Raw genomic sequence first — 51690 nt, forward strand, 5'->3', positions numbered from 1 at the left:
GTTGTAGCTCTCAGCCGCAACTCATTTAGAATATCACAGCTTCAAGTTCTTGTCAACAACTTTTTAAAAAGATTTTTGCCCTTTCGAAAACAGCTACTGGGTCAAAGCCTCTTTCTGTGTGGGTAGCTGCCCTCTCGCAACGGGCAAGTGCTATTATAGCAAAGCGATTTTATTATTGCAATAACTTTTTTCATTTGTTTATAAAACTTTTCTGAATGAGTAATACTAATTGATAACATGTTGATAAAACAGGGGTTACAATTTCGATATTTGTCGCATACTCAATCAGGGCTATGATAAGGACAGCTTCTGCGATTCCAAGGATTGCCCCCAGAAATCGATCCACTGTTCCAATTATCGGAATATTTTTTATTTTTCTGAAGGCTTCTGATATAGAAATCATTATTTTATATACCAAAAACGCCACCAGAAGATATCCTATCTTTGGAATCACATCTCCAAGATTAACTTTTATCACATTGTTTACTATATTAATGGAATAATACACCGCAATAAATGAGGCTATTACAGCAATAAGGCCTGCTGCTTCCGCAAACAGGCCATTGTTTATTCCATATGACATTCTCCAAAGTATCAAACACACCACAACCACAGTCATTATTATCTGTGATATATCAAATCCGGCCACTGCTTTCTCCTTGTTACTTCAAATTCATGGTCACAACATTCTTGGCTGTTACAAGAGTAAATCTGCTTCGAATATTAGTTGGAATCATAACCTTTACCGGCTCAGTGAAGTTTCCTTTATACTTGTCATGCCCGGTCATATCTTTTATTATGCATTCGTCTTCATTATAGATAATAATCTGTTTGTCCTTAAAGATTATGTCAGAATACACAGTATCGAAATATGTAGTAAGAACCAGTTCCCCCTGAGTGTCATAAACCTGCAAACGATAATCGCCCTCATCAGAACTGTTCATAAACACAAGTCCCACGTAGCTATCGTTGAAGTATACAGATCTAATCTCTTCATTCCCCATAAGGCTCTCAGACCTGCTAACAGGTTTCTGATCGCCGGTATAAAACATTATTCTGTCATCGGATAAAGCGAATGCTGTACTTCCGTTCATAAACTGCACATAAGGAACAACTACTCCCGGATAATCATATCCGCTGGCATAATTATCAATAGAGTTCTGACCGACAGAGCCAAAATTGAAGAAAGCCACGCTAGTCTGGAGTGCTCCCTCTTCAGGATACAAATATGAAACGCACAGAAGCTCTGCATTAGGAGACAGACTGATACTTATAGGGTATCCGCTGTCCTTCATTGTTGTCTTAAAACTTGCAAGGGTATTTCCTTCGCAATCATACAGATATATCCAGGTAACATCTGTGCCATCCAGGACTGCTGCCACAACCCCCTGAGATGACACGCAAAAGTCTCTGATAGGAAGGTTTGTGTCAACCACGCCCAAGGCCCCGCTTGTGTTACTCACATAGATATGATGTCCGTTGTAGTCACCTATTGCCACCACTGAATTGCAGGTATGGGCAATCGGATTCTGCATTTCATAGGTCTGATTCCATATAGGCTGGCCGCTTGAGCCATAGCAGCTGACACCATCTTTACTATATTGCACGATAGATCCCGCAAGATTGATAACCTTAGAATCCAAACCATTAGTTAAAGTAGCATCATATGTAATGTTTGCCTCTGAATATTCCTCGTCTCGCCAGCTGACGTAAATTGTAATAACAGCAAAAAGAACTATCGCTGCGACTATAACTGTTCTAAAGAATACCCTTAATCTATGGCTACGTATCTTTTCCTTATAAGAAGACTCTCCACCGGAAGTGTCTACGCCATTATTGTTATTCTGTTTTCTGGCATACGAACTAAAATCTCTGACTTCTGCCAAAATTCTCCTCCTATAAGTAAATACAGTGTGCCAAAAGAAATTCTTAAGGAACACTGTACTTTGCACATATTTTTAATTGAACTGATATACAGTCACACAGTCATATTCTCTGTCAGGTCCAAAGATCGGATCAGGGAAGCCTGCCTGATTAACTGAGTTTGGATAAAACTGTGTCTCAAGGCAGAATCCATCTCTTGGCTTATACTCTGTGTTGCCTTTTCCAACCTTACTCTTAAGGAAGTTACCAACATAAAGCTGGATTCCCGGAAGTGTTGTAAGGCACTTAAGTGTAATGCCGCTCTTAGGTGATTTAGCTAAAGCTGCCTGACGAAGAGTTCCCTCAGCTCCATCAACACAGAAATTGTGATCGTATCCGCCAACGCACTGAAGCTGCTCAACATCTGCATTTATATCCTTACCAATCTCTTTGGACTTGGTGAAATCAAATACTGTTCCAGCAACATCGGCAAGTTCTCCAGTTGGAATAGCTGCGCGATCAATAACAGGAGTAAACTTGGATGCATTAAGCATAAGCTCATGATCAAGAATGCTGCCTGCATTATGTCCGCCGAGGTTGAAATAAACATGGTTGGTCATATTGATAAGTGTCTTGGCATCGCTGGTTGCATGGTAGTGAAGCTCAAGGTTGTTATCCTCATCAAGTGAGTATGTAAGAGTAAATACTCTGTTTCCCGAAAATCCCATATCGCCATCTGCTGACTTCAAAGTAAACTCTACTGAGTTCTCGTTCTCTTTTGCATCCCAGATACGCTTATGGAATCCGATGCTCATATCAGTATGAAGATTGTTAGGGCCGTCATTTACCGGAAGATTAAACTCTTTTCCGTCGATTGTATACTTGGCGCCGGCAATTCTGTTTGCTGTTGGTCCAACTGTTGAACCAAGGAAACAATCATTGTCTTCATAAGCCTGTACTGTATCATATCCAAGAACAACGTCTACCTTGCCGCCATCCTTTGTAGGTACAAATACATTCTTAATTGTACAGCCAAAGTTCAGAATAACCGCCTCTACGCCCTTGCTGTTAGAAATATGATAAGCGTATACTTCCTCACCTTTTTGTGTTTTCCCAAACAACTCCTTTGTTACTGACATGTTCTCCTCCTAATCTTAGCTAATCACTGTAGGTCATAGTTATGTAAATGTTCTAAATAATTACCAATTGCCAATATCAAAAACGAATCTGTCAAAGCTCGGTTCTGCCTTCAAGCGCACGAAGCAGCGTTACTTCATCAATATACTCAAGATCTCCTCCAACGGGTACTCCGCTGGCTATTCTTGTAACCTTGATTCCTGTCGGCTTGATCAGTTTACTGATGTACATAGCTGTTGTCTCGCCTTCAAGACTTGAATTGGTTGCAACGATAACCTCGTCAACTTCCTGAGACTGGAGCCTCTGCATCAGTTCAGATAATCTGATATCTCCAGGGCCCACGCCGAGCATAGGGGAAATTGCCCCATGTAATACATGATAAACACCTTCAAACTTGCCAGTCTTCTCATATGCTGCTAAATCTCTAGCATTTTCTACAACCATGATGGTCTTGTGGTCTCTGTTTGGATTGCTGCAGATAGGGCAGATATCATCATCTGTAAGTGTACAGCACTCCTTGCAGTAATGTACATTCTCCCTGGCTCCCACAATTGAATCTGCCAGTCTCTGTACCCTGTCTTTGGGAAGACCGATCAGATAAAACGCAAGTCTCTGGGCTGATTTGCTACCGATTCCGGGAAGAGAAGACAGCTCATCTATCAGCTTATTAATATGTCCGCTGTATAGCTCCATTAGAAAGGAAATCCTCCGCCAAGTCCGCCGGTCATCTTATTAACAAGAGCCCCGCTGGCTTCATCAGCCTGCTTCATTGCCTCATTAACAGCTGCCACGATCATATCCTGAAGCATCTCAACATCATCAGGATCAACTGCCTCAGGTGAAATAGTTACAGATTTAACCTGCTTGCTTCCAAAAACAGTAACCTCTACTGCTCCGCCACCTGCCTTAGCAGTAAACTCTTTGGTCTCAAGCTCCTTCTGGCTCTCCTCCATCTGACGCTGCATTCTCTGAGCCTGCTTCATTAAGTTACTCATATTGCCAGGCATTCCTCCACCTGGAAATCCACCTCTTTTTGCCATTTTAAAGTTCTCCTTTACAAGTCAAAAAATATATAGATATACGAATTACTCCGTTTCACTATCCTCAGTTACTATATCAAAATTAATAGCCTGCAGGTTAACATAATTTTCTTCAAAGACCTGCTGAGCTTCCAAAAATCTTGTTTCAAATACAATATGCTTGCCTGTAGCGTCATCCAGGAAATCCTGAAGTTCCTGCTGTGATTCGCCCTTTGAATACTTCTCGGCAAGCTGCTTGTTGTCAAATACTATCTGCAGGGTATCATCATTTCCAAGACTTAGCTTGGCTTTCTGAAGGTAGGTCTTCATCGGGTTATCCATTCTCATCAGAAGCCCCGGCCAGTTGCTGACAACTTTTTTGATATCCTCAGGTACTGCCCTGTCCAAAACTTTTTTAGCCTTGGGAGTTCCCATCTGCTGACCGCTTACAGGACCTGCTCCGGATAAAGAAACTGCAACCTGTCCGTTTTGAATTCCCTTAAGAAGCTTGCCATTGTCTTCATCATGCTGCTCAAGGATCCTGATTCTATCCTCGAAAGCGCCCTCACCATCATCCATCTGAGGCTTGCAAAGCTTGATCAGTGTGATCTCAATAAGTATACGTTTCTGTGAGGCGTATCTTATCTGAGATGACAGCTCGGAAAAGACCCTTATATAGCGAAGAATTGTATCAATGTCCGCTGAATTTGCCTGCTCCTTGAGAGCTGCCAGATTATCGGAAGATATATCAATAACATCCTCCATCTGATCTGATGCCTGTACCAACATGAGATTTCTAAGATACCAGACAAAGTCATTTACAAACTGCGAAAGTTCTCTACCCTGAATTACAATATCCGCAAGCAGAGTCAGCGCGCCGTTTACATCCTGAGTATAAAGCGCGGAAAAGAGCCGGCTAAAGACTTCAGTGTCAACAGCTCCAAGGACATTAAGTACCTTGTCGTAGGTAAGTTCTTCACCATAGTTGAACGCTATGCACTGATCAAGGAGACTAAGTGAATCTCTCATGGAACCATCAGCAGTCTTGGCCACATATCTAAGAGCTCTCTCCTCAACCTTGATTCCTTCTGCATCCACAACTTCTCGAAGCCTTGCTTCTATGGTATCAATGGTAATTCTGTGGAAGTCATATCTCTGACATCTGGACAGAATTGTGATAGGAAGCTTCTGCACTTCGGTTGTAGCAAGAATGAACATTACATAGGACGGAGGCTCTTCCAATGTCTTTAGCAGAGCATTAAAAGCTCCGGTTGAGAGCATGTGAACCTCGTCGATAATGTATACCTTCTTTTTGCCCTTGGTTGGTGAGTAGGAAACCTCGTCGATAATTTCTCTGACATTATCCACACCGTTGTTGGAAGCAGCGTCAATCTCGATAACGTTCATGCTGTTGCCGGCTGCAATCTCTTTGCACATGTCGCATTCACCGCAGGGACTGCCATCCACAGGATGCTCGCAGTTAACGGCTCTTGCAAGAATCTTGGCAACAGAAGTCTTACCTGTTCCGCGAGTTCCGCAGAACAGGTAAGCATGTCCAACTCTATCTGATTTAATCTGATTCTTGAGTGTGGTAACTATGTGATCCTGGCCTTTGACATCTTCAAAGACCGGTGGTCTGAATTTTCTATAAAGTGCTACATAACCCATTAAAACTTTTTACTCCCGCCCTGCTATCATAACTATTTATCAAGCTTTCATAGCAGTAATACATGTATGCTAACTATATAAACATACATGTTCTATCATAATTCTTAATCCCCAAAGCATACTCCAAGCATCTTGGCTTCCTGAATAATGCTGGCATCAGGAGAAACGTATTTGAGCTTGCCTGCAATATCTTCAAGAGGCACCTTAACAATTTCTCTGTTCTTGTATGCTACCATATAGCCATATTCCTTATTAAGAATAAGCTGACCAGCCTCTGCACCGAGACGGGAAGCAAATACTCTGTCGTATGGATCAGGCGCTCCACCTCTCTGCATGTGTCCGGGAACAGTGACACGAACTTCATGTCCTGTCTTGTTCTGGATAGCTTCAGCAATTTCGTAAGAAACGGAAGGGTACTTGTAGTCAGCCATCTTCTCTTTCAGTTCCTTCTTGGAAAGCTTGGCATCCTTCTTGGAAATAGCGCCCTCAGCTACAGCAATAATAGTAAACCTGCTGCCCCTCTTATCTCTTGCCTCGATAGCTTCACAAACCTTGTTGATATCATAAGGGATTTCCGGAATAAGGATAACGTCCGCGCCACCTGCAAGTCCTGCATTAAGCGTAAGCCATCCAACCTTGTGTCCCATTACTTCTATAATAAATACACGGCCATGAGAATCCGCAGTTGTGTGGATGTTGTCGATAACCTGTGTTGCAACATCTACTGCACTCTGGAAACCAAAGGTCATATCTGTTCCCCAAAGGTCATTATCAATGGTCTTGGGAAGAGATACCACATTAAGGCCTTCCTGACTGAGAAGGTTAGCCGTCTTCTGAGAGCCATTACCACCAAGTACAACAAGGCAGTCAAGCTGAAGCTTGTAATAGTTCTGCTTCATCGCCTCAACCTTATCAAGACCGTTCTCATCAGGCTCTCTTATGGTCTTAAAAGGTGTTCTGGAACTTCCCAAAATAGTTCCACCCTTGGTCAGGATTCCTGAAAAATCCTTGGATGTGAGCATTCTGAAATCACTGTAGATAAGTCCTCTGTAGCCATTTAAAAAGCCATAGAACTCAACCTGCTCACCGCTGTGCGCAATACACTTAACAACGCCGCGCATTGCTGCATTCAAAGCCTGACAGTCGCCACCACTAGTCAACATACCAATTCTCATCATCGTGAAAAGGCCTCCTTTGAAAAAGTTCATTTGTAAACGCACATACTACTCATAATTATACAAAATAATAGGGCGCATGCCAAGCTATCCGGTTGACTAGGAATAATTAAAAAAGTATAATAAAAGGCGCTTTGAGTCTGCATTCAAAGCACCTTTTGGAGTTGTACCCAAGTGGTTGAAGGGTCCGGATTCGAAATCCGGTAGGTCGGCTCGTCCGGCGCAGGGGTTCAAATCCCCTCAACTCCGCTTTTGCTCTGCGTTTTAGTCGCAGAGTTTTTTATTTCAAAAAGTATATTTCAAAATCAGTTCACTTAGCTGTCTGTAGGTACCTCTCGGAACCGAGAATTCTGCACCGTCTTCCATAGAAAGAGTATCCTTATTTATTTTGAGAACTCTTTTAAGATTGACAATGGTCTTCATTCCGAGGGCATGAAAATAGTCTTCCCCAATGTCTTCCATTATGGTCTGCATTGTGCTTCTGACAAAATAAGTCTTAGCGTCGGTGACAATTCTCTTGTAGTGATCCTCAGACTCTACGTAGATTATGTCATCAATGGGGATTCTTCTTACTTCTCCGCTTTCTCTCACCACAAGAAAACGAACTTCCTGTTCCTGGCATACTCTGTCCATGGCATCAAAAAAATCCTCTTTCAAAATAGGCTTTTCAAGATAATGAACTGCGTGAATCCTGAAGGCTTCCTTGTAAAAAGCATTTGAAGAAGTCATGAAAATTATTTGCCCGTTCTCATCTTTTTTACGGATGGACTGGGCAATTTCTATGCCATTTAATTTGTCGATGTAAATATCCAAAAGATAGATGTCATAACTGGTCTTTTCTATGGCATCCAAAAGATCAAGGGAAGTATAGAAAATATCGGCACTCATCTCCAGTCTTGGATGAGCTGTTTTATATTTTTCTAAAAGCTCTGCCGCCTCAGCAGCAGAGCTCTTCTCATCATCACATATTGCAATCTTGTACATATTGCCCCCAACACATTCAAAATATCATGCACAACTATACTCTATAATATTATTATCAATTGACTATCCCCTAAAGTCAATGCTCTGGCCCACTAATTTCTCCTCCGGAGTCTGAATACTGTTAGCTCGAAGGTTATAATTATATGCCTCAATTTTAGCCTTAAGTTCCTCAACTGAGCTAGCCATGATAATCTCTACATCATCATCATTTTCAATCTCATCCCAGCTCTTGGTTTCTCCCGTCTTCTGAGTTGCTTTATCCTTGATCTTTTCTTGCAACTCCTCAGCCTGCTCTTTCTTGGCAGCCTTTTTCTCTGCAGCCTTTTCAGCTTCCTTTTTAGCAGCTCTCTTTTCAGCAAGCTTCTGAGTCATGTCCTGAGAAGATTTCTGCATAACAGCAAAGAAGGATGCTGTGCCGTTGTCATTAACCTGCATTCCAATGGCCTTCACATTACCCTGCTGCTCTGCCAGAGACTTGAGCTGAGGCATCTGAGACTGTGCTCTTGCAATAAGTCCTTCATACTTGGCTCTGAAGTTCTCATCTGTAGCCATTTTCTCAATCTTTTCCTCGTCAATAAGGACAACCATCTTGTTGGCATTGCCGAAGGAAGAAGCATTCTGCTTAGCATAATCCTTCATATCCTTGCTGACAAGAACAAAGTCCATATTGGAGTACTTCTTCTTGAGCTCTTCGTAGTACTTGGCGCCGGTTTCGCTTAACTGGGCTTTGCCGATGGTTTTGCCGTAGTTTCCACTCTTAACGCCACTACCTTCTTTTGTACCGGAATTTTTAACAGCTTCATACGCGCCGGAACTTCCCGCTGCTGTTATCTCAGAAATATTACTCATGGTTCCCTCCATTTCTCAGAGTGTGTCTCTGTTTTTGCTTCCCTGCCGTCAAAAGAACTACATCATATACATGTAAAATGCGTTTTCCACGCATAAGGATACAGTTTATGATTTCTCTAATCTGTATATCGGTCTACAGACATTAAAACTTTATATCTGACAAGAAAGAATGTGCATCTATAGTGATACATTTTTTGAAAAGAAATCTATCCAATAAAAAATGGACACCTATCTAAAGGTGTCCACCACATATTACTTCCACATATCAGAAACGAAGTACATAAGTGCTGCCCAGGTATATACAGAGTAGAAATGTCCGTTATCATCTACGCAGTTTTTAAGTATTTCTCTGGCCTTTTCCTTGGTGACAAGAGAAAAACCATTGAAGCATTCAGGACCTTCGCAGCCTTCCTGGTTCATTTCATCAAGATTATCTCTTCTAAGGATTACCTTGACCAGCGCATTGCTTTCATCAGTCATTCCTGGAGTACTGAAAAGAAGAGGATTGATCACTGATACGCTGTCTTTGTCTTCATCGACTACAATTCCTGTCTCCTCATGGATTTCTCTGATTGCAGTAGTGGCAATGGGATCTGCCTCATTTTTATCCTCCGGATCCATAAGTCCTGCAGGAACACTAAGAAGGAATCTTCCAGCGGGATATCTGTATTCATAGGATAAAAGAAGCTGCGGCTCCTTGCCGGGAAGTTCTATTATAACAACGCAGCTAACAGCATCCGGAAGCATCTTTTTGAACTCTTCTTCAGACTTGGTGGCAACAATGTTGTCCAGTGGGCGCCTTGTTGCGTCGAAATAATGGGCGCCTTCTTTGTACTGAAGGTCAAAAACACGGATGTATTTTTTGTCGAGTACGGTTTCTACTTTATCTGTGGTTATGGTTGGTCCTTGCATGTTTCCTCCAAATTAATTTTCTCATTTAACGTAATAATGTCTAGCTATCCATTTAGATAAACCCTCTAATCCGGGGTATACGATTCGCTCACTCATGTTGAGCTGATCCAGCATGTCTCTTACTCTCCAGCGAAGGTCTTTATCGATCACGTATTTGACGGTGTCCTTGGTATTCTTATTAAGGAAGCCCTCGATATCATCGATTCCCATTGGTACTACAGCAAAGAAAGAATGCTGATTGATGATTCTCTGGTTTAGTGAGGGTGGTTCAATAATCACCATGGCGGAATCACCCATGTCTCTGTCGTACTGTTTAAGGCTGTTTCCCGTCAGCTCTTTTAACATGTCAACTGTAAAAATGGTGGAGTGCTTATCGTAAACGGCATATTTATAATTGTTGGGAAGCAGCTCAACCATCTCTGACATATTGATTCGCCAGACCATGCAGTCATGCTTGTCCATGTCCTCCAGGTTTTCCTCTGTCATAGCGAAGTTAAGACCAACAAGCGCTGATTGAGTCCAGTCAAGAAGCCTTGTGGGAAGGCCGTAGTGCTGTCCCAGAATCATCTGCCTCCATACGGAAGATCCGATCGAAGGCTCGTCATTTATGGCATACTTGGCAAAATTCTCCAGAATTGCGGGCTCCAGGTGATTCTGTCTACTCTTACAATTTCTGCTAAGACTGGTATACATCGGAAAAGAAGAATCCGACATGCCTCTGTATATGTAAGGGCTCCTGTTTCTGTCCAGATCAGCCCTGTATTCCTGTTCAGTTAAAAGAGGTAACAATTGTTCCAAAGTATCTATATGTACTTCTTTTACCATCTGGTGATCCTCATCCAAAAGAAATCTACATCGGTTACTAAACTCATTATACACCATTCTGCCAAAAGGTTTGTAGCATGCGGGCCTGTGCATAAAAAAGGAAGCACAGCCATGATAGCTGTGCCTCCCTAGTCGTCGGTTAAATCTTTGAATCAATAATAATTATTTTACTGTAACTTTTGTGATGTGTGGGTTAGCACCCTCGTACCAGTAAAGGAAGCCCTCTACGTCTACAGTCTGACCAGCCTCAAGTCCGCCAACAAGGTTGTAGAACTCTTCGTCTGAACCATTGAGATAGTACTCAAGGCAGAACTCGTAGTTTGCTCCGTCCTTAGAAAGTGTAACGTAGATGTCATCACCAGGCTGCTCATTCTTGTAAGCAACTGCCTCAACTGTCATATCTGAGAAAGATACGAGCTGGTTCTGCATATCAACAAGCTCATCCTTGCCAAGAAGGTCTGTAGCATCCTTAGCTGTTGCTACGAAATTGCCATCCTCGATTTCGAAAGTAGCGTCTACAATCTCAACCTCGCCTGACCACTCAGACTTAACACCTGAAACCTTGATCTTTGTTCCAGGAACAAGCTTGTCATAATCTTCCTGTGAGCAAGCCATCTCATAGATGAAGTAAGCGCCATCCTGATCCTGTGTGTAGAATGTTGCCTTGTCTTCCCACCATGACTGCTTAGCCTGTACATAAGTCTCAACTACAACCTCTGAATCGAGTTCAGCTGCTGCATACTCAGCGTATGTCATAACGCCTTCTGCCTTAGCATCATCTGCTGTCTCTGCAACTTCTGTTACTTCAGCTGCTACAGACTCAGCTACAGTTGCTGCCTCTTCTACTGCACTAACTGCCTCAGTAGCTGTTTCAGCAACTTCTGTTACTTCCTGCTTGCCGCATCCAACGAATGCAAGTGCAAGACTCATTGTCAATACTACTGCTAATGTCTTCTTCATAATATTCCTCCTATTATGTGGGCGAACGCCCATGAATAATTACAAACAATGCAATTATACTAACAATAATTCATAAATACAAATATTTATTCGTAAAAGCACGGATTTTGCTCTAATTTTCATAAAAATTATTCAGTTTTCCCGGCACGAAGCTTTTCTTTTAACGCATAAAGACCTATAAGAAGCCAGGTAATTACAAGAACAACTATAAGTGCCACAGAGACTGCCGGAAGCTTTCCAAGATCGGCCTTTCCGCCCAAATTGCCGCTTGCTGCGCCCTGATCCAAATGATAAAGAGCCTTAACATCTACATAAAGCTGATCAATGAAGGCATCATCCACAGTCTTTTTTCTCTTAACTGATTTGGTTACATTCTCGATAAGCTGTCCCGCGGCGTCACGAACCGATGCTGAACCGTTAAACACAGGTGTAACAAATGTGTTTTCTGTATTATCCATCAGAATCTTTACTGCCTTGATCTTTACATCGTAATGTACGTCATCATCGCTTCCTTCTTGAGCAAGGTATTCCTGATACTCCGGTGTATTCTGGGCTTTATTGGTAACAGGAAGATATCCTTCAGTCTCGGAATAGGCAATCTGAACATCATTTGTTAAAAGATATTGCGCAAAGAGCCAGGACGCCAGCACCTCCTGGGGATTTGACTTATTGAAAATACATACTGAAGGGCCCTGGGAAATCATAGTTGGATTATCAGGATCGTACTGAGGTATGGTCATAACCTCCGTCTCAAAATCCACCAGTTTGTCCTTTGCTATATCTATGAGAGGTGCTTTTGAGCCCATCCATGTTGATCCGGCAGTTGAATCCACTGCAAAAATGCACTGTCCCGCATTTAAGAAGTTTGCAGGATATCCTGAAATCTTAAAGGTTGAGAACACTCCGGTCTGGGTGTGCTCTGCCACAGTCTTAAGAATCCCTTTGGTATCATCATTAAAAAGAAGGATATTTCCATCCTGATCAGAATAATCAGCTCCGAGTTGCTTAAGAGACTGGATCATCATGTTATCTGTGGACTTGTAAATAAATGGGATAAGTACATTCTGTCCATTTACCTTGTAGGTGCCATCAGCATTTTTTTCCATGGCTGCTTCTGATACTTCCCACACAAAGTCCCAGGTAAGGGTCTCCGGTAGGGTATATCCGAGCTTTTCCACATAGGTTTTATTGACGTAGCAGGCCTCCGTAGATCTCATATAAGGAAGCGCATAGTGCTGCTGCCCGATCATACACTCTGAGAGGAACTCAGGAACAATCTCAGAAACTGTCGGTGAATCAAACTTAAGCTCTGATCCGCCAAGGCCGTACTTTTCATCCACAAAAAGATCATCCAGTGGAACCACGGTGTTACTTCCTGTCAGATATGTTGCGATATGATCAGGGTAAGTAATGCACACATTCGGAGTAGTTCTTGTGGAAATATTGGTGATTACATCGTTGTAAATCTTGCCATAGTCCGTGTACAGTCTCATATTTACTTTCACATTGGGATACAGCTTCTGAAAATCCTCAATTGCTTTGTTATATATGGCCGTCTGAGTAACATTTGTATCATTCTTGGCCCAAAATGTAAGTTCAATCTTCTGAGACTCATCAAATGTCTCAGGTATCTCAAAGCCGCTGCTGTCCTTAGCTCCATGGCAGCCCACAAGCAGCCCCGCCGTCATTATTAAGCTGGCAGCGATTAACGCAAACCTCTTTTTCATCCCTTTGTTCCTCCACGAGCAACGCCTGCCATAATTTTATGTCTGAAAATCAGGAATAAAACCACAAGCGGAACTGAAATAACCACAACCGCCGCCATCATGGCAGGAACATTTTCACGTCCGAAACCATTTTCCCTGATCTCCTGGATACCGTTGGATACAAGGAAATAGTTCTGATCGTCGGTAATGAGTCTTGGCCAAACGTAGGAATTCCAGCACTCAATAACCTTAAGGATTGTTATTGTCACAATTGTCGGTCTTGATATAGGAAGCATAACCTTCCACAAATACCTAAAATCCGAGGTCCCATCCACCTTGGCTGCCTTGTACAGCTCCTCCGGAATCTGCTCAAAGTTCTCTTTTAAAAGATATATATAGAAAACCGATGTTACCGAAGGCAGGATAAGGCCAAGGAAGGTGTTCCTAAGGTCCAGATTGGTGATAGTTACATAATTTGTGATGATAACAAGCTCATTAGGTATCATCATGAGAGAAAGAAACAGCGAAAACACTATGTCTTTTCCCTTAAAATCCAGTCTTGCAAAGGCAAAGGCCGACAGTATTACAACAACCATCATCAGAAGTGTTGTAAGAACTGTGAATATAAAGGTGTTAAAAAAGTACTTGGCAAGCGGAACTGCTGTAAAAGCAGTCACGTAGTTCTGCATAGTGGGGCTAAGTGTAAAAAACTTAGGTACATATTCTGAGTTGTAAGAGCCATAGGTCTTTACCGAAGTCAGGATCATCCAATAAAACGGAAAAAGAACCAACACTGCCCACAGAATCAGAAGAAAATAAACCACAATCTTTCTGACCTTCTCACTTACCATAGCCTGCTGCTTTAGTTTTTTATTAGTTTCCTCGTTCATATCTATATCTTTCCCTTACTGGTAATAAACTGTCTTTCTGCTGACCATAAGATTTATGGTTGTGATCGTGAACACTATGGCAAACAGGATCAAGGCCGCTGCCGATGCGTAGGACGGATATCCTCCGCTGTTACCGTATAACATATCGTACACATATCCAACGATTGTATTCATTCCAGCTGCATTAAGATCTGTTCCGAAAAGAGCTACCTCGTCGCTGTAGGCCTTGAAAGCTCCGATAAATCCTGTGATAACCAGATAGAACACCATAGGAGATATCATAGGTAGTGTTATCTTGTAAAATATTCTCCACTTTGGTGTAGCGTCTACTTCTGCCGCCTTGTAGAACATCGGGTTAACCGACGCCAGCGCACTGGTAAGAATCAGTATCTTAAAGGGCATAACGATCCAGATTGTATAAAAGCACATAACAAACATCTTGGCCCAATAGGGACCGTCAATGAAGTCCACGGAGGGACCGCCAAACAACTGAATCAGCAGCGAAACAAGTCCATCCGAGTATGCAGTCTTTTTAAACAGGATCATGAAGACCAGTCCTACTGCCAGAGTATTAGTAACATAAGGCAGAAAATAGACCGTCTGAAAGAAATCCCGTAGAGCCTTAATGGAACTTAGCTCCAAGGAAATCAAAAGAGCGATTCCCGTAGAAAGAGGAACCGTGATAATAACGATAATAAAGGTGTTCTTGAGAGCCTGAATAAAATAAGGATCGTGAAGAACATAAGAATAGTTATACAGGCCCGTTCCCCAGAAGGTCTGGGAAGCAAAATTGTATCCTTCCTCGAAGGAGTAAATAAGTACGTCCACAAGAGGATATACCATGAATACTCCCAGAAAAGCTATGGCTGGCAAAAGACATAGCCACGCAGTCAGATTCTTTTTCATAGGATTATCCTCTCTGTTGTATTCTCATCAAAAACATGGACCTTGGAAGGTTTAAGTGAAAACCTTATCTTTCCGTCTTTACCAGTGCTTATCACTTCCGACGGAATAATGGCTCTGATATTTTCTCCGGTAAATAGCGGATGCCTTGCCACATAGCTGGTGTCTCTTCCCATAACCTCACGGTTTAAGAACTCACATTCAAGTGGTCCATTCTCATCCACAACAAAACCTTCCGGTCTAATTGAAACATATACATCCTCATCAGCATGTCCCTTGGCATCAAGCACCGCGGAATCTCCGATATAAATTTTGCCGTCTCTGATCTTACCTGTAAATGTATTGATCTGAGGTGTTCCAAGAAAGCTTGCCACGAACAGGTTTACAGGCTCGTCATATATCTTCTGAGGTTCTCCCATCTGCTGAAGAACTCCATCCTTCATAACAACGATGGTATCGCAAATACTCATGGCTTCTTCCTGGTCATGAGTAACAAAAACAGTGGTAATGCCTGTTTCGAGCTGTATTCTCTTAAGCTCTTCTCTTGTCTGAAGACGAAGTCTGGCATCAAGGTTCGATAATGGTTCATCCAAAAGAAGTACCTGTGGCCTCTTAACAAGAGCTCTTGCAATTGCCACTCTCTGCTGCTGGCCGCCTGACATCTCATTGGGTCTTCTGTCCAAAAGCTCCTGAATCTGCACAAGTCTGGCTGCTTCCTGAACTTTGGCTTCCATTTCTTCCTTGGACAACTTCTTGTCTCCTCTGAAGTTTTCCAGAGGGAATCTGATATTTTCTCTTACAGTAAGATGGGGATAAAGAGCATAGTTCTGGAACACAAGGCCCACTCCCCTATGCTGAGGAGGAAGCTCTGTGACATCTGTATCCCCAAAGAAAATTCGGCCGTTTGTAGGTTTCTCCAATCCACAAATAAGGTTAAGAGCAGTGCTCTTACCGCAGCCTGAAGGTCCCAAAAGGCCAATAAGCTTGCCATCCGGGATTTCAAAATCAAAGTCGTTTACGGCTATAACGTACTCTTTGATTTTTTTATTTCTATTGGGAAAACGCTTGGTAACGTGCTCCAACACTACTTTCATACTTACTCCTCTCCATAAATACGCGATACACGGATTGCTACATACTTCGTATTTTCGCAATCCTACGTACATTCGTAAATCGAAATACTCACTTCGTTCGTATTTCTTTTTTACTCATGTCCGTTCGGTCATCTCATAATCACATTGATATGTGCAAGCACATCAATGTGATTACTCATTCCCTGTATCGCTCACATCTGGTGTCTAACAACCTTGTATTCGTCGTTGTCCTGATAATACGGACATTCCTTATTTCCCCCGGCCATCATACGGCCATAGTCGTCCTCGTCCATATTTACCATGCAGACGTAGCACTCCCAATCTTCATCATATGCATAATTAGCGCATGTATCACAGATCATACAAAATCCTCTCTCATTGGATTAAAGATATCCAGTAAAATTCCGGCTTCAAGACAAACACATCCATGTTCAACGCTGTCTGTTTTAAGCATTGTATCGCCGGCTGTTACTACCTTTTTTACTCCATCTATTTCAAATTCAAATTTGCCGCTGACAACGTAGGTTATCTGGGTATGAGGATGGTGGTGCAAAGCTCCTACCGCGCCCTTTTCAAAAGTGTTCTCAACACACATAAGATCCTTGTTATAGGCAAGAACGCGTCTTACCACTCCGTTTCCAAGATCATTTGCATTTACGTCTTCATGAAAAACCCATCTCTCGTCCACCATAAACCTCCTAAGATTAAACTCTTAACATTATATATCAAAATTCATTGATTCCACATAGTTTTCAGCAAAGCCTTGCTTATTTACAAGTTCAACAACCTGTGCGCTTGTAGCCATCTCTGATAGCTCCTCTAGAGACTTTTCTCCCTTTTTAGGATCTTCAAGAAAATCCACCAAAAGATAGAAACAGCCTGCCAGCGCAGCATTCGCTGCCGGCCTTACATATTTTTCATCAGTTAAAAAGAGTCCTAAATGCCTGATTTTGTCCGGCATAAATCCAATACCATAGCCGCCGCTCACTTCCACAAATTTGGGTTTTCTTCCCTGCAAAAGCTCCTTTTGAGCTGCAATTAGTGCTGCTTTCCCCAGCTGAACAGCTCTAATATCGCTTTGAGTTATTCGAACAGGCTTCTCTCCGCCTGTTAACGGAAAGCCATCTTCAAAATATTTATCCGTCAAAAGACCTGTTTCATCCACTATTTTATTTCTGACAAGCTCCGAAACTGCCTCCAGTACTCCTGTTCCGCAAATACCTATAGGCTCTTTATCCCTGATTGTTTCTACCTTTACCTGAGGATCTTCCCCATCCATTTCTATATTAACTCTCGAAATAGCCCCGGGAATCGCTGCTGTTCCGCAGCTGATACCACCGGCCTCAAATACAGGGCCTACGGCCGTGGAAGTAACAAAGAGCTTTTCTCCATCCCAAAATGCCATTTCACCATTGGTACCAAGATCTAAAAACAGCAAACTGTACTCATGGTGAGTTATATCTATGGAAAAGAGACCGGAAACTATATCCGCTCCCACAAAGGCGGATATACCGGGAACAAGAATTACCTTTGTTCCGCTCAAAACCTCTATAATATCTTTTCTGTCAGTAAGGTCAAACAGTTCTTCCGCGCTGATGCGTTCTGCTTCGAGGCTCACTGTATTATAAGGATACTCTCCAAGTCCTGATATATCATAGCCTCGCAGCAAATGCAGCATTGTGGTATTTCCTTCAATGCAGATATAGTCAAGCTTAGGGACTTCATTTCCTCTTGTCAGACCACATATCATTTCAGCCAGGTCATTTTGTATGCACTTTTGCAAGTCTTCTGCATGTCCTTCTCCGGCTGCGGCAATTCTTGAAATCACATCGGCTCCATAGCGTCTTTGATGGTTTACGCCTGAAACCACTTCAAATATTTCTCGCTTTTTATCTGCATTTACGCCGACAAGCATAGCTTCCAGAGTGGTGGTTCCTATATCTATGCAGATTCCCCAGCTTACTATCTCATCTCTTTTAAGCCTTCTTTGCGGATTTGTCTTAGGTGTAGGCTTGGAAACTTCGATTTCTTCCTCTATGTTCCCATAATCTCCCAGGTCTATTTCAGCATCACAGTCCAACACACATCGGCACAAGAGTCTTACTCCATCCTGCAGTTCTTTATCCGTCAAAAAGCTCTTATCAAGAGAATTGGGAGTTGGTGCTCCACTTATAAATCTGACCTTACATTTTCCGCATCTTCCAAGGCCCCCACAGGGGTATGAAAAATCAATTTCCGCATCATCAAGAAGCCCCTGCAAACGCCTGCCTTTCGGAGCCTGCAACGACACTACTTTTCCTTTTGTATTAATAGTGATTAGCAACTTCTTTTTTTCCATAAAAATATGATACACTATCCGCCCAAAATTATCACAAAAATGGTGCATTTTAGGCTGAAATGTGCGAAAATATTAGTTGCTTAGGTAATTTTTCATTACAGATTATGGGTATGTATGAAAGGAGATAGTTATGGGACTTTTACAGGCAGCTCTTGTGGCTGGTGGCAGCGTACTTGCTGATCAGTGGAGAGATTATTTCTATTGTCCGGCTCTTTCAAGCGATGTGCTTATGACAAAGGGCGTTAAGAAGGCAGGAAAGGGTAATGACAACATCATTTCCAATGGTTCAATCATCGCTGTCAATGAAGGCCAGTGTATGATTCTTGTTGACCAGGGACAGATCACAGAAATCTGTGCTGAGGCAGGAGAATTCGTATACGACGTATCAACTGAGCCTTCAATTTTCTATGGTAACCTTGGAGAGAACATTATTGAATCCTTCAAGCAGTTTGGAAAGAGACTTGGTTTTGGCGGAGCTACAGCCAAGGATCAGCGCGTTTATTTCGTAAATATAAAAGATATTCTCGGCAACAAATACGGCACAGTTAATCCTGTACCATTCCGTGTAGTAGACACAAATATCGGCCTTGATATGGATGTAAGTCTCAAGTGCCACGGCGAATACAGCTACAAGATTGTTGACCCTGTTCTCTTCTACAAGAATCTTTGCGGAAACGTTGAAGGTGAGTTTACAAGAGACAGAATCGAATCTCAGCTTAAGTCAGAGCTTCTTACAGCTCTTCAGCCAGCATTTGCCAAGATTTCCGAGATGGGAATCCGTTACAGCGCACTTCCCGGACATACAACAGAGATTTCAGATGCACTTAACGAAGTTCTTTCCAAGAAGTGGACTGATTTCTATGGAATCAAGATTTCTAACTTCGGCGTAAGCTCAGTTACAGCTTCAGAAGAAGATGAAAAGACAATCAAAGAGCTCCAGAGAGCAGGCGCTCTTCGTAATCCTAATATGGCTGCAGCTACTATCGCAAGTGCTCAGGCACAGGCTATGCAGGATGCCGCAAACAACACTGCTACAGGCCCTATGATGGCATTTGCAGGAATGAACATGGCTCAGCAGGCAGGCGGAATGAACGCAAACCAGCTCTTCCAGATGGGTGCTCAGCAGGCTCCTCAGATGACAGCTCCTGCAGCAGGCTGGACATGCTCTTGCGGCGCAGCTAACAACGGCAACTTCTGCACAAACTGTGGAAAGCCAAGACCAGCAGCCGGATGGACCTGCTCCTGCGGTACTGTTAATAATGGTAATTTCTGCACTAACTGCGGTACACCACGACCAACAACCTAATAGGATTTTGAATAATTATGGCTTTACATGAATATGAATGCCCCGCCTGCGGCGGGGCAATGGAATTTAATCCTAAAACTCAGAAGATCAAGTGTCCTTTCTGTGATTCTGAGTTCGATGTTAAGGATTATGTAGCCAACCACAACTCCCAAGGAGCGGCAGAAGCTGCAGATGAGTACACAAACCAGAACACTACAGATGACGGACAGCAGTTGTATATCTATAAATGCGGATCCTGCGGCGGAGAAATCCTTGCAACAGAGTCCCTTGGTTCAACCAAGTGCCCTTTCTGCAGTAATAATGTGGTTGTCAGCGAGAAATTTACTGGTGAGTTTAAACCGGACTACATAATTCCGTTTAAGAGTACAAAAGAAGATGCCATGAAGACCTACAGGGAACACGTTAAATCCAAAAAGCTTGTCCCCAAGGTATTCCTGGATGAAAACCATATAGATGAAATAAAGGGTGTTTATGTTCCGTTCTGGCTTTATGGTGCAACCATGAGCTTTGACGGTATATACGAAGGAACCAAGGTCAGAACCTGGAGTGACAGCAAATATCACTACACAGAGACCAAGTACTACAATGTACAGAGGGCCGGAACAGAAGACTTCGATTACGTTCCCGCAGATGGTTCCAAGGAAATGCCGGATGATCTCATGGAATCCCTTGAACCTTTTGATCAGAATGAAATGGTTCCCTTTAATATGGGTTATCTTGCAGGCTTTTTGGCCAACAAATACAATGTTTCCTCAGATGCAATGAAGCCCAGAGCTATAGAGAGAATGAGTGCCTCCACAGTTGCAGATTTTAAGGCCACCATCAATGGCTATGCTTCTGTAAGACCTCACAGGGAAAATACACAGGTTGTTAACTCAACCTGCAAATATGCTCTTTACCCTGTGTATATTCTCAACACCACTTGGAAGGGGCAGAATTATCTTTTTGCCATGAACGGTCAGTCCGGTAAATTTGTAGGAAATCTGCCATTTAGCTGGGCTCAGGGCCTTAAGTACTACCTGCCTATCGGAGCTATAGCTACGCTTATTTCATTTTTGTTCTATTACTTTGTACTCTGATTATTATGCTTAGGTAACGATACAAGTTATGAAAAAAATAAAACAGATAAAAAAATATATAGCATTGGCTATAATGTCAGTTTTGCTGATCACTATGCTGATGCCGGCTACTGCCAGCGCTTATAGCAGCGATAGTGAACTATGGGACAGCTATACCATGCCTTCCAAGAGGCAAAAGGAAAGGCTTCTCGATAATGCTGAACTTTTAAGTTCCAGTGAAAAAGATGCTCTATTACAGTCCCTTAATTTCATGAGTAATAAGCACAGCTCAAACATAGCCATTCTCACTGTATATGACCATTCCGGTTCTATTCAGGACTTTGCTGATGACTATTTTGATTACAATGGTTTTCAGGCTGACTTCAATGGATCAGGTATTTTATTCATGCTCAGCATGAGTACCAGAGAATGGGCAATCAGCACTCACGGATCAGCTGCTTACGCTTTTACAGATTATGGCCAGGAAAAGCTCATGGACGATATGCTTCCATATCTAAGTGACGGGGATTATTATGAGGCGTTTGACACCTTTGTAAATGTAGCAGACCGCTATTTTACACTCTACGAACAGGGAACTCCTTATGATGTGGACTACAAGGACACCAGTCCTGCTGCCTTATTCAGAGCATTTCTTATATGCCTTTTGATAGGTTTTGGCGTAGCACTGATTCCACTTATACTCATGAAAATGGATCTCACTTCTGTCCACAAGAACTTGAATGCCGCGGGATATCAGATTCACAATGGAATCCATATGACGCTCCACACAGATACCTACCTTAGGTCATCTACCTCTCGCACTCCTATAGCTGACAACAGCTCCAGAAGCGGCGGAGGCGGCGGAAGCTCAATGCACATTTCAAGTTCCGGCTCAAGTCATGGCGGAAGCCACGGTCATTTCTAAATTTAATACACCATTTAATACATCGGACTCGCAGTATTATAAACTGCGGGTCCTTTTCTTTTTATATATTATTAAGTGTTTTTATTATCAGTTAGCAGTATACTATAAGGTAGGAGGTCTGTCAGTGGATATAAAGCTCAGAATAAGAACACTTCTTCTGACCTTAGGGGCAGTTCTCTTAGTGGGAGCTGTTATTTCGTTCCTTGGATCAGACAGATTTAAATCTCCAAAGCATTCTAACTACGTTCAGCTAGAGGATGGCTGGACTGTTAGTCATGCTCAAATAACTTATTCACCCGATAAACTGACTGAGTCCGATATAGGTATAGCAAACGCCGGCGATATTATCACCTTGTCCAAGGTTCTGGAGGACTATGATGTATCCCCTGCCACAATTCACTTCAGAAGTATTCTCTCTGCCATAGATATCTACTTAGATGGCGATAAAATATACTCCTTTGGATGGGATTATGTTCAGGATAAACGTATGCTTCCAAAAGTTCAGCATTTTGTTAATCTTCCTGATGGTTATGCAGGTAAAGAACTTGTCATCATTTTTTATCCACAGGAGAAGAATGCTTTTTCAGGACTATCTCCCATTACCTTGGGAAGCCTTGAAGACATTACCAGAACCATGTCACAGAATGGCCGTTTGTCCCTTTATATTGCTGTATTTCTGGTAATGTTTGGTGTGATGCTCCTAGCTCTTTCACCTATTCTTATCTTTGAAGGTAACCACGACCTGAGTATTGGATTTAGCGGATTCATTTCCATTCTCTTAGGAACTTATATTTTGTGTTTCAACGACCTGTTTTGGTTATTCTCAGATAACCCTTCGTTTTACACATTCCTTGAGTACTTTTCATTATTCCTGATGCCTGCTGCAATTCTTATGTTCCTATACACTGCAAGACAAATTCATGGCAGATTCATTACCATGGTTCTTGGGCTGACTAACTTTGGTTTTGCCATAATCACAGCTATACTTCACTTAACCAACACCATTCATATCTGTCATTTTGTAACAATTCTTCACTTTATAGCTCTTGTTGAGGGAATATATATAATCATTTTTCTTCTGATAACTGTTTACAAAAGATACAGATATCCTGATGAACTGCATACCAAGAGCATGTCTACCAACATGCTTCTTCTTGGTCTTTTCTTATTCCTTGGCTGCTCGGTTATAGACATCGTTAAATTCAATGTCATGAAATTTGCCAGTTCCGGAGAAGTTAATGCCAGCATAAACTTCATGACTGTCGGAGCGCTTCTTTTCATGACATGCCTTGTGCTGAACTACTTCTTCCACTGTATCGAATTCATCAATGAGTCCAATATGAAAAAACAGCTGGAAGGCCTTGCCTATACAGACAGTCTTACAGGCATTTCCAACAGGTCAAAATGCGAGCTTGCCATGGCCGAAATTCAGGGAGAATACAGCATCATCAGTATTGATCTGGATTATCTTAAGTACACAAACGATAATTATGGTCACTTAGAAGGTGACAGACTTATTAGCGGATTTGCTGATATTCTTACAAACAGCTTTACTGATGCAAGTCTCGTTGGCCGAATGGGCGGTGATGAGTTTATTGTAATTCTTCCATATGTGGATGAGGACAGGCTCCAAAGAGATTTAGACTGTCTTAATGACCTTATGACATTCAGAAACGGCATGGAAAAACATATAAAATTCTCAGCGTCCTATGGCTATGCAACCAGCACGGACGAAAAAATACAAGACAATGTTACAGCACAAAATGTCTACCTGCTGGCTGATGCAAGAATGTACAAAATGAAGAACGCCCACCACAAGCAGTCTCTTGGGCGTCTTTATGATGATCTGATGAAAAAAGCAGACAAGGAAGGAGGTTTAAATGAGACGTAAAAAAGAACTCCCTTACCTTCTTTGCTCGTTTTTGATTGTTATTGTGGTTTTCATTGTCATTAAACTAACACTTTCAAGCAGTCAAAAATATGAACTTGTCGCTTTGGATGAGGGATGGCAAGTAAGTATCAATAATTCGGAATACGTAGTGACCAGTATGACCAAACTATATAAGGTTATGCGCACTCCCATTGAAGCAGGTGACCATATAATATTCAAGCACACCCTGCCTGATACAAACGTTCCTAATCCGGTACTGTTTTTTAGAAGCAAATACACTTCCTTAAACTGTTATATTGACGGAAAAAACATTTACAGCTTTGGAGATAACTATATCAAAGCCAAAAAGTTTCTTGGCAAAATGTACCACGTAATATCTCTGCCGTCTGATTATGCCGGAAAAAGCATTGTTTTCGATATGTATTCAGGCGAAAATAATGCCTTTGATAATTTTGCCCCGCCGATTCTTGGTTACCAACCTGATGTTACAGGTAAATTTGTCCATGATAATCTGATAATCATAGCCACCGGAATGTTTATGTTTGTATTTGGTCTTACATTCCTGTGCATAGCCATGGTATTCGTCAATTTCGTCCCGGAAGTAAAGAGTCTTTTGGTAGGCTCTCTGTTTTGCATGAACCTAAGTATCTGGCTCTTAACCTATTACAATATTCTGTCACTGTTCATATACACCGAATCAGAGACAGAAATTGAGTACTTTACAATGTATCTGATTGTTCCCTATTGCTTCTGGCTGCTGTACTACATTAAAGAGCTGAGGAGCGACCGTATTTACAAGTCCCTAATGGCTATTTGCTGCGGAGTTCCCATTGTTCAGTACATTCTTCATTATGTATTTAATATCCACCTCAGAGCAACACTTCCCTTGTATCACCTTACCGGTGTACTTGGCTTCACCATACTGCTTTATTACGCTATTGTTACTAACAGGCATAAAAATCAGCAAACAGCCTATACCATGATTCAGCTTTCAGGGCTTTTATTTTTCGCGCTGGGCCAATTCATACATTTGATAATTTATATCCTTGATATTTTGCACGTTACTACAAATCAAATGATCAATAAATACATTATTTCCGCCGGTTGTCTTATTTTTGCTGTGTGCCAGTTATCAACCTACCTTGTATTTATTACCATCTCCTATGCTAAAAAGCAGGAGAACATTTCACTCTCCCATCTGGCTTATGCCGATGGCCTTACAGATCTTGCAAACCGCTCCAAGTCAGACAAGCTGATGGCAGAGCTTAACTCAGCCACAGATGATTATTGTATTCTCAGTATTGACCTCAACGGCTTAAAAGAGGTAAATGACAAATTCGGGCATCCATCGGGAGACAGATATATCAAGGAGTTTGCCAAGGTTCTATCCAATACATTCGGTGAAACTGATTTCTGTGCCAGAATAGGCGGAGATGAATTCCTGGTAATTCTGCGAGATGCCAACACCAAAGACATAAATGCCATGATTGGCAGAATGAACAGCGCTCTCAATGTCATGAACGCACTGTATCCTGAATATAAACGAAGTGTCTCCACAGGCTTTGCCTTTAAGCACGAATGTGAAGACAACAGTTCTCACCAGGTTTACCTCCTGGCAGATCAGCGAATGTATGAAAACAAACGCAAGATGCACCAGGCGCTTGGTATAAAGCCTCGTTTATAGAATAATATGAAATAGAATAAACACTAGAAGAAATGCCAGGTTAGCTACTGTAAAGAACACAATGTAGCTGGTCTGGCGTTCTTTGTAGGTAGCTGCAAAAAATTTAAATGAAATAAGGCTCGCCATGGATGCAATTAGTGTTCCAAGACCTCCTGCATTAACGCCAATCAGCAGTTCTTTATAGTTTGTTGTAAATCCTGACAGCATCAAAGTTGCAGGAACATTACTGATAAACTGACTTGCAATAACCGCTACCGTAAACTCTTTTCCCGAAGTTATACCACTTAAGAAATCGTTAACAGCAGGAATTCTGGCTATGTTACCCGTAAAGATAAAAAAGCCTATGAAGGTCAGAAGAAGCAGATAATCTGCTCTGAATAAAATCTTAAAATCCATTCCTCCAACCACCAAAAGAACTATTATAGCCATGATGTACCAGGGAATAACCCTGAGAACGGAAAGAATTGCTATCACAAACAGAATCGTGTAAATAATTATCTGGCGCTTGCTTCCGAAGGCACTTACCACGTTGTAGTCCGAATCAATCTTAATCTCCTCTTTCTTGCCGGGTAAAAAAATGATGCATACTGCCAAAAGCAGTGCTGCTATCAGAGTATAGGGAAGCATACAACCCACAAAGTCTAATATAGACATCTGTGTAAGGCCGTAGAGATAAAGGTTCTGAGGATTACCTACCGGTGTGGACATGCTGCCAAGATTAGCAGCAATTGTCTGAAAAGCAATTACCGGTATCATCAGGTCCTCTCTTTTGCAGCTCTTTAGAACCAGCATTCCAAATGGAACAAAGGTAATAAGTGCCACATCATTGGTAATAAGCATACTTCCAAAGAAGCACATAAATATCAGTGCTGAGCAAAGCTGCCAAGCCTTGGAGGCTTGGCCCATAAGTATCTGTCCTATCTTTTCAAAAACAGAGTTCTCTTTAAGTCCCTGAATAATTACCATAAGTCCCCAAAGAATACCAAGTGACCTAAAATCAATATAATCAAGATACTTATTGTCAGGTCTTACAACAATTGCCGACAAAAAAGCCAAAATCCAAGCTATATAAAGTACCGGATCCGATTTGATCTTTTTTAAAAAATCCTTATAACTGTCCATTTAATGCCTCTGAATGATTTATTTCCGGCTCTGCTCATTACCGTGGCTCTTGGTCATGGCCAGCAATCTTCCTATAATTTCTGTCCCTTCCTGCGTGGTAAAAGTCTTATCAAGATCAAAGACTCCGGGAGCCGCCTCCCCTATTATACCCCTAACATAGACCTGTGCAATTGCATTTGAACAAACTCTACAATCATAAATATCCTTAAGTTTCGCAGCATCTTTCCAATCAACGTCCTTCCATTTAAGGACATTGACCATAAACTCATGTATGATCCTTGCTGCTGTTTTCCTTGATATCAAAAGCCCAAGCTTCTCTGAGGGATAATTATCCAAATAATATCCAAGATAAAACCCCAGATCATCCGGTATATCCTCTGATACTTCCTGTGTGTATCTCTCAAAAAGCAGATCCAAAAACTCCTTTTCAGTCATAATCATCCTTCCGTGACACGTGCTTCATTTCATTACGACGGGCTGAGCAGGAGATATCTCCAAAGTTACATTATCACAGGCCTTAAGCCCCTTAACCTCAAAGATACCTGTCTCATTTTCGTAAGTTTCGCCGGTCCAGAGATTTTTAACTATGTACTTATCGCACTTATAAATCCAGTCACCAAGGGCCTTCTTAAGGTCACACATTTTAATGGCAAAAGATTCCTCTGTATCATTCTCACTTAAGTTGATAAAGCTAAGAGCAAATCTGTTTCCGCTAAGAGGCTTACATAGAATATCAACTCTGTCTATATCACGTATGTATTCCTTGGAAGGGTCATTTTGAGCGAGGCTGCAGTATACACGCTTAGCCTGAATGCCAAGAGCATCCTGGTTAAGAGCTATAATGTCCTTATTAGCAATGATGTTGTAAATCTCATCACCCTTCTCAACTCTTCTAAGATCAAGGCCCAACATAAGCGGTGAGTTCATCATACTCCACATGGTCATATGAGTCTTGTTCTGTACCATATTAAGACCATTCATACCGATCATCATCATGTCAGGGTCATTCCATCCCTTCTCAAGACCTGCGAACTCATCCATGATTACGGCTTTACTATACTGAGTTACAACACTGGTTGTATAATCTCCGGTCCAGGTTCCAACGCCGGGATCACCATCACTTCCCACTCTGAAAGTAATATCATTTAGTATTCTCCAGGAATCACAAACCTTATAAGCCCAGTTCTGTGGCTGAGTCTTACCCCATTCGCAGGCAGAATAAACGATGTCATTATCCGGGGCAATTCTATTAAGCTCTTTTAACAGTCTGGCATAGGAATTAAGGGTATTCTCCTGACGTCTGTGGTTCATAAGTCTGACTCTGTTAGTGCCCTTATGCAGCCTGATGCTCATATCCTTACTCCAGCCAAAATCTCCTTCGCTCTCTGTTTCATCAAGGAAATCATCGTAAAAGATATCCCCATCAACTGCCACTTCAAGCCACTGGCCTACTCCTTCTCTTTTCCCGGTTGCATATTCTACGCCAAGTGAGGTTTCCATATCCTTGTCAGCTTCAATAATAAACACAAGCTCGCTTGAGCGAAGTCCCACAGGAGATGCCTCCGGGCCGGTTCCGTCAAAGGTTCCGATTCCGGTTATGTAATCCTCTTCCCTTGAAGCTCTTTCACCGGTAAGTTCCATTCCTATAAGCTTAGTATCTGCGCCCTCGTGAACGCCGTAGATTACAGGGTACTCTTCAGCTCCGATCCTGATACCTCTGATATTTGGCGCAAAGGTGTATCTTGCATTTTCTGCGTTGGAAAAAGTAGCGTTGTCCCACAGATAGTAGCAGTTATCAACCTTAAGGAAATCAACGCCCCACTCAAGGTAGTTTTCCGCATCCTCTGCCTCATGTCCACAGGTTCCGACTTCTGCTCCGGCGCATAGATTAGTTCCTATATCATTGTACATACCAAACTTAAGGCCCTTTGCATGAATATAGTCAGAAAGTGCCTTGAATCCGTTTGGAAACTTAACTTCTTCATTGGAAAGTCTGCCCTCTACTCGATGGTCTTTGTAGCAGCCATCGTCCAAAACTATATATTTATAACCAAGCCTATCCAGCCCAAGCTCTATAAACTTGTCTGCCATTGTCTTGGTCAGCGCCTCTGTATTGCCGCTTCCAAAGGCATTCCAGCTGTTCCATCCCATTGCAGGCAGACGGTTTTTCTTTTTATTAAATAAAATCTGTCCATCATCAAATGAATCGTATCTTCCATTCTGCTCTAATCTGTCCGGTGTCATTGTCATTCTCCTTATTCATCATGGTAACCTAATTGTAGTACTATAGCGCCCATCAGTCTTCCCATATATGCATTTATTCTTTGCAAATTTTACTATTGATTACATGGGACCTTATAACTATAATTAGCTGACAGGTTTTTGTTTTTTTGTGTTTAGTTCCTGAGGTTTTACATGAAGTTAAAAGATTTACTAGTATTTAATGATATCACTATCCAGTGTCACGACAATCCGGACGCTGATGCTCTTGCTTCCGGCTATGGCCTTTACTGGTTTTTTAAGAAGCAGGGTAAGAATCCACGCTTTATCTATAGAGGTAGGAATAAGCTTCAGAAGAGTAATCTTCTTATCATGGAAAAAGAGCTGAATATTCCCATTGAATATGCTCCTGACTACGACGAAAATCCGGAGCTCCTTATCACAGTGGACTGCCAGTATGGACAGCGTAATGTATCTACTTCCGCTGCCCAAAATATTGCAATAATAGATCACCATCAGAAAACCGTGGCTCTACCTGAGCTTTCGGAGGTTCGAAGCAATATAGGAAGCTGTTCTACTATAGTGTGGGATATGCTTGAAGAAGAGGATATGAGCCCGGATAACGATATTCTTTTATCCACAGCTCTGTACTACGGCCTTTATACCGATACCAACAAGCTTTCAGAGGTATCTCATCCCCTCGACCGCGATATGCTTGACAGTCTTAATATCAATCACAGTCTTATCACTCAGATGAGTAATTCCAATATCTCCCTGGGTGAGTTTGTAATCACAGGAAAGGCCATTCTCTCCTATGAGTATTTTGAAGATAACAAGTACCTGATACTAGAAGCAGAACCCTGTGACCCAAACATCCTCGGCGTAATTAGTGATTTTTCCCTTGAAACCGTAGGGGTTGATGTATGTCTTGCCTATTATGTAAGCGCAAGTGAAGTCAAGTTTTCTGTAAGAAGCTGTACCAAGGAAGTTCACGCCGACGAGCTGGCTGCTCACCTGGCAGATGGATACGGCGGTGGCGGAGGTCACAAGTATAAAGCCGGCGGCTCCATGCGCCCGGAGAAGCTGGACAGACCTGCGGATGTCATATTCCATAACCGTATAAAGAGCTATTTCGATGAATATGACATTATCTACGCAGCAAAGGCCAATATCTCCACAGATGGTCTTAACCTCTATCAAAAGCTTCCTACCGAAGTTGGCTGCCTTAAATTGTCAGATGTTTTTCCTGTCGGTACCAACGTATCAATTCGTACCCTCGAGGGCGATATCAACATCAGAATTGATGATGATGACCATCTGATGATAGGAACCATGGGAGAAATATATCCCATAAATGAAGATAAGCTAAAGAGAAGTTATGAGCTGATCTCTGATAATTATGAAAAAGAATTTGAGTACACCCCAAAGGTAAAAGACCTTGCTACAGGCGAAAAGCGTCTTGTTACTGCTTACGCCAAGACTGTAAGAAGTAAGGATTCTTCTGAAATCTACGCTTTCCCCTTAAAAAAGAAAGCTAAAGTTTTCACTGCCTGGGATGAAGAAAACTACTACTCAGGAGAAATCGGAGATTATTTAGCAATCCGAGCTGATGACATTTCCGATCTGTATGTGATCAAAAAAGACGTTTTCTCTAAGCTCTACAAAGAAATATAACTATTATAAAACCGCAGGAGCCTATGCCCCTGCGGTTTGTTTTATTCGTTGGCGTTACCCTTAAAGATAACGATTCCCTTTTTCTTAAATTTCTTAACTGGTTCTGCGGAAGCTGATGCAGGCTTCTCTGCTGGAGTCGGAGCTGCTGAAGTTTCCTTCTTGGGTGCTGTTGCCTTCTTGGGAGCTGCAGGTTTTTTAACTACTCCTGCTGCCTCTGCAACCTGTGCAACAACAGATGTCTTCTTTGGAGCAGCCTTCTTTTCAGTAGTCTCTGCCTTAGGAGCAGGACGAGTAGCTGCCTTAGCTGCTGCCTCTGCTGCTATCTTAGCAGGATCGCCAAGTTTCATGGTAAGCGCAATTCTCTTTTTATCGAGCTCAACATCAAGAACCTGAACATCAACAATATCTCCTACACTTACAGCCTCAAGCGGATGCTTGATGAACTTATCTGTTATATGAGAGATATGAACAAGTCCGTCCTGATGTACACCTATATCTACAAAGCAGCCAAAGTCAATTACGTTTCTGACTGTTCCCTTAAGGATCATTCCCGGCTTAAGGTCCTTCATATCAAGGACGTCGCTTCTAAGAATAGGAGCAGGCATGTTCTCACGAGGGTCTCTTGATGGTTTCTCAAGCTCGCTTAAGATATCAGAAAGAGTGATCTCACCGATTCCAAGCTCCTCTGAGAGCTTTTTCTTCTCAGCTTCTGTTACCTTCTTGGAAAGGCTTCCTACTGAAGAAGCAGTGTTCTCTACTGCGATATTATCAGCTGCCTTCTTGCCTGAATCTGACTTAGTATCCTCAACTACAGCCAGATTGCTGCCTGCAAGAGCTGCTGCAAGGGCTGCTCCCATAGCTGTGCTGGTATTTCTGATCACTACCTGCTTAGGCTTCTTCTGTGGACGTGGTTTCTCTTCTTTTTTGGCTACAGGCTTCTCAAGAGCTGCCTTAGCTGCATTCTTCTGAGCTGCACGAACATCATCGAAGGTGATTCCAAGCTTGTCCATAAGCTTCAGGGTAGCTTCGTAGGACTCAGGATGTACACTTGTAGCATCAAGAGGGTTCTCTCCGTCAGCAATACGAAGAAAACCTGCACACTGCTCATATGCCTTAGGTCCCAACTTAGGAACATTCAAAAGCTCAGCTCTTGACTTGAACTTACCGTTCTCTTCTCTATAATCTACGATATTCTTGGCAATTACCTTGCTGATACCAGAAATGTACTGAAGAAGCGGTGCAGATGCAGTATTAAGATCAACACCAACCTTATTAACGCAGTCCTCTACGACACCTTCCAGAGTCTCGCCAAGCTTCTTCTGGTTCATATCGTGCTGGTACTGACCAACACCGATTGACTTAGGATCAATCTTAACCAGCTCAGCAAGAGGATCCTGAAGTCTTCTTGCGATAGATGCGGCACTTCTCTGTCCTACATCAAACTGAGGGAATTCCTCTGTTGCAAGCTTACTTGCTGAATAAACAGAAGCGCCTGCCTCATTAACAATAACGTACTGAACAGGTTTATCCAGCTCTTTGATGAGTTCAACAATTACCTGCTCTGACTCACGGGAAGCTGTACCGTTACCTACAGAAATAAGGTCTACATCATATTTATCAATGAGCTTTTTGAGCTCAGCTTTGGACTCCTCAACCTTGTTCTGTGGAGCTGTAGGATAGATAACCTTAGTATCAAGGACCTTGCCTGTAGCATCTACGATAGCAAGCTTACAACCTGTTCTGAAAGCAGGGTCCCATCCAAGTACAGTCTTTCCTGCAATAGGAGGTGCCATGAGAAGCTGAGTTAAGTTCTTGCCAAATACGGAAATAGCTCCATCCTCTGCCTTCTCAGTAAGCTCATTTCTAATATCACGCTCGATAGCAGGAGCTATGAGTCTTTCGTAAGCATCCTGATTAATCTCCTCAATTACAGGAGTAGTAATAGGATTGTCGTTTTTGAGCATTTTCTTGTTGAGGAACTGAAGGATCTGCTCCTCCGGTGCTTCAATCTTAACCACAAGGAACTTCTCGGCTTCACCTCTGTTAAGGGCAAGTACTCTGTGCCCCAGAACCTTTTTGATTGGCTCCTCATAGCCATAGTACATTTCGTATACGCTCTGAGCCTTCTCATCCTTGGCCTTACTGGTCAGAACGCCCTGCTCCATTGTAGCTTCTCTGATATAAGTTCTGAAATCCGCATTGTCGGAAACATCCTCAGCAATGATATCCATAGCGCCCTGAAGAGCCTGTGCGGCATCCTCAACACCCTTTTCCGGATCAACAAAGGTAGCTGCTTCTTCAGCAAGTGGCTTTGTGGTTTCCTGTGCAAGAAGAATCTCTGCCAGTCCTTCCAGTCCCTTTTCTCTTGCTATGCTGGCTCTTGTCTTTCTCTTTGGTCTGTATGGAAGATAAAGATCTTCGATAGCAACCATTGTTTCTGCAGCAATGATCTTGGCCTTAAGTTCGTCAGTCATCTTGCCCTGCTCTTCGATGGAAGCAAGAACCTGTTCTCTTCTCTCTTCAAGACTTCTAAGGTACTTAAGTCTCTCATCCAGATTACGGAGCTGCTCATCGTTAAGGGAGCCTGTTACTTCCTTACGGTATCTGGAGATGAACGGAATGGTATTTCCCTCATCGATCAGCTTAACCGCAGCCTCAACCTGCCACTTTTCAACGCCTAGTTCTTCTTTGATCTTTAATACAATATCCATGATTTCCTCGCTAAAACATTAAGTAGTTACCTGCTGTTCTTCGAAAAATAATCGTAATTTTTGCTTAATTTTTTATGAACAGCACACACCCCATATTATACCAAGGCTTTTGCATCCATTTCAAGACTTTGGAAGGGCCCGCTAACATTGTAAAAAAGGCACTTTTATTGTATTATCTATAGTAAGAACCTATGTTTGAGAGGATCGGTTTTGATGGGCGACGGGGATAATCAGTACTTTTATAACAACTACAATTACAACAAAGCTCACAATGAGCTTGATAAGCATGTTAGTTTAGCAACCTTAAGCCTTGTTATAGGGCTTATTTCTATTCCCTTTTGTTTCTTTATGTACACCGGCATTATTCTTGGCGGAATCGCTGTAGTTCTGGCAATTCTTTCCAAGGGCACTGCAGGTAAATTACTTCCACAGGCCAAAAAAGGGATATTTTATGGCGCGATTGGTGTTGTCCTGGGATATGTAGTTCTTGTTTCAAGTATCCATACTTTGATGACAGATCCGGATAGCCGCCAGCAGCTCAATCAGTTTTCAGAGCAGTATTACGGCGAAAGTCTCGACGATATGTTAAAAGAGCTTGGAATCAATTTAGAGACTACTGACCTATAATTGTCACTGCGAGTAGTTCTGATATTAGACATCGATATCAGATTGGAGGTGGCTATGAGTATGATAGGCGCAATCGGAAGTGGATATGGTTCGTATGCCGGTTTTAGTACCGCAGGCAGTAGCGCCGCTTCGGAAGCCAAACCGATACTAAATCCAAATGAATCTGCCACCAAGGCCCCCGGCAAATTATCATCTCCTGCAGAATGTGAAACCTGCAAGAATCGCAAATATCAGGATGGTTCTGATGAGATGGTTTCTTTTAAGAGTGCACAACACATTGATCCCAGAGCTGCTGCCGCAAGAGTTCGCGGCCATGAGGCTGAGCATGTAAGCAATGCATATAAAGATGCAGCTATGAATAACGGCAAAGTGTTACAGGCTTCTGTTTCACTCAAGACTGCAGTGTGTCCCGAATGCGGACGTACTTATATATGCGGTGGGGAGACCGCAACCAAGATCAAATACAGTAACGAAGATAACCCATACCAAAAAGAGCGCAAGTCTATCGACAAGCAGGGTCTTCTTGGAGCCAACATAGATCTGGCTGGCTAAGGTGGTGTTGTCGGGGGAGCATAAATGTCTAATATTTCCACATCACAGCTTAAGGCAATCGCCAAAGAAAGAGCTCTGGACAGATACGGAACTCTTATTTTCGCGAACATTCTTATCTTTGTCATACAGGTACTTATCTCAGGTATTACCACTGTAGCTTCTTCCGGTAATATCATCATTTTTGTAATTAATCAGCTCATCAACTTAATCGTGAGTGTTCTTCTTGGTATTTTGGCTTCGGGCAAAGCATACCTTTATATGAATCTGGTTTATTCCCAGACAATTTCCGCCTCGGATATTTTCTTTGGACTTAAGCAACATCCTGAGAAGGCTGTTGTTATTCAGGCTGTTTTTGTTCTGGCAAATTTCCTTGTTACTTTACCTTCTTCAATCATTTTGTTTTTTGCGGAGCAGACTTCTTCCGTAAACCTTTATCTGACTAATATTATTATTCTTATAGTAGGCGTTATTGTTAACATCTATATATCCCTGATCTACTCTCAGGCCTTTTTCCTTTTGCATGATTTCCCTGACAGATCAGCCAAGGAGCTTCTTTCCACAAGTAGAAGGCTTATGCAGGGCAAAAAAAGGAAACTTCTTTACCTGGAACTTAGCTTTATCCCTATGTATATCTTCGGAATAGTAACGCTTTTTGTACCACTTCTGTGGATAAGCGTTTACAGATACGCAAGTGTAGCAGTCTTTTACCAGAATCTCATCTCTGAAGCAGGAAATACAAATACAGTTAAGGAGGAGCAGTATGGACTTAATTGATGCAATTCGTGCAATCGATAAGCCACACGAGGATGATGTATTAAACAGACTTTACACAACCTGGGGAGAAAACCTGGATAAACAAAATGTTCTCAAAGAGTATCCTCGCCCTCAGTTTCAGAGAAACAGCTATATTAACCTGAACGGTGATTGGGAGTACTGCATTGTTCCTGAGGAATCAGGAGAAAATATTCCAACTCAGATGGACGGCCACATTCTTGTACCATTCTCACCGGAATCCATTTTGTCCGGCGTAGAAAGACGTCTTGAGCCATACCAGTTTCTTTGGTATAAAAAGCCGCTTCCAACATTAACAAGAAAAAAACTCAATTCGAGATTTCTTTTACATTTTGGAGCTGTAGATCAGTTTGCTGACATCTACATCAATTCCACCCTTGTGGGTTCTCACAGCGGTGGTTATCTTCCTTTTACCCTTGATATTACTGAATACTTGTCATTTGGCCCTGACGGTTTGGCTACCCTTCAGAATGTACTGACTGTCAGAGTAAAAGATACAAGTGACTCCTCTTTCCATAGTCGCGGCAAGCAGACTCTAAAGCGCGGCGGAATGTACTACACCGCCCAGAGTGGAATCTGGCAGACTGTATGGATCGAAGAGGTTCCGGAAACCTATATCAGGGAGCTCAGAATCAGACCTGAAGCAGACTTAAAAACCATATCTATTGAGGTTTCCACCAACAATCCAAGTAAAGTTACCGTTAAGATTCCGGGACATGAAATGGTAAAGTCTCCATCTTCATCAGATTCCTACGATACAGCTTTTACAGGAGATTTTTCTTTTTCTTCAGACACATATCCCAGCATCGGTGAAGATCACTCGGCAGTTGGCCCAAGTTATTACCACTTTACCTTTACTTTGGAAAACCCTCATTTATGGAGTCCCGAGGATCCATACCTGTATCCTCTTCAGATCAGTACGCCTGATGACCATGTGGATTCATATTTCGCTATGCGTTATTACTCAATTGAAAAAGATTCCACCGGCATCAGCAGGTTCTGCTTAAACCATGCTCCTTATTTTTTGATGGGAGTTCTGGATCAGGGCTATTGGCCCGATGGTCTTTATACTGCGCCTTCAGATGAGGCTCTGATTTTCGATATAAAAGAGATGAAGAGACTTCACTTTAATATGATGCGTAAGCATATCAAGATTGAAGCAGCCAGATGGTACTATCACTGTGACAGACTTGGCATGATCGTTTGGCAGGATATGGTTAGCGGTGGTTCATCCTATGCAAAACCAGTAGTGTCATATCTGCCAACTCTTTTCCCAAAAATGTTCGGACGTATGCCTGACGGACCTGCTACTTACAAGACATTTTCCCGAAGTTCTGCGGAAGGTCGCGGAGAATGGCTTAAAGAAATGAAGAATTCCATCAGACATCTTTATAATGTTCCAAGTATCGCAACCTGGGTGCTCTTCAATGAAGGCTGGGGACAGTTTAATGCCGCCAGTGCTACAATCATGGCCAGAGAACTGGATCCTACAAGACCGATTGATCAGGCCAGTGGATGGTTTGATGAAGGCAGCGGCGATTACAGAAGTGTCCACAACTATTTCAGGCCACTTTCCGTGGAGCATGATAAAAACGGCAGAGCCTTTGTCATTTCGGAATATGGCGGATTTACTCTTCATATAGACGGACACAGCAGTGTCGACAGGGTTTATGGGTATAAAAAATACGACACGCTAGATCAACTAGGTGTCGCATATTACAATCTTATAAACGGGTCAATCAAACCTCTGATCTCAGAAGGTCTTGCCGGTGCTGTTTACACACAGGTAAGCGACGTGGAGGAAGAGGTCAACGGTCTTATGACCTATGACAGGCGTATTACCAAGATCAATCCTGATCTTGATCCCAGCCTTACTCAGAACATCAATAACGAACTAAGTAAGCTTTAATAAACTTCTACCTGCCCATTGAAAATTCTCTGAAGCTTATTCCTAACGATAATGAACGCAGGAATCAGGAACGCATCTGCCAGAATCCATGCCACCGGGCTGGCGAGGCAGATTGCGGTAAATCCAATCTGTGGCACCATGAGAACAGCCATAAGTGTCCTTCCTATCATCTCCATAACGCCGGCCAGTACCGCAAACATTGAATATCCCATTCCCTGAATAAGGAATCTGACAATGTTTACGAGGGCAAGTGGAATATAGAACAAGCTGTTATATATCAGGAAAAGGTGCGCATTATCCAGGCATGTAACTTCACTTGGCTTAAGGAATATCATAGCAAAATTCCTTCCAAAGAATGCCAGGATTACAAAAGCCAGAACGGAATAAATGCATCCAATCTTAATTGCCGCTCTAAGTCCCAAGGACAGATGATCAAGTTTCTTGGCACCAACATTCTGTCCGCCGTAGGTAGCCATAGTAGAGCCAAGAGCATCAAATGGAATGCAAAAGAACATGCTAACCTTGCTTGCTGTTGTAACAGCAGTAACCGCATCCTCTCCAAGTCCATTAATTGCAGTCTGCAAAATAACACTTCCAATAGCTGTAATAGAATACTGAAGTCCCATGGGAACTCCCATATTTATAAGGATCGTGAAATGTGATTTGTCCAGATTCCAGTCTTGCTTGGTAAGACGCATTATTTCTATTTTTCTGATTATGAATATAAGGCAAAGGGTTCCTGCAACAAGCTGTGACACAACAGTGGCAAAAGCAGCCCCGAAGATGCCCATATGAAATACCATGATAAACACAAGGTCAAGACCGATGTTGACTACTGATCCGATTATCAGGTACTGCACAGGGTGCTTACTATCTCCCAACGCTCTGATGGTCGCTGAAAGGAGATTGTACATATAAGTCGCCGGAATTCCCAGGAAAATAACAATTATATACTGATATGCACTGTCAAGAATTGTATCCGGAGTCCTCATGGCAATAAGGATCTGTCTGCAGAACATACTGACCAAAAATGTCATTACCACAGCAAATACTGAACACAGAATAATCGCATGGGTAAAGAACTTGCGCATGCTCTTATAATCTTTTGCACCAAATCTCTGAGCTATGGGAATTGCAAAACCGTTGCAAACACCCATGCAAAATCCCATGATAAGGAAGTTGACCGCACCGGTAGATCCCATACCTGCATATGCCTCTTTACCAAGAGTCCAGGATACGATAGCCGTATCAATAATGTTATAGAGCTGCTGGAAAAGCATGCCCCAAAACAGAGACATTGCAAAGCTCATGATAAGCTTCATAGGATCTCCGATTGTCAGATCCTTAATATTACTAGTCTTAGCCATTTCTATCACCTAAGCAAATGAAAAATAATCAAACAAATAATATAAAAAATAATTCATTAAATCAATTTTGAACCAACGAAAACTTATACTACTACAAATTGTTTATTATTGTAAAGTGGATAATTATTTTGTACAATGTACTTAAATTTTTCATCAGAAAACACGCGGAAATGGAGACATTATGGAAAACATTAAAGCAGTAGTTTCTCTAGGTCATGACGCTCTCGGTGTTACAACCTCCGAACAGCTCACAGCGACCAAAGTCGCAGCAAAGGCTCTCGCAGATCTTGTGGAAGCTGGATACCAACTTACAATCACGCACAGTAATGGTCCTCAGGTCAGCATGATCCACAAGGCAATGACTGAGCTCCATAGAATGTATATTGATTACACAGCCGCTCCTATGTGCGTATGTAACGCAATGAGCCAGGGCTATGTTGGATATGATATTCAGAACTCTCTGAAGACAGAGCTTACAGGAAGAGGAATTTCCAAGGCAGTCAGCACAATCCTTACACAGGTTACGGTTGATCCTTATGACGAAGCATTCTACGCTCCTACCAAGGCAATCGGAAGATACATGTCCAAGGAAGATGCCGATAACGAAGTTAAAAAGGGCAACTTTGTAAAAGAAGATCCTGGCAAGGGCTACAGACGTATTGTCGCAGCTCCTAAGCCAATCGATATAGTTGAAATCGACGCAATAAAAACTCTTGCTGATGCAGGTCAGATTGTAATTGCCTGCGGAGGCGGCGGAATTCCTGTTATTCAGCAGGGACACGTTCTCAAGGGCGCTTCCGCTGTAATAGAAAAGGATGCTATAGCAGGTAAGCTTGCTGCAGATCTTAAGTCTGACAAGCTCATAATCCTCACATCCGTACCATTTGTCTACAAGAACTTTGAGAAGGACGATCAGGAACCAATTACCAACATGACTGTTTCCGAAGCCAAGAGCCTGATCTCTGCAGAGGAATTTGGCGAAACTAACATGCTTCCTAAGATTGAAGCCGCTATTGAATTCCTTGAATCCAACCACGATGGAGAAGTAGTAATTACATCTCTTGAAACCGTTCAGGATGCTTTGAAAGGAAAAGCAGGAACACGAATTGTATTCGGATAAAACAAACCCACAGCTTAACGCTGTGGGTTTTCTTTATCAGGCATTGGTGGCCTGTTCTACATTGAACTGTGGAAGTTTGGGCTGTACTGCCTCTCCGCGAATCTCAATAAGAGGAGAAGCCTTACCTTCTATATAATCTCTTGTAATAGTTACTCTTCCGATATTCTCATCCTTAGGAATTTCATACATGATATCCAGCATAAATTCCTCGATAATAGCACGAAGAGCTCTTGCTCCTGTATCTTTTTCAAGGGCCTTTTCAGCTATAGCTTCAAGTGCTGAATCATCAAACCTAAGATCTACCTCATCAAGGGCAAGAAGCTTCTGGTACTGTTTGAGAATAGCATTCTTGGGCTCTTTTAATATCTGAACAAGCATTTCCTTAGTAAGAGCCTGCAGTGAGCAGATAATAGGAAGACGACCAAGGAACTCAGGGATCATACCAAATTTCTTGAGATCCTCTACTGTAACATTGGTAAGAAGATTTGGATCATCCTCATACTTGTCCTTAAGATCGGCATCAAAACCTATTGATGTCTGCTTGTTAAGTCTCTGTGTGATAATCTCTTCAAGGTCCGGGAATGCACCACCGCAGATAAAGAGAATATTTCTTGTATTAACTGTTGCAAGCGGAACCATGGCATTTTTGCTGCCTGCGCCCACAGGAACTTCTACATTGGAGCCTTCCAAAAGCTTAAGCATTCCCTGCTGGACAGATTCACCACTTACGTCTCTGCTTGTGGTATTCTTTTTCTTGGCAATCTTATCGATCTCATCTATAAATATAATACCGTGTTCAGTCTTCTCAACATCATTTCCTGCAGCTGCAAGAAGCTTACTTACAACGCTCTCGATATCATCTCCGATATATCCTGCTTCTGTAAGTGATGTGGCATCTGCAATAGCAAGGGGCACATCAAGAAGCTTGGCCAGAGTTTTAACCAGATATGTCTTACCACTACCTGTTGGTCCAAGTAACAGAATGTTTGATTTCTCGATTTCAATCTCATCCATTGTGTCTGTAGCCACTCTCTTGTAGTGGTTATATACAGCAACAGACATAACCTTTTTGGCCTGATCCTGTCCTATTACGTACTCATCAAGTTTAGCTTTGATCTTGTGAGGTGCCGGAATATTCTTAATATCAAAAGCAGGCTTGGCTGCTGCCTCACTCTTTTTCTTGATCTTCTGTGAATTGGGGATTCCTCCGCCCATATTGAAATTGCCGTTTGTGAGGTCTCCCATATTGAAGAATCCCATGTTAGGCATACCGCTATGCTTATTAAGCTCATTCATAAGATTTGGATTATTAAGCATATTCTGGTAATCAAACTGGCTTACAGCATCCATTGTCTTGTGCATGCAATCATCACAGATACTGATATTATTGGGAAGATGGAACATCTTTCCGGCCTTGCTCTCAGGTCTTCTGCATACAAAGCAGACATCCTCATATTCCTGGCTGCCTGATCCATCCTTATTCTCTGAATCTGATTTAGCTGACTCATCTTTTGCTGTGGTATCATCTGTATTTCCTGAATCCACCACATCTACAGGAGTGTCCTGAATATCCACTCTTTCGTCGTCGGTTACTTCTCTGAAGTCGAAATCATTGTTTCTGTTATCTGTCATATAATACTTCTCCCTAAATGAAGAGCAATTACCTTAAAAAAGAAATTGCTATGGATGGCTCCTCGTCATCCATAGCAACCATATAGTTTCTATACATTAGTGCCTAATCAATGTCCGCCTGAACCTGATTCAAAGTTTCCTGATCTGTCTTCCGGCTTGCCGGGAGTCTGTCTTCCGTCATACTTCCCTGAGCTGCCACCATCTTCAGCTGCGTTTGAATCCTTGGTACTTACGGAGGTTGCTCCTCCTAGTGTAACATCATAAGTAATTTCTGTATACTCTGATCCATTCTGTCTCATAATAGTAACAGGAACAGTAGTACCAATCGCATAGTACTGAAGTCTTGTCTGAAGATCATCCATGGAGGTAATCTCCTGACCATCAAAAGCAACAATTACATCGCCCTTCTCAAGGCCTGCTGCTGCGGCTCCGCCGCCATTTGAAACCTCTGCTATATAAACTCCCATTGGAAGTCCGTAAACAGAAGATACATCTGAAGTAACACTTACACCTGAGATTCCAATATATCCTCTCTCCTCATCAGAAAGTTTAATCTTGGTCTCTTCATTCATAAGCTGTTCAATAATAGGCTTAGCTGCGGAAATAGGAATAGCATATCCCATACCCTCTACAGTATCTCCACCAATCTTGTTGGAGTTAATGCCTATTACTTCGCCCTGGAGATTAAGAAGTGCTCCACCAGAGTTACCTGGGTTAATAGCTGCGTCTGTCTGGATAAACTCTCTTGTACTACCATCATCAAGTTCAACCTGTCTGTTAAGTGCTGAAATAACACCGGTTGTAACTGACTGTCCATATCCAAGTGCATTACCGATAGCAATGGCAGGCTCTCCGAGTACAAGCGCGTCACTATCACCAAGTGTAGCAACTTTTATGTTGTTCATTGTATCGCTTGAAATATCATCAAGCATTACAGCGATGACTGCCAGATCCATGTCTGAGTTTGTACCCTTTACTACTGCTGAAAGGGTTGAGTCATCGTTAAAGATAACTTCCAAAGAATCAGCGCCCTCAATTACGTGATAATTGGTTGCTATCAAAAGCTCAGTGTCATTCTGTCCAACAATAATTCCGCTTCCTGAAGCAGTTGCTTCCTGAGTCTGTGTATAACCGAAATAGCTTGCTGAAGCAGTGTAGTTGTTATGGATAATAACCATTGCAGGCATTACCTCTGACACTACAGCAGTAACATCAGTTACAACAGCCTTAGTTTCAGCTGATACAGTTGTTGTCTGAACCTTTTCCTCAGTAGTTTCTGTCTGTGCTACCTGAGTCTGTGTCTCTGTTTCCTGTTCTTCAACAACCTCTGTCTGCGCTGCCTTATCTGCAACCCTGTTAGCAATTGTATAGTAGGAAGCACCAACGCCTCCAACCAAAAGAGCTAAGATTGCAATTGCAGCTACCACAATTGCAGCTGTGTTCTTCTTGGCCGGCCTAGCAGGTGTTACATCAGCACCATTGTTCACATTATACTGGTATGTTCCGTATGTGTGTGCCTGCTGCTGATTGTTGTAAGAATATGTATTTCCTGCATTGCCATAGCGATAACCATTCTGGCTCTGCTGACCATTACCATAGGAATAAGGATTGTATGAATAGGTATTGTTTGCCTGTCCCTGTCCACTTCCATAAGAGTTGTAGCTCTGTGAATTATTCTGAGCTGTATTATTCACAGCATCACTCTGTGAGTTTACGTAAGTATCGTTTTTTACACCACCCTGTTCCATCTTGTCATCTTCGTACATGATAACTACCTTCTTCCTTTCTGGATTATGGCTATAGTATAGAAAGGTTTTGTGACGGAATTGTGTTTTAATTATTATAAAAAAATAATATTTGATCTTAACTGTTAATCAATACTCTTCCTCAATTACCTGAATTTCCATGTAATCAAACGGAACCTGTTCAATAAATGCATCCTTGGTAAACCTGCATTTGGAGTGCCTTTGGAAGTCTCTGACTGTTGTTTCAAGCCATATAGGTTTGGACAGATCCAGCTCGTAGCAGGCTTTTTCAATGGCATTCATCACCTTGTGAGTTCTGGTATCACTTGTGCTGTCACAAATGACTGTGTCCTTCAAAAGGTGATTATCATCAATTAATTTAACCCATAATCTGAACATTACATACTCCGCTTTTTGAAAGCCCTTCTAAAAAGCTTTCCTTTGTTCTGTTTATAATAAGTTCCTGCGGAAAACCAACTTCTTCAAGCACCGCCTGGGCCTTCTGGGTTTGTCCGATTTCCAAAGACATATGAGCATCTGTATTTACACAGATTGAAACCCCAAGCTCAGCGCATCTTACAGCTATATCTCTGCACACCATCTGATGATGGCCCTCCCAGAAAAAGCTGTGTTCGTTGATCTCTACCGCTTTATTAAGCTCTTTTGCCCTAAGAAGCACCTCGTCCATATCAAAGGGAACTCCGGCTCTTCCGATATGTCCTATAAAGAAAACCTTGGGATTCTCAAGGGCTTTGATATACATTTTGGTATTCTCTGCTACTGACTTGCCTTCTGTATGTCTTTTGGCATGGACAGAAGCAATAACAAAATCAAGTCTCTCGAAAACCAGCTCCTGAAGGTTTCTCTCTGGATCATATGGATCACCAACTACTGATTTCTCAACAGCAATATCATGGCCAAAGAAATGGCCCTCCATATCAACAATATCAGCTTCACATCCCCTTAACACCATGACATCATTCCACTGTCTGGGCCAGTTTGATGAGCAAAAGAAATACTGATAATTTTTCACGTTCTCATAGTCACCAAAGAGCATATCGCTGAAATGATCAGTGCTTGCAAGAAGTTTAATTCCGCAGTCTCTGGCAGCTCTGACATTTTCTTCTATGGTTGAATAAGCATGTCTTGAATATAAAGTATGTGTATGGGTATCGCATTCTATTTGGTACATATTGTCACCTCTGATTCTATTATTTTCCCCACAACACCCCAATTATTAGTAAAAAATGTAGCTATCCACATACTGTGCAGATAGCTACATTAGAATAACATTATATTATTATTTCATCAACAAATGGCCATTAGTCTTCATAACCATTAGGATTCTGGCTCTGCCATCTCCATGAGTCAGCACACATCTCCTTGATGCCGTACTGTGCTTTCCAGCCAAGCTCCTTCTCAGCCTTATCAGCATTTGAGTAGCATGTTCCGATATCGCCTGGTCTTCTGTCTCTGATCACGTAAGGAATCTTAACACCTGTTGCCTCTTCGAAGTTCTTAACAATATCAAGAACGCTGTATCCTACGCCTGTTCCAAGGTTGTAGATGTTAAGTCCGCTGCCCTTCTCAAGCTTCTTGAGAGCCTTAACATGTCCAAGTGCAAGGTCTACAACATGGATGTAATCTCTAACACCGGTTCCGTCAGGAGTATCATAATCATTACCGAATACATTAAGCTCAGGAAGCTTACCAACTGCAACCTGTGTAATGAAAGGCATAAGATTGTTAGGTATTCCGTTTGGATTCTCACCAATTGTTCCGCTCTTATGAGCTCCGATAGGATTGAAGTATCTAAGAAGAACTACATTCCACTCCTGATCAGCCTTCTGAATATCTGAAAGTACCTGCTCAAGCATAGACTTGGTCCAACCATATGGGTTAGTACATGTACCCTTAGGGCATTCCTCTGTAATCGGGATAAATGCAGGATTACCATAAACAGTTGCTGAAGATGAGAAAATAATATTCTTGCAGCCATGCTTTCTCATAACATCAACCAAAGTAAGAGTTCCTGCTATATTGTTATCGTAGTATTCCCATGGTTTCTGTACAGACTCACCAACTGCCTTAAGTCCTGCAAAATGAATTACACTGTCAATCTTCTCATTTGAAAAGATCTTCTCAAGGCCCTCTCTATCTCTGATATCTGTCTCATAGAAAGGAACCTTCTTGCCAGTAAGAGCCTCAACTCTTCCAATAACCTTTTTACTGGAATTAGCAAGGTTATCCATAACAACAACATCATATCCTGCATTCTGCAGCTCAACTACCGTATGTGATCCAATGTATCCAGCGCCACCTGTTACTAGAATAGCCATAGTACACCTCCGTATCAAACTATATGTTTTATATTGATATCATTGTATATGTGAATCTCGTACTTATCAACGTGGTTATGTTATATATACCTGTCTTTTTGTTAACTTACAGTTCTATTCCGTTCAATTTGCAAAGCTCTCTTGCTGATTCTACTGAATCAATACCTGTCTTATTCTTGATAGGAGCAAACTCATGCTCTCTTACTACCTCGTAAGGAAGACATGTGTCAAGCTCATGGATCATATCAAGAACAAGCTGCTCAAATTTGCAACCGTTTGGAGTTTCAGGCTTAACAAGGTTTGCATTCTCGTCAATATAAGGAATCTTCTTCTCAACAACGTGAAGAGGAAGAGTATTCTGTGCTATATCAAAAAGAGCCTTCTCATTGAAGAGATAATTAAGGATTACACCATAGTTGTAAGCTGGATCGCCGTTAGCATCCTTGGCATCCATCATTTCCTGTGAAAGCTCATAGTACTCAACGATAGATGGTCTTCCATCCTCAAGACACATTACACCAACCTTCTCATCAGGAGCGTTCTTTCTAACAACCTTTGCGCCACAAGCAACTCCAGCGTTAACAGTTGCTCCAACAAAGCAAGGATCTGCAATTCTCTGAAGAACATTATCTACGGCAAAGATATCAATCCACTCAATTCCCTCTTTTAACAGAGTATCTCTGAGTCCTGCCTTGAGCATTGATGAATACCATCCGGCATTTCCGTTAGGAGATGTAGAAATTCTACCCTTACCCTCCATGTATACCTTGCCTTCGTAATCAGATGCAGGTGCCATATCCTGCTTGAAGAATGTGATCTTATCCTCAGGATATCCAAAGAAGTTATGCTCCTTAAGGAAGTTTACTGTAGCATCATTATTCTTCTCACTTGTCATGATAAAGAGATGAATGTAAGCCCCCTCTGCCTGGTTAACAGTATCCTGAAGGTTCTCAATGATTCTCTGGAAAATATAAACAGGCTTAGTAAGTCCAATATCATACATTCCCTTTGGGTTGTCTGAACCAAGTCTTGTTCCCATTCCACCTGCAAGAAGAACTGCTGCAACCTTACCGGCCTTGATCGTATCTACACCAATCTTTCTAAACTCTTCTTTTCTCTCTTCGATTTCAGAAACCTGCATTGCAGCAAGTGGTGAAAATGTTCCTCTTCCTTCACTCTTGCCAAGGTTCTTGCAGTTCTCAAGTACTGCGAAATCAGTCTCTTCAATCTGGTTAAGAAGATCCTTCTGCTCTGCCTCTGAAAGCTCATCATAGTACTTAAGGACATGCTCCTGTCCGTACTTTGCAAGTTTTTCTTTTGCTTGTAATAAATCCATTATAAAATTACCTCTCTTTTTGAGTATCATTCTATTTTTTATGCCGCTTTATTGTATCATACTTAATGCTTTTATTCTAATAATATGTAAAAAGAAAAAGACTCGCGCCATTTCTGACGCAAGTCCTGTATTTTAGTGATATTTAACTGGTTACTGTGGAGTTCCTGTTGTTGGAACAGAAGGTGCCTGGGCAACTACTGTAGTAGGATCAACTGGTGCCGGAGTTCCGGGAACCCATCCTGCAGGTGCCACTAAAAGACCATTTTTGTCAAAGGTGCACTCTACATTATCAAGCACTGCTGTAACCTTAGCAAGCATCTTGCCATTGTTGGCATCGAAATATCTCCATCCATCAGGAAGCTGTACCCAGCCCACAACCATATGTCCATCAGCAGGATCAAGATAATATACACCATCCTTGAGAGAAGCAAGACCAAGAGCCATCAAACCATCAGATCCAAAGTAAAAGGCTCTGCCATCGATAGCGTTCCATCCGCTAACCATCTTGCCATCAGCTCCGAAGTAATATCTTCCGCCAACATCTCCTGACCATCCGGTAAACATAACACCGTCATTTCCAAAGAGATATACTGACTTATCTATTGTTGTAAGTCCTACAGTGGCCTTGTAGTCAGGTCCAAAGTAGAATCTCTGTCCAAGCTCATTGGTAAACCATCCTGATACAGCAGCTCCGTCTGCTCCGAACATAAACTTGCCAATCTCAAAAGCAAGCATTCCAGTCTGCATTACACCGGCTTCATTGAAGTAGTAAAGCTTATTTCCAATCTGAGTCAGACCAACATGCATGAGATACTGATCATCGAAGTAATGAACTCCGTCCGCAAGAGGGATAAGCCCCTTCTGGCAAATTCCGTCTTCGCCTGCATAGCAAATAGCTCCGCCCACATCGATAAGTCCTGTTCTTCTAACACCATTGGCATCAAAGAAATATCTGTGTCCATCAATATCTGCAAATCCAACCTTAGCAAGACCGCCCTGGGCAGGATCAAGATAGTATATTCCGGACTCATCCTGGAACCATCCGGCATTGATAATTCCGCTTGCATCGGCGTGATATCTACCGTTGGAAAGATTGAGCCATCCGGACATTCTTCTGTAATTGTGATAATAGTAGATGTTACCGCCGTAGCTGTTGAAGCCTTCCTGAATCATGCGGCTAAAGTAGTCCACATACAGGTGGTTAACATCAACTCTTGAAGGAATTCCGGCAATAGAACCGTGGCTGGTTGACTGCCACATAGCATAATCACCGGGATATTCGCAACTGCTACTGTACTGAGCAACCCACTTAGGAGATGAAACCACAGGCATTCTTCCCATAAACCAGTTCTTGCTGGCATATACCATTGGCTCATAACCATTTGCATATATTATTCCGCAGAAAGTATCAGCTATAGCCTGAAGCTGAGCTGCATTAAGGCCCTTCTGACAGGAATCCTCTATATCTATTGCAATAGGAAAAGAAACAGTATAAGGAGCAATCCAGGACAAAACCAAGTTAGCCTCTGCTGCTGCCTGTTCCGGGTTAGTAGCATAAGAATAAATATAGATACCGGTTCTGATGCCAACAGCATTAGCGTTAACTATGTTGTTAACGAACTGCTCGTCGATACCTTTCTTGGTAGTACCAACTCTGATCATTGCAAATTTGACACCGGAATTCTTGACCTGTTGCCAGTTGATTCCTCCGTTATATTTGGAAACGTCAACACCCATTGCCACTTCAGGGCCTCTTGCAGAAACATCCACTTTGGCTACAGGTGATAAAGACAGGAGCGCGATCACCCCAATAAGCGCACCTACAGAAAGTAAGGCTTTCCCAACACTTTTTAACATACTCTTCCCCTCATATATATTTTTAAGATTTTCTTAACATTTAAATTATAAGGGGTAGGATTACCTTAGTCAACGAAAGAAAAAAGAGACCTTTCGGTCTCTTTAAACAGCTTATTTATCAAGATATTTGATGATTCCGTATGCAGCAGTTCCTGCATGTGCATTGAAGGTTACGGTTGTAGGTTCGTCGTCAAGATCCGGCAGAATCTCAAATGCTCCACCATTTCTTACACATACCATAGCGTAAGTATTATTTTCGCTCCTGAATGCTGTCGGTATCGAAACTTTTGTTGTCACCTGCATTTCATCATTCTCAAATGGATATACCTTCATAGAAAAATATCTGCTTACAGTCATCTGGAAAGTAGCTCCAAGCGCTGCATTCTCGGATTGGGCAACTATCTCCATTGTCTCAACGGCCGCAGGGGCTGTATATTTGTACAAATCCCAGGTAGAAACAAAAAAATATTCAAGCACCATGAAGTTAGCCTGTTTCTGCATATCGGCCAGAGATGAAACGACAGCAAGTCCGGGAATGCTGTAAGCATAATAGTGACCATCCAGGGTGGATTTTGTAATTTTGCCATTTACAACTACTGTGTTGTTCTGAGGAATTACTACTTCTTCCTTCTCCTGCTCTGTTTCGGTGGCAGTCGCTTCTTTTGCCTCCTCTGCTGTTACAGTTGTTGTAGCAGTAGCTACCGGGCTGGCTTCCTGAACATTCGTAATAGAAGCACCCAAAGAACCGGTATTTGATGTTGCATATGCAGTTATTCCCATTGTACCTGACAAGGTTACGGCTACTGCAATCAGCATCGCTCCAATAGTTTTCATTATATTTTTAGTCATATATTGTCTTCTAATCATAGTTATCTCCGCATTTTATATGCTATCTTTGCATTCATTATACGATATTCCCACTGATATGGGTAATCTTTTTCGCAATATCTGAATAAACTCAGGAAATATGTGGTAGGAAATATCTTTCCAAATGTCCTAAACTAGCATTTGAAAAAACACTGTAAGGACAAGAAATACATATGAAAAAGAAAGTTATTATTGGATTATTAGCAATGGGGCTTATCCTAAACGGATGCGGCAACAATATCGAGAAGGCAATTGCCGAAGAAACCTCTTATTCTGCGGAAGCTGACTCCGTAGACCTCAGCAGTCAGCCAGCAGAGAGTAGCTCAGAAACTTCTTCTGTAGAAGACTCCGCATCAGAAAGCAGTACTGATACTGAAAAGCCTGACCCTAAGGATCAGCACGCAGAAGTCGGAGACATGGTTCTTCCGAAATATACTGCCCTCAGAACAGGCCAGGAATCCGGAACAATTGAACGTATCACCTACACAACCTACGACTACGCAGGAGACGGAAGCGAGTACACCAAGGAAGCAAATATCTATCTTCCCGCCGGATATAGCGAAGACAAGAAATATAACGTAATGATCTTGATGCACGGTATTGGTGGAAATGAAGATGAATGGGGAATGAATAAGAGCACCTCCCGCGTTAAGGCAATCATGGACAACCTTGCATACTACGGAGACATTGAGCCATTTATAGTTATCACTCCAAACGGACGTGCAGGCAAGAACGCCGGAAAAAGCGGGTCAGCAAAGGGTTCCGGCATTGAATCATTTTATCTATTTGGAAAAGAGCTTAGAAATGACCTGATTCCTTATATAGATTCACACTATAGCACCTATGCAGACTACGAAGAAGGTTATGACCTTTCTGCTGCCAGGGCACACAGGGCTATTGCCGGTCTGTCCATGGGTGGAATGCAGACAATCAATATAGGTATCGGAGAATGTCTTGATATGTTCGGCTACTTTGGAGCTTTTTCAGCAGCTCCCACCAGTAACGTTGCTGCCAAGACCGCATCAATAATATCTGACAGCGAATATCCAGTCTACTACTTCTACAACATCTGCGGCAAGCAGGACAGAACAGCTTATCAGAGCTCCTCTGCAGCAGCCAAGACTATCCCTGCTCTGTGTGATAAGCTCACAGAAGGCGAAAACTTCATGTGGCAGGAGGTAGATGGTGCTCACGATTTCCATGTATGGTATCTTGGTTTTTACAATTTTGCTCAGCTGGCATTTAACGCGGAATAATACAAAGAGCAAATATCCGATTATCCCGGATATTTGCTCTTTTTTCATGGATTAACTATATTTCTTGCTTCGCCTCTCTGATAGGCCTGTACATTTTTCTTAACCTCTTCAAGGCAACGATTACGTGCCTCTGTACTTGCCCAGGCAAGGTGAGGTGTCACCATCAGCTTTGTGCTGTCCTGAATTGCCAAAAGAGGTGAATCTTTTGCCATAGGTTCCGGACTAAGCACATCCAGTCCTGCAGCCTTAATCTTGTTATTTATAAGCGCATCTGCCAGATCTTTTTCACTTACAACCGCTCCTCTTGCAACATTGATGAGAATCGCAGTTTCTTTCATCTTATCAAATGCCTTGGCATCAAAAAGGTTTCTTGTCCTGTCGCTAAGGGGGCAATGAAGAGAAATCACATCTGATCTTCTGAGAAGTTCGTCAAACTCAACTCTTTCATAATCTGTACAGGTACTGTTTCCCGATGCGGAATAAAAGATTACCTTCGCTCCGAAAGCAGTAGCAATCTGAGCCACTTTTCTTCCAATATTTCCCATTCCGACTATTCCGTAAGTCATTCCGTCAAGCTCATGAAATGGAATATCCAGACAGCAAAAATGAGGCTGATTTGCATAATCGCCGCTTTTAACAAACTCATCATAGTGCCTCATACTCTCCACAAGATAGAACAAAAGAGCAAAAGTATGTTGCGCAACAGAAGCTGTTGAATAGTTCACCACATTTGCAACCTTAACCCCATGCCTGTTGCAGGCCGGAATATTAGCATTATCAAAGCCTGTAGCAAACTCGCAGATAAGCTTTAAATCAGGTGCATCATCTAAAAGCTTATCAGTGATAACACTCTTATTGATCATTAAAACCTCTGCTCCCGCAAGACGCTCCCTGGCATTTCCCTCTGTTATCTTGTCATCATAGTATGTGACATCGCCCAAATCATTAAACAGGCTATAGTCTATATCAGTTCCAACGCTATCTATATCAGCAGCCACTATTCTCATCTTTTGTTTCTCCTCGTTTCCAAAATTGTTGTTACTAATCACATTAGCACAATCTAATTGTGAATTGTAGCTATACTTTTTTCCAGATATTTAGTTATATTTCTAACTAAGTATCATATATTCCAAAGTCGATATACTATATGACACGGATTGTCTTGAGAAAAGAATGAGGGCAACTCCATTTTGGCACAGGCAAATCACTCTAATTCCGGTGTTCTTACTTTGGTACAGTAGTTTAAACAGTTTTACAGCCAAAAAATAAGAGGATACGAGAAAATGATATGATTCCCCTAAAGTAGACAATGGAAATAACCAAAGTCTCCTTTAGGGGGATTTTTTATGGCCAAAAAGAAACATTCTGTCGAGTGGA

General features: G+C 42.1%; 45 protein-coding genes and 1 tRNA gene. 13 read left to right on the forward strand and 33 right to left on the reverse strand.

Features of this window, described 5'->3' with window-relative positions:
* Window positions 1-190: 190 nt before the first annotated feature.
* The 7 genes from G613_RS0115580 to G613_RS0115610 all read right to left on the reverse strand — a co-directional run bounded on the left by G613_RS0115580 (window position 191) and on the right by G613_RS0115610 (window position 6865).
* Complete coding sequence (locus G613_RS0115580) at window positions 191-649, reverse strand: CvpA family protein (protein ID WP_029233505.1); 459 nt, start codon at window positions 647-649, stop codon at window positions 191-193.
* Between the two features lie 13 nt (window positions 650-662).
* Window positions 663-1886, reverse strand: coding sequence for a DUF5711 family protein (locus G613_RS0115585; RefSeq protein WP_029233506.1), 1224 nt, complete (start codon window positions 1884-1886; stop codon window positions 663-665).
* Window positions 1887-1958: 72 nt separating this feature from the next.
* Entirely contained in the window at window positions 1959-3002 is a 1044-nt protein-coding gene (locus G613_RS0115590) for an aldose epimerase family protein (RefSeq protein ID WP_029233507.1), read from the reverse strand.
* 91 nt (window positions 3003-3093) lie between these two features.
* Window positions 3094-3693 (reverse strand): recombination mediator RecR, encoded by a 600-nt coding sequence (recR, locus tag G613_RS0115595; RefSeq protein ID WP_029233508.1) that lies wholly within the window; start codon window positions 3691-3693, stop codon window positions 3094-3096.
* Window positions 3693-4040: a YbaB/EbfC family nucleoid-associated protein gene (locus tag G613_RS0115600; RefSeq protein WP_029233509.1), complete on the reverse strand. Its 348-nt coding sequence runs from the start codon at window positions 4038-4040 to the stop codon at window positions 3693-3695. Before G613_RS0115600 ends, recR begins: the two co-directional genes overlap by 1 nt.
* Before the next feature lie 45 nt (window positions 4041-4085).
* The gene (gene dnaX, locus G613_RS0115605; RefSeq protein WP_029233510.1) at window positions 4086-5687 is read right to left on the reverse strand and encodes a DNA polymerase III subunit gamma/tau; all 1602 of its coding nucleotides are present in this window, start codon (window positions 5685-5687) and stop codon (window positions 4086-4088) included.
* Window positions 5688-5791: 104 nt separating this feature from the next.
* A complete protein-coding gene (locus G613_RS0115610) occupies window positions 5792-6865 on the reverse strand; it encodes a 6-phosphofructokinase (protein WP_029233511.1) in 1074 nt (357 codons plus the stop codon).
* Between the two features lie 157 nt (window positions 6866-7022).
* On the opposite strand from G613_RS0115610, the gene G613_RS0115615 reads away from it, so the two are divergent.
* Window positions 7023-7111: transfer RNA gene (locus G613_RS0115615), tRNA-Ser, on the forward strand.
* Between the two features lie 36 nt (window positions 7112-7147).
* Here the strand turns inward: G613_RS0115615 and G613_RS0115620 are convergent.
* The 12 genes from G613_RS0115620 to G613_RS0115680 all read right to left on the reverse strand — a co-directional run bounded on the left by G613_RS0115620 (window position 7148) and on the right by G613_RS0115680 (window position 18371).
* Window positions 7148-7846 (reverse strand): LytR/AlgR family response regulator transcription factor, encoded by a 699-nt coding sequence (locus tag G613_RS0115620; RefSeq protein WP_029233512.1) that lies wholly within the window; start codon window positions 7844-7846, stop codon window positions 7148-7150.
* Window positions 7847-7909: 63 nt separating this feature from the next.
* Window positions 7910-8695 (reverse strand): DUF6033 family protein, encoded by a 786-nt coding sequence (locus G613_RS0115625; RefSeq protein ID WP_242826163.1) that lies wholly within the window; start codon window positions 8693-8695, stop codon window positions 7910-7912.
* A gap of 252 nt (window positions 8696-8947) precedes the next feature.
* The gene (locus G613_RS0115630; RefSeq protein WP_029233514.1) at window positions 8948-9607 is read right to left on the reverse strand and encodes an NUDIX hydrolase; all 660 of its coding nucleotides are present in this window, start codon (window positions 9605-9607) and stop codon (window positions 8948-8950) included.
* Window positions 9608-9628: 21 nt separating this feature from the next.
* Window positions 9629-10432: an FRG domain-containing protein gene (locus G613_RS0115635; RefSeq protein WP_029233515.1), complete on the reverse strand. Its 804-nt coding sequence runs from the start codon at window positions 10430-10432 to the stop codon at window positions 9629-9631.
* A gap of 162 nt (window positions 10433-10594) precedes the next feature.
* The gene (locus G613_RS0115645; protein WP_035774830.1) at window positions 10595-11392 is read right to left on the reverse strand and encodes a hypothetical protein; all 798 of its coding nucleotides are present in this window, start codon (window positions 11390-11392) and stop codon (window positions 10595-10597) included.
* Between the two features lie 128 nt (window positions 11393-11520).
* On the reverse strand, window positions 11521-13119 hold the full coding sequence (locus tag G613_RS0115650) for an ABC transporter substrate-binding protein (RefSeq protein ID WP_029233517.1): 1599 nt from the start codon (window positions 13117-13119) through the stop codon (window positions 11521-11523).
* Complete coding sequence (locus tag G613_RS0115655; protein WP_029233518.1) at window positions 13116-13988, reverse strand: carbohydrate ABC transporter permease; 873 nt, start codon at window positions 13986-13988, stop codon at window positions 13116-13118. Before G613_RS0115655 ends, G613_RS0115650 begins: the two co-directional genes overlap by 4 nt.
* 15 nt (window positions 13989-14003) lie before the next feature.
* Window positions 14004-14894, reverse strand: coding sequence for a carbohydrate ABC transporter permease (locus G613_RS0115660; RefSeq protein ID WP_029233519.1), 891 nt, complete (start codon window positions 14892-14894; stop codon window positions 14004-14006).
* Window positions 14891-15985, reverse strand: a complete 1095-nt coding sequence (locus G613_RS0115665) for an ABC transporter ATP-binding protein (RefSeq protein WP_029233520.1) — start codon at window positions 15983-15985, stop codon at window positions 14891-14893. The genes G613_RS0115660 and G613_RS0115665 overlap by 4 nt, the downstream gene beginning before the upstream one ends.
* Before the next feature lie 191 nt (window positions 15986-16176).
* Window positions 16177-16347 carry a DUF6472 family protein gene (locus tag G613_RS19740; protein WP_196805073.1) on the reverse strand — a complete coding sequence of 57 codons (171 nt, stop codon included), beginning with the start codon at window positions 16345-16347 and terminating at the stop codon, window positions 16177-16179.
* Entirely contained in the window at window positions 16344-16676 is a 333-nt protein-coding gene (locus G613_RS0115675) for a cupin domain-containing protein (protein ID WP_029233521.1), read from the reverse strand. Before G613_RS0115675 ends, G613_RS19740 begins: the two co-directional genes overlap by 4 nt.
* A 27-nt stretch (window positions 16677-16703) precedes the next feature.
* Window positions 16704-18371, reverse strand: coding sequence for an ASKHA domain-containing protein (locus tag G613_RS0115680; RefSeq protein ID WP_081647921.1), 1668 nt, complete (start codon window positions 18369-18371; stop codon window positions 16704-16706).
* 82 nt (window positions 18372-18453) lie between these two features.
* On the opposite strand from G613_RS0115680, the gene G613_RS0115685 reads away from it, so the two are divergent.
* The 5 genes from G613_RS0115685 to G613_RS0115705 all read left to right on the forward strand — a co-directional run bounded on the left by G613_RS0115685 (window position 18454) and on the right by G613_RS0115705 (window position 25187).
* Window positions 18454-19629, forward strand: a complete 1176-nt coding sequence (locus G613_RS0115685) for an SPFH domain-containing protein (RefSeq protein ID WP_029233523.1) — start codon at window positions 18454-18456, stop codon at window positions 19627-19629.
* Window positions 19630-19646: 17 nt separating this feature from the next.
* The gene (locus G613_RS0115690; protein ID WP_029675011.1) at window positions 19647-20708 is read left to right on the forward strand and encodes a hypothetical protein; all 1062 of its coding nucleotides are present in this window, start codon (window positions 19647-19649) and stop codon (window positions 20706-20708) included.
* Between the two features lie 28 nt (window positions 20709-20736).
* A complete protein-coding gene (locus G613_RS0115695) occupies window positions 20737-21612 on the forward strand; it encodes a TPM domain-containing protein (protein ID WP_029233525.1) in 876 nt (291 codons plus the stop codon).
* Between the two features lie 124 nt (window positions 21613-21736).
* The gene (locus G613_RS0115700; protein ID WP_029233526.1) at window positions 21737-23503 is read left to right on the forward strand and encodes a GGDEF domain-containing protein; all 1767 of its coding nucleotides are present in this window, start codon (window positions 21737-21739) and stop codon (window positions 23501-23503) included.
* Window positions 23493-25187, forward strand: coding sequence for a GGDEF domain-containing protein (locus G613_RS0115705; RefSeq protein ID WP_029233527.1), 1695 nt, complete (start codon window positions 23493-23495; stop codon window positions 25185-25187). The genes G613_RS0115700 and G613_RS0115705 overlap by 11 nt, the downstream gene beginning before the upstream one ends.
* On the opposite strand, the gene G613_RS0115710 is transcribed toward G613_RS0115705, so the two are convergent.
* Genes G613_RS0115710 through G613_RS0115720 form a run of 3 tightly spaced genes read right to left on the reverse strand, consistent with a single transcriptional unit; the run spans window position 25182 to window position 28553 of the window.
* Window positions 25182-26309: an SLC13 family permease gene (locus tag G613_RS0115710; RefSeq protein WP_029233528.1), complete on the reverse strand. Its 1128-nt coding sequence runs from the start codon at window positions 26307-26309 to the stop codon at window positions 25182-25184. The genes G613_RS0115705 and G613_RS0115710 overlap by 6 nt on opposite strands.
* An 18-nt stretch (window positions 26310-26327) precedes the next feature.
* Window positions 26328-26744 carry a hypothetical protein gene (locus G613_RS0115715; protein ID WP_029233529.1) on the reverse strand — a complete coding sequence of 139 codons (417 nt, stop codon included), beginning with the start codon at window positions 26742-26744 and terminating at the stop codon, window positions 26328-26330.
* 24 nt (window positions 26745-26768) lie between these two features.
* Window positions 26769-28553, reverse strand: a complete 1785-nt coding sequence (locus G613_RS0115720; protein ID WP_029233530.1) for an alpha-galactosidase — start codon at window positions 28551-28553, stop codon at window positions 26769-26771.
* A gap of 171 nt (window positions 28554-28724) precedes the next feature.
* Here G613_RS0115720 and G613_RS0115725 point away from each other — a divergent pair, with 171 nt between their 5' ends.
* Window positions 28725-30203, forward strand: coding sequence for a DHH family phosphoesterase (locus G613_RS0115725; protein WP_029233531.1), 1479 nt, complete (start codon window positions 28725-28727; stop codon window positions 30201-30203).
* 41 nt (window positions 30204-30244) lie between these two features.
* Here G613_RS0115725 and G613_RS0115730 read toward each other — a convergent pair whose 3' ends face one another.
* Entirely contained in the window at window positions 30245-32914 is a 2670-nt protein-coding gene (locus G613_RS0115730) for a Tex family protein (protein ID WP_029233532.1), read from the reverse strand.
* 213 nt (window positions 32915-33127) lie between these two features.
* On the opposite strand from G613_RS0115730, the gene G613_RS0115735 reads away from it, so the two are divergent.
* Genes G613_RS0115735 through G613_RS0115750 form a run of 4 tightly spaced genes read left to right on the forward strand, consistent with a single transcriptional unit; the run spans window position 33128 to window position 36794 of the window.
* Window positions 33128-33541 (forward strand): hypothetical protein, encoded by a 414-nt coding sequence (locus tag G613_RS0115735; RefSeq protein WP_029233533.1) that lies wholly within the window; start codon window positions 33128-33130, stop codon window positions 33539-33541.
* Between the two features lie 54 nt (window positions 33542-33595).
* Window positions 33596-34093, forward strand: a complete 498-nt coding sequence (locus G613_RS0115740; RefSeq protein ID WP_029233534.1) for a hypothetical protein — start codon at window positions 33596-33598, stop codon at window positions 34091-34093.
* 24 nt (window positions 34094-34117) lie between these two features.
* A complete protein-coding gene (locus G613_RS0115745; RefSeq protein ID WP_029233535.1) occupies window positions 34118-34867 on the forward strand; it encodes a DUF975 family protein in 750 nt (249 codons plus the stop codon).
* Complete coding sequence (locus G613_RS0115750) at window positions 34854-36794, forward strand: glycoside hydrolase family 2 protein (protein ID WP_029233536.1); 1941 nt, start codon at window positions 34854-34856, stop codon at window positions 36792-36794. Before G613_RS0115745 ends, G613_RS0115750 begins: the two co-directional genes overlap by 14 nt.
* Here the strand turns inward: G613_RS0115750 and G613_RS0115755 are convergent.
* Entirely contained in the window at window positions 36791-38161 is a 1371-nt protein-coding gene (locus G613_RS0115755; protein WP_029233537.1) for an MATE family efflux transporter, read from the reverse strand. The two genes, G613_RS0115750 and G613_RS0115755, sit on opposite strands and share 4 nt — an antisense overlap.
* 181 nt (window positions 38162-38342) lie before the next feature.
* Here G613_RS0115755 and arcC point away from each other — a divergent pair, with 181 nt between their 5' ends.
* The gene (gene arcC / locus G613_RS0115760; protein ID WP_029233538.1) at window positions 38343-39281 is read left to right on the forward strand and encodes a carbamate kinase; all 939 of its coding nucleotides are present in this window, start codon (window positions 38343-38345) and stop codon (window positions 39279-39281) included.
* Between the two features lie 36 nt (window positions 39282-39317).
* Here arcC and clpX read toward each other — a convergent pair whose 3' ends face one another.
* From clpX to G613_RS0115800, 8 genes are all read right to left on the reverse strand, one after another.
* On the reverse strand, window positions 39318-40913 hold the full coding sequence (gene clpX / locus G613_RS0115765; protein WP_029233539.1) for an ATP-dependent Clp protease ATP-binding subunit ClpX: 1596 nt from the start codon (window positions 40911-40913) through the stop codon (window positions 39318-39320).
* Window positions 40914-41020: 107 nt separating this feature from the next.
* Window positions 41021-42679: a S1C family serine protease gene (locus G613_RS0115770; RefSeq protein WP_029233540.1), complete on the reverse strand. Its 1659-nt coding sequence runs from the start codon at window positions 42677-42679 to the stop codon at window positions 41021-41023.
* A gap of 108 nt (window positions 42680-42787) precedes the next feature.
* A complete protein-coding gene (locus G613_RS0115775; RefSeq protein ID WP_029233541.1) occupies window positions 42788-43057 on the reverse strand; it encodes a hypothetical protein in 270 nt (89 codons plus the stop codon).
* Window positions 43038-43850, reverse strand: coding sequence for a phosphatase (locus G613_RS0115780; protein ID WP_029233542.1), 813 nt, complete (start codon window positions 43848-43850; stop codon window positions 43038-43040). Before G613_RS0115780 ends, G613_RS0115775 begins: the two co-directional genes overlap by 20 nt.
* Window positions 43851-43980: 130 nt before the next feature.
* On the reverse strand, window positions 43981-44997 hold the full coding sequence (gene galE / locus G613_RS0115785) for a UDP-glucose 4-epimerase GalE (protein WP_029233543.1): 1017 nt from the start codon (window positions 44995-44997) through the stop codon (window positions 43981-43983).
* A gap of 106 nt (window positions 44998-45103) precedes the next feature.
* A complete protein-coding gene (locus tag G613_RS0115790; protein ID WP_029233544.1) occupies window positions 45104-46333 on the reverse strand; it encodes a UTP--glucose-1-phosphate uridylyltransferase in 1230 nt (409 codons plus the stop codon).
* Window positions 46334-46483: 150 nt separating this feature from the next.
* Window positions 46484-48190, reverse strand: a complete 1707-nt coding sequence (locus G613_RS0115795) for a GH25 family lysozyme (RefSeq protein ID WP_029233545.1) — start codon at window positions 48188-48190, stop codon at window positions 46484-46486.
* Between the two features lie 111 nt (window positions 48191-48301).
* Entirely contained in the window at window positions 48302-49039 is a 738-nt protein-coding gene (locus tag G613_RS0115800; protein ID WP_155828114.1) for a hypothetical protein, read from the reverse strand.
* 191 nt (window positions 49040-49230) lie between these two features.
* On the opposite strand from G613_RS0115800, the gene G613_RS18870 reads away from it, so the two are divergent.
* Window positions 49231-50313 carry an alpha/beta hydrolase gene (locus G613_RS18870; protein ID WP_029233547.1) on the forward strand — a complete coding sequence of 361 codons (1083 nt, stop codon included), beginning with the start codon at window positions 49231-49233 and terminating at the stop codon, window positions 50311-50313.
* Between the two features lie 44 nt (window positions 50314-50357).
* Here the strand turns inward: G613_RS18870 and G613_RS0115810 are convergent, their stop codons facing one another.
* Window positions 50358-51320 carry an NAD(P)-dependent oxidoreductase gene (locus G613_RS0115810; RefSeq protein ID WP_029233548.1) on the reverse strand — a complete coding sequence of 321 codons (963 nt, stop codon included), beginning with the start codon at window positions 51318-51320 and terminating at the stop codon, window positions 50358-50360.
* Window positions 51321-51690 lie beyond the last annotated feature (370 nt).

Source organism: Butyrivibrio sp. VCB2006 (assembly GCF_000420945.1).
Taxonomy (GTDB): domain Bacteria; phylum Bacillota; class Clostridia; order Lachnospirales; family Lachnospiraceae; genus Butyrivibrio.

What these genes read in the sequence shown, in the direction of transcription:
- G613_RS0115590 (WP_029233507.1), bottom strand. Translation starts at nt 3,002, where the DNA reads ATGTCAGTAACAAAGGAGTTGTTTGGGAAAACACAAAAAGGTGAGGAA.
- recR (WP_029233508.1), bottom strand. Translation starts at nt 3,693, where the DNA reads ATGGAGCTATACAGCGGACATATTAATAAGCTGATAGATGAGCTGTCT.
- G613_RS0115600 (WP_029233509.1), bottom strand. Translation starts at nt 4,040, where the DNA reads ATGGCAAAAAGAGGTGGATTTCCAGGTGGAGGAATGCCTGGCAATATG.
- dnaX (WP_029233510.1), bottom strand. Translation starts at nt 5,687, where the DNA reads ATGGGTTATGTAGCACTTTATAGAAAATTCAGACCACCGGTCTTTGAA.
- G613_RS0115610 (WP_029233511.1), bottom strand. Translation starts at nt 6,865, where the DNA reads ATGATGAGAATTGGTATGTTGACTAGTGGTGGCGACTGTCAGGCTTTG.
- G613_RS0115620 (WP_029233512.1), bottom strand. Translation starts at nt 7,846, where the DNA reads ATGTACAAGATTGCAATATGTGATGATGAGAAGAGCTCTGCTGCTGAG.
- G613_RS0115625 (WP_242826163.1), bottom strand. Translation starts at nt 8,695, where the DNA reads ATGAGTAATATTTCTGAGATAACAGCAGCGGGAAGTTCCGGCGCGTAT.
- G613_RS0115630 (WP_029233514.1), bottom strand. Translation starts at nt 9,607, where the DNA reads ATGCAAGGACCAACCATAACCACAGATAAAGTAGAAACCGTACTCGAC.
- G613_RS0115635 (WP_029233515.1), bottom strand. Translation starts at nt 10,432, where the DNA reads ATGGTAAAAGAAGTACATATAGATACTTTGGAACAATTGTTACCTCTT.
- G613_RS0115645 (WP_035774830.1), bottom strand. Translation starts at nt 11,392, where the DNA reads ATGAAGAAGACATTAGCAGTAGTATTGACAATGAGTCTTGCACTTGCA.
- G613_RS0115650 (WP_029233517.1), bottom strand. Translation starts at nt 13,119, where the DNA reads ATGAAAAAGAGGTTTGCGTTAATCGCTGCCAGCTTAATAATGACGGCG.
- G613_RS0115655 (WP_029233518.1), bottom strand. Translation starts at nt 13,988, where the DNA reads ATGAACGAGGAAACTAATAAAAAACTAAAGCAGCAGGCTATGGTAAGT.
- G613_RS0115660 (WP_029233519.1), bottom strand. Translation starts at nt 14,894, where the DNA reads ATGAAAAAGAATCTGACTGCGTGGCTATGTCTTTTGCCAGCCATAGCT.
- G613_RS0115665 (WP_029233520.1), bottom strand. Translation starts at nt 15,985, where the DNA reads ATGAAAGTAGTGTTGGAGCACGTTACCAAGCGTTTTCCCAATAGAAAT.
- G613_RS19740 (WP_196805073.1), bottom strand. Translation starts at nt 16,347, where the DNA reads ATGATCTGTGATACATGCGCTAATTATGCATATGATGAAGATTGGGAG.
- G613_RS0115675 (WP_029233521.1), bottom strand. Translation starts at nt 16,676, where the DNA reads ATGGTGGACGAGAGATGGGTTTTTCATGAAGACGTAAATGCAAATGAT.
- G613_RS0115680 (WP_081647921.1), bottom strand. Translation starts at nt 18,371, where the DNA reads ATGCACCATTTTTGTGATAATTTTGGGCGGATAGTGTATCATATTTTT.
- G613_RS0115685 (WP_029233523.1), top strand. Translation starts at nt 18,454, where the DNA reads ATGGGACTTTTACAGGCAGCTCTTGTGGCTGGTGGCAGCGTACTTGCT.
- G613_RS0115690 (WP_029675011.1), top strand. Translation starts at nt 19,647, where the DNA reads ATGGCTTTACATGAATATGAATGCCCCGCCTGCGGCGGGGCAATGGAA.
- G613_RS0115695 (WP_029233525.1), top strand. Translation starts at nt 20,737, where the DNA reads ATGAAAAAAATAAAACAGATAAAAAAATATATAGCATTGGCTATAATG.
- G613_RS0115705 (WP_029233527.1), top strand. Translation starts at nt 23,493, where the DNA reads ATGAGACGTAAAAAAGAACTCCCTTACCTTCTTTGCTCGTTTTTGATT.
- G613_RS0115710 (WP_029233528.1), bottom strand. Translation starts at nt 26,309, where the DNA reads ATGGACAGTTATAAGGATTTTTTAAAAAAGATCAAATCGGATCCGGTA.
- G613_RS0115715 (WP_029233529.1), bottom strand. Translation starts at nt 26,744, where the DNA reads ATGACTGAAAAGGAGTTTTTGGATCTGCTTTTTGAGAGATACACACAG.
- G613_RS0115720 (WP_029233530.1), bottom strand. Translation starts at nt 28,553, where the DNA reads ATGACACCGGACAGATTAGAGCAGAATGGAAGATACGATTCATTTGAT.
- G613_RS0115725 (WP_029233531.1), top strand. Translation starts at nt 28,725, where the DNA reads ATGAAGTTAAAAGATTTACTAGTATTTAATGATATCACTATCCAGTGT.
- G613_RS0115730 (WP_029233532.1), bottom strand. Translation starts at nt 32,914, where the DNA reads ATGGATATTGTATTAAAGATCAAAGAAGAACTAGGCGTTGAAAAGTGG.
- G613_RS0115735 (WP_029233533.1), top strand. Translation starts at nt 33,128, where the DNA reads ATGGGCGACGGGGATAATCAGTACTTTTATAACAACTACAATTACAAC.
- G613_RS0115740 (WP_029233534.1), top strand. Translation starts at nt 33,596, where the DNA reads ATGAGTATGATAGGCGCAATCGGAAGTGGATATGGTTCGTATGCCGGT.
- G613_RS0115745 (WP_029233535.1), top strand. Translation starts at nt 34,118, where the DNA reads ATGTCTAATATTTCCACATCACAGCTTAAGGCAATCGCCAAAGAAAGA.
- G613_RS0115750 (WP_029233536.1), top strand. Translation starts at nt 34,854, where the DNA reads ATGGACTTAATTGATGCAATTCGTGCAATCGATAAGCCACACGAGGAT.
- G613_RS0115755 (WP_029233537.1), bottom strand. Translation starts at nt 38,161, where the DNA reads ATGGCTAAGACTAGTAATATTAAGGATCTGACAATCGGAGATCCTATG.
- arcC (WP_029233538.1), top strand. Translation starts at nt 38,343, where the DNA reads ATGGAAAACATTAAAGCAGTAGTTTCTCTAGGTCATGACGCTCTCGGT.
- clpX (WP_029233539.1), bottom strand. Translation starts at nt 40,913, where the DNA reads ATGACAGATAACAGAAACAATGATTTCGACTTCAGAGAAGTAACCGAC.
- G613_RS0115770 (WP_029233540.1), bottom strand. Translation starts at nt 42,679, where the DNA reads ATGTACGAAGATGACAAGATGGAACAGGGTGGTGTAAAAAACGATACT.
- G613_RS0115775 (WP_029233541.1), bottom strand. Translation starts at nt 43,057, where the DNA reads ATGTTCAGATTATGGGTTAAATTAATTGATGATAATCACCTTTTGAAG.
- G613_RS0115780 (WP_029233542.1), bottom strand. Translation starts at nt 43,850, where the DNA reads ATGTACCAAATAGAATGCGATACCCATACACATACTTTATATTCAAGA.
- galE (WP_029233543.1), bottom strand. Translation starts at nt 44,997, where the DNA reads ATGGCTATTCTAGTAACAGGTGGCGCTGGATACATTGGATCACATACG.
- G613_RS0115790 (WP_029233544.1), bottom strand. Translation starts at nt 46,333, where the DNA reads ATGGATTTATTACAAGCAAAAGAAAAACTTGCAAAGTACGGACAGGAG.
- G613_RS0115795 (WP_029233545.1), bottom strand. Translation starts at nt 48,190, where the DNA reads ATGTTAAAAAGTGTTGGGAAAGCCTTACTTTCTGTAGGTGCGCTTATT.
- G613_RS0115800 (WP_155828114.1), bottom strand. Translation starts at nt 49,039, where the DNA reads ATGACTAAAAATATAATGAAAACTATTGGAGCGATGCTGATTGCAGTA.
- G613_RS18870 (WP_029233547.1), top strand. Translation starts at nt 49,231, where the DNA reads ATGAAAAAGAAAGTTATTATTGGATTATTAGCAATGGGGCTTATCCTA.
- G613_RS0115810 (WP_029233548.1), bottom strand. Translation starts at nt 51,320, where the DNA reads ATGAGAATAGTGGCTGCTGATATAGATAGCGTTGGAACTGATATAGAC.